The organism is Buchnera aphidicola (Eriosoma lanigerum) (genome assembly GCF_964059125.1).
GTDB lineage: Bacteria > Pseudomonadota > Gammaproteobacteria > Enterobacterales > Enterobacteriaceae > Buchnera_D > Buchnera_D aphidicola_C.
Genome location: NZ_OZ060395.1, coordinates 558,694 through 616,364, shown reverse-complemented (window position 1 = coordinate 616,364; position 57,671 = coordinate 558,694). Strand labels below are relative to the sequence as shown.

Sequence of the window (57,671 nt, the reverse complement as noted above, 5' to 3'; positions counted from 1 at the left end):
ATGAATGACTGGAAAAACAATGATATAGATTTATTACAGTGGAGAAATCAAACAAAAAAATCAAATTTTGAAAATGCTCCTATTTTTAATGGTACTATTACCGAACAAAATTATTTTGATTGTACAAATTTCATGATAGCAATAATTAAATCAGGAGTAGAATTATCATTTGAAACTATGATTAATGCTGGTATAGTTGCAGAATCAGCTTATTATGAATCTTTACATGAGCTTCCTTTAATTGCTAATACTATTGCAAGAAAACGGTTATATGAAATGAACTTAGTAATTTCTGATACAGCAGAATATGGAAATTATCTTTTTTCAAAGCAAGCTGTTCCTTTATTAAAAGAATTTACAAAAACATTACAATATGGTGACATGGGTCATATGATTTTAGATCAGCATGTTAATAATCTTGATCTATATAAAATAAACCAAGAAATTGAACAACATCCTATTGAAATTGTAGGTAAAAAATTAAGAACTAAAATGAAAAATATGAAAACAATTTCTATTTCGTAAAATATTTTATATAATTTTAAGATTTTTACAATAACAGAAAAAATGTATTAAAATTTATTTTTTTTGTTATTGTAAGTAATATATATTTAAATATAAAATTATATATTTTGTTTTTATAAAAATAGAAAATTTTCATAACAAGTAATTTTATTTTCAATTATAAAAATATTATTTATGAATCTTAATATTATTCAACAACAAGCTATACAGTGTATTAAAGGTCCATGTTTAGTATTAGCTGGAGCTGGATCTGGTAAAACAAAAGTGATAATTAATAAGATTATTTATTTAATTCATAAATGTAATTATAATATAGAAAATATTGCTGCAATGACATTTACTAATAAAGCAGCTCAAGAAATGAAGTTTCGAATTGCATCAATTCTTGGAGAAAAATATTTAAATAAATTAAAAATTTCTACTTTTCATACATTAGGAATGGAAATAATAAAATCTGAGCTGCAATATTTAAATAGAAGTGCTAATTTTGTATTATTTGATGAATATGATCAATTAAATTTATTAGATGATATCACTGTTTCTAAATTTAAAAAAAATAAATTGTTATTAAAACAATTACTATTAACTATTTCAAGATGGAAAACACAATTAATTAATCCCCAAGAAGCACAAACTAGAGCAAAAACAGACATAGAACATATTTTTTCTAATTATTATTCTATATATAATAAACATTTGTTTACACATAATATTTTAGATTTTGATGATCTAATTTATTTACCTACTTTATTGTTAAGAAATAACACTGATATACAAACTAGATGGAATGAAAGAATTCAATATTTTTTAGTAGATGAATATCAAGATACTAATACTAGTCAATATGAATTTATCAAATTATTAAGTAATAAAAGATCTGATTTTACTTTAGTAGGAGATGATGATCAATCTATTTATTCTTGGAGAGGAGCTTGTGTTCAAAATTTTTCTTTATTGAAAACAGATTTTCCAAATATTACTATTATAAAGATGGAACAGAATTATCGTTCTACTGGAAGAATTTTAAAAGTAGCTAATATTTTAATTTCAAATAATAACCATGAATTTAAGAAGAAATTGTTTTCAAAATTAGATTATGGATCTAAAATAAAAATTTTAGTAGTAGAAAATGAAGAAAAAGAAGCTAAAAAAATTATTGAGGTCATAAATTCTCATAAAAATAGTTATAATAATAAATATAGCGATTATGCAATTTTATATCGTGGAAACTATCAAGCCCGTTGGTTTGAAAAAGAATTAATTAAAAATGATATAGAATATGAAATTTCAGGTAGTAATTCTTTTTTTGCTCGTTCAGAAATTAAAGATTTATTAGCATATTTACGTTTAATCAACAATCAAAATGATGATGTTGCTTTTTTAAGAATTGTAAATATTCCTTCTCGTACTATTGGTACAATAACATTACGAAAATTAATGGAATGGTCTATTTTACATAAAAAAAGTCTTTTTTGTTCGATTTTAGACATAGGTTTACAAACTAAAATTAATCGTTATAGTTTAAAAAAATTACAGAATTTTTCATTTTGGATTAAAAATATTTCTGAGCAATTTAAAATATCTCCAGAAATTGGATTAAAAGAATTAATTGTTCAAATAAATTATAAAGAATGGATTATCAAATCTATTAAAGATAATCATAAAGTTCAATCTAGTTTGAATAACATTGATTTATTTTTAAAGTGGATCATAGAAATGTTTAAAGGAAATTATATTCAAAAACCTATGAATTTATCTCAAATTATTACGAATTTTATGTTAAGAGATATGTTCTATGACATTGATCAAAGTAAAAAAAAAGATAAATTACAACTAATGACTTTACATGCATCTAAAGGATTAGAATTTAAGTATGTATTTATTGTTGGAATGGAAGAAGGAATATTACCACATTATAATGGTATTAATAATGATAATTTAGATGAAGAACGTCGATTAATATATGTTGGTATTACTCGAGCAAAAAAACAATTAGTTTTTACTATATGTAAAAAAAGAAATCAATATGGTCAAATATATAATGCAATACCGAGTCGATTTTTGTTAGAACTACCTCAAGATGATTTATGTTGGATTGATCAATTTAATTCTTCATATGTAAAAAATGCTAAAACATTAAGCATTCCATATTTGAAAAAGATAAAAAAATTATTAAATAAATACTAATATTTTTTTTTAATATATATAAACCTAAAATTTTTTGATTATTATCAGTATAGATATATTAAAAGTTGATTAAATATTATTATTATATTGTGATATTTTATGTATAATAATTTATTTAGTTCATTTTTTTTAAAATTAGTGTAATATTTAGTATATATTTAAATATAATTTATTTATAGGATTTATATGAGTAATGAAATAGTTATTTTAGATGATAATAATTTTGAAAATTATGTTTCAAAGCAATCTGGTTTAATTCTAGTAGATTTTTGGGCAAATTGGTGTAATCCTTGTAAATTATTAGCACCAATTTTAGATAATATTGCAGAAGAATATCATGATCATTTAATAATTGCAAAATTAGATGTCGAAAATAATCCAAATATAGGAGTAAAATATTCCATTCAAAGTATACCTACACTACTACTATTTCGTAATAATCATGTTATAGATAAGAAAATAGGTATGATATCCAAAAAAGAATTGAAAAATTTTTTAGATATAAATTTAAATAGTTAAAATTATATATGTAATATACAATTAGCGGTTTTAATTATAGAATAGAAAAACCGCTAGATTTTTTTTATGAAAAAAGTTATAATCATTTTTTAATTACATGTAGTAATGACATATATCAACAAATAATTCTATCAAAACATAAATATTTTATTAAATATATTCAATTATTTAATAAATTATTTTTAATTTTCATTCCAAGATTTACTTCAAGTTTACTAAGAAACCCACCATTATGAATCTTACCGAACTTAAAAATACCACAGTTTCTGAATTAATCACTCTTGGCGAAAATATAGGTCTGGAAAATTTAGCACGTATGCGGAAACAAGATATAATTTTTTCTATATTAAAACAACACTCAAAAAGTGGAGAAGATATATTTGGTAATGGAGTTTTAGAAATATTACAAGATGGATTTGGATTTTTACGATCCTCTGATAGTTCTTACTTAGCAGGTCCTGATGATATTTATGTTTCTCCCAGTCAAATTCGTAGATTTAATTTACGTACAGGTGATACAATTGCTGGAAAAATACGTCCTCCTAAAGAAGGAGAACGATATTTTGCTCTTTTAAAAGTTAATGCAGTAAATTATGATAAACCGGAAAATGCTCGTAGTAAAATTTTATTTGAAAATTTAACACCATTGCATGCAAATTCTCGTTTAAGAATGGAAAGAGGAAACGGTTCTACTGAAGATCTAACGGCTAGAGTATTAGATTTAGCTTCTCCTATTGGAAGAGGACAACGTGGTTTAATAGTAGCACCTCCAAAAGCAGGTAAAACTATGTTGTTACAAAATATTGCACAAAGTATCGCTTATAATCATTCAGAATGTGTTTTAATGGTATTGTTAATAGATGAGAGACCTGAAGAAGTAACAGAAATGCAAAGATTAGTTAAAGGAGAAGTAGTAGCTTCTACTTTTGATGAACCAGCTTCAAGACATGTACAAGTAGCTGAAATGGTGATTGAAAAAGCGAAAAGACTTGTTGAGCATAAAAAAGATGTAATAATTTTACTTGATTCTATTACTCGTTTAGCTAGAGCGTATAATACGGTTGTACCTGCTTCTGGAAAAGTATTAACAGGGGGTGTAGATGCAAATGCATTACATAGACCTAAAAGATTTTTTGGTGCTGCAAGAAACGTAGAAGAAGGTGGTAGTTTAACTATTATAGCTACAGCATTAGTAGATACTGGTTCTAAAATGGATGAGGTGATTTACGAAGAATTTAAAGGAACTGGTAACATGGAATTACCATTATCCAGAAAAATTGCAGAAAAACGTGTATTTCCTGCCATTGATTATAATCGTTCAGGAACTAGAAAAGAAGAATTATTAACTATACCTGAAGAATTACAAAAAATGTGGATTTTACGAAAAATTATTCATCCTATGGGAGAAATTGATGCTATGGAATTTTTAATTAATAAATTATCTATGACAAAAACCAATCATGAATTTTTTGATATGATGAAACGTTCTTAATTTAGATTAATATATTTTAATTTATTTCATATTAATAATAGTATTATAAATATTTTAATAATATTTATTACAAATAATACATAAATTATATATAAATAAAATTTATAAATAATTTATATTAATTTATTTAAAAATACATACATAACATAGTATTTTTTTTTGTTTTTTAATTTAAAAATTATACAAAATCTAAATAATAATATTTTAATTTCAAGTTTTTTTGATATAACTGATATATTTTGATTTACTTTATTATATATTTAGTATAAATACTAAAATTAAATACAGAATCCTGAAAAAAAACTAGACATTATACTATTATTTTAATAAAATATTTATTTAAAGCTGTAGCTACGCGCCCGTAGCTCAGTTGGATAGAGCAATACTTTCCGAAAGTATAGGCCTCAGGTTCGAATCCTGTCGGGCGCACCATGCAATATTAGTTTATAAATAATTTATTTTTTTTATATTTTTTTAATTTTTATTTTTTGGTGGTTATAGCTCAGTTGGTAGAGCTCTGGATTGTGATTCCAGTGGTCATGGGTTCAAATCCCATTAACCACCCAAAAATTTTTATAATATAATAAATAAAAAAGAATTAATTTTTATTGTTTAAATTTAATTAATATATATTACTACGGCGAATAGCGCAGCTTGGTAGCGCAACTGGTTTGGGACCAGTGGGTCAGAGGTTCAAATCCTCTTTCGCCGACCAAATTATTTTTTATATTTATAGATCTTTCTTTTCATTTTTTTTTATATCTAATAGTTTTTCTAATAAAGAATTGTTATTTGATTTTTTTGAAATATAAATTTTGTCCCAACCTAAATTTTTAGCTAAGATTTTTAATCTTATACTAATTACTAATAGATTACATTGTAAAAACCATGATTTAGAATTACGAGATGAAAAAATTTTGTATAATGCATGTAAAGTTGTACTATTTGTAACAACTATCGTGTCAATTTTTTTTTTTTTCCATTTTTTAGTTTCTTTTTTGGAATCAATTTTTTTTATTTTTCTTTTGTAACATTCGATAAGAATAACGTTTGCTCCTTTTGTTATAAAAGCATTTTTTAATATATTTCTTCCTTGATTACCTTTTAATATAAGAATTGTTTTTTTTTTAATTATTTTTAAATCTATTAATTTTAATAAGTTTTCACTATTTTCAATTAATATAGGATATTGAGATTTTTTTCCAGTTTTTTTTTGAAATAGAAGAGAAGATTCTTTTCCTATAGTATAGTATTGTACATCAGAAGGCCATGGTATATTTAAACTTTTTAAATACATACTAGCATATTCAATTGCTTTTTTAGAAGTCATGCAAATAATTGAATTTTTACTTATTGTAGAAATAATTTTAGATAAATATTTTAGTCCAATGCCAGGATAAAAGTTAAGAATAGGAAGAGACCAAGCGGAAATACCAATTAATCGTAGTTTTTTTTGTAGTTCTATGGATTCTAAATGTGGTCTTGTAATTAATATTTTCATTTTGTATTATTTTTTTCTTATATTAATTTGTTGTAATATTTTTCTAGCTCCTTTTTTCAATAATTCTTTAGCTAATGAATATCCAATTTTTTTTGCAATATTTAATGGTCCAATACGTTCTCCTTTTAATATGATATTTCCATTAGGTAATCCAATAAATCCACGTAACCATAATTGTTTATTTTTTAGAATTGCATAGCTACCAATAGGTATTTGACATCCTGAATTTAATTTTTTACAAAATGCTCTTTCTGCTGTAATTTCTATATTAGTTGTTTGATCATTTAAATGTTTTATAAGACAAATAATTTTTTTATCATTAGATCTAGACTGAATACCAATTGCTCCTTGTCCACAAGATGGAAGAGATTGTTCAGCAGGAATAATTTGAGTAATACGATTTTTTAATCGTAAACGAGTTAAAGCTGCTTTTGCTAAAATTATAGCATCGTATTGACCTTCATCTAATTTTTTTAATCTAGTTTCAATATTTCCTCTAATAGGAATTATGATTAAATCAGGACGATAAGAAACCAATTGAGACTGTCTTCTAAGACTAGAAGTTCCAATTTTTGCTCCATTTGGTAAGGAATCAATTGAATTGTAATAATTAGATATAAATACATCTAATGCACTGTCTCTTTTACAAATACTAGCAAAACATAATTCTTTTGTTATTTTAACTGGTACATCTTTCATGGAATGTATAGCTATATCTGCTTTATTTTCAATTAGTGCAATTTCTAATTCTTTCATAAACAAACCTTTTCCACCAATTTTAGATAGCGATTGATCTAAAATGATATCACCATTTGTAGTTATTGGAACAAGGTATATATACCAATCTGGATAAAATAATAATAATTTTTTTCGAACAAAATTTGCTTGTATTAAAGCTAGTGGACTTTTTCTAGTAGCAATTCTAAGTATTTTTTTTTCCATGCTTTTTATTATTTTTATTAATTAATAATTTATTATTGATTATTTCAATTTATTAAAAATATTTAGTAAATTATTAACTTAATTATTTTTTTTATAAATGAATATTATTAATATCTTATAAAATATTAATTCATGTAATATAATTTTATTTTTTTTGATTAAAATAAAAAGGAACATTACATTCTAAAAAACAACATTGTGATATAATAGTCCAAAAATTAATATCAGTTCTTTTGCATATCCAATTTTGATTTTTATATTGAAAGTGATATCCTGTATCTTTGGTTGCCATCCATATTTCTTGTAAAAATTCTTGTTTATTAATAATAATTTGATTCTTATTTTTAAATTCTATTATTAACATATTGTATTTAATTTCACAATCAATTTCATGTGAGTTTATATAAAAATCTAAATAATTTTGTATTTGTAACATTACATGATCGACTAACTGATGGTACTGATTGTTATCCATTTGCATAGATACCTTTCTTTCACATTATTTATTTTTATAGTAATGTAGATAAATAAATATTATATTTTTAAAATTTAATTAGATAATTAATTATATAAATTTATTATTTTAAATAATATAGTAATATTAAGGATAATAAATGAACAATAAAAAATCAACAAAAAAAATAGAGTTTACAAAAATGCAAGCTTTAGGTAATGATTTCATGATTATTAATGCTACTAATCAAGTATTAAATTTATCTAAAGAGATGATTTCTAATTTGTCTAATCGAAATTTAGGAGTAGGATTTGATCAATTATTATTAATTGAAAAAAGTAACAATAATAACATAGATTTTTTTTGTCGTATTTTTAATGCTGATGGAAATGAAGTATTTCAATGTGGTAACGGGATACGTTGTTGTGCTCTATTTATATACTATAATAAATTAATAAATAAAAAAATGTTTTCTATTGCTACTAATAAAAAAAGAATGATATGTAAAATATTAAATAATAACAATGTAATTGTAGATATGGGAGAACCTGAATTTATACCTAGTAATATTCCTTTTTTATGTTCTAAAATTAATAATTATTATTCTATGTATGTAAATAATCAGGTGATTTATTTTGGGGTGGTTTCTATAGGAAATCCTCATTGTATTATTATTGTTAAAGATATCAATGATCCTAATATTAATGTATTAGGACCTATAATAGAAAAAAAATCAATATTTCCGAATTATATTAATGTTGGATTTGTTCAAATATTACAAAATAATCATATAAAACTTCGTGTATATGAGAGAGGAGTAGGTGAAACACAAGCTTGTGGTAGTGGAGCATGTGGAGCGGTTGCTGTTGGAATTAATCAACAATTACTATGTTCTAAAGTAAAAGTAGATTTAATTGGTGGAACACTTATAATTAATTGGAAAGGTATGGGAAGTTCTCTTTATATGGATGGTCCTGCTATTCGGGTATATGACGGAATTATTGATATATAGTTATTAATATAATTTTTTTTAGATTATATAGTTTATATATAATGATTTTTTTTATTATAATATATATAATTATAGAAAATTTTATTTATTTTAAATATAAAATATATAATATTTTATTATTTATAAATATAATATATTAATTTTATTTATTATTTTTTAGGAGTTCCTGTGCAATTTTTTCAAAAATTAACAGTATTAGTTAATTTTATAAAAAAAAAAATAAAAAAAAAATACTTCCAATCGTAGATATCGATAAAATGAAAGAAAAAATGTATATTAAGCAAGGAACAATAGAATTTTATTCTGTGACAGCAGCTTTATTTTCAGCAGGTTTGTCTAATTTTGCAATATTATATTCTGTACAACCAATTTTACCTTTATTTTCAAAAGAATTTCATTTAACTCCTCTTCAAAGTAGTTTTTCATTATCAAGTTCTACTATTATGATGGCTATTGGAATGTTATTTATAAGTCCTATATCTGACATGTACGGTCGTAAAATTGTTATGACAGGATCTTTATTTTTAGCTTCTATATTTACAATTTTATGTTCTATAATGAATAGTTGGGAAGGAATTATAGTTATTCGAATTTTAACTGGTTTGTCTTTAAGTGGTGTAGCAAGTATTGCTATGACTTATTTAAGTGAAGAAATGCATTCTAGTGTTTTACCTTTTTCTATAGGATTATATATTAGTGGAAATACTATTGGTGGTTTTATTGGTAGAATCATGACAAGTATATTATCAAATATATTTTCATGGAATATAGCATTAATGTTTGTTGGTTTTTTTTCTTTATGTGGTTCAATATTATTTTTATATTTATTGCCAGAATCTAAAAATTTTAAGTATAATTTATTTGTTTTAAATAATTTAATTAATAATTTTATGTTACAGTGGAAAGATTCTATCTTATCAACATTATTTATTATTGGTTTTATTTTGATGGGTAGTTTTATAACTATATTCAATTATATAGGATATCGATTGTTGGTTAAACCTTTTTGTTTAAATCAAGGATTAATAGGATTTCTTTCGGTAGTATATTTAGTGGGAGTATATACTTCTCCTAAAGCAGGAATTTTAATAAAAAATTATGGTCGTATTAGTATTTTGAACATATCTTTATTAATCATGTTTATTGGTTTATTAATAACTGAAATAAATTATTTATTATGTGTAATCATAGGTTTGACATGTTTTGCTGGAGGTTTTTTTGCTGCTCATTCTATAGTTAGTAGTTGGGTTGGGCATCAGTCTAAATTACTAAGAAGTTATGCTTCATCATTATATTTATTTTTTTATTATCTTGGTTCAAGTATTTTTGGAAGTATTGGAGGTTATTTTTGGTTTTTTGGTGGATGGTTAGGAGTTTCTATTTTTGTTATTAGTTTATTAGTTATTTCTTTTTTATTAATAATGAATTTAAAATTAATATTATATACGAAATAGTAAAAAAAAGTATTTTATACAATAAATAATTTTATAATTTATTAAAATATATCATTAAAAAATAAATGTGATTTTAAATCATAGAATAATTATTTTTTACTTTAACATTTTTAATAAAAAATATTGTGTATAAAATAATATTATTGATATATGTTAATGAGTATTATTTATTCCTCAATTTTTAATAATATTTTTATATAAGTATTTTTTTTTGTATTAATTTATTTTAAAAAAAAATATTTTTTATTAGTTTTTTATATTAATTATAAGATATTGATTAAATTTAATATTATTATGATCATTAATACTAATTAAGTTTATTAATAACATTTTTATCGATAAATGAAAAAAGATTATTAATTATAAACATATTATATTCATGTTAATATAATTCTAACAAATTAAGTTAATACAAGATCTAGATAAAAAAATTAATTATTAGTAATTAAATTAATAATGATATCTATTAATGTTTTATTACTTATATTAATTTTTTATATTTTGATAAAATTCTTATTTTTTTGAATCTTAATTAATCGTTTTATATATAAAAAAAAATGATATTTATTAAATTAAATAAAAAATAGAAAATATATTAAAGCTATTAGCAATATTTTATTTTAATTAAAATTAATTATTATTAATAATAAAAAATATTTTAAATATTAATGATAATAATATATTAATAAAAAAAATATTAATATTATATATATGTTATTAATATTTTTACATATATTATTTTGAATAAATTAATTATTTTATTTTAAAATATTGTAATAGAATTAATTTTTATATTAATAATTTGTTGTATGAAAATATATTTTATTGTTAAATTATTTTGATAATAATAAAATTATTTCAATAATAATTTATGTATTTTAATACTATCAATTTTATTTAAAAGAAAAAAAAATAAAAAAATGTTTATTTTTTTTTATTGATTTTTTTTATAAAAATTTTTCTTATTTATTCATTATAATAATTAAAAGTTATGTATATTAAAGATAACTATTTGAGTTATATTCTTTATATATAAATTATTATTTTTTAATATCAATAAATAATTTTGTTAACACCCTGTATGAATATTTTTTGAATTACTGAAATGTGTAATTATAAATAAATGTATAAAATATAAATTAATTTTTAATTTTACTAAATGGCAAATAAATATCAAAACGATAATTTTTAGTTTTTATTGTAGAATAGGTAATCATATTATTTAAAAATGGAGCATTGATAGGTCTTTTTACAACAACTCGATTTTCTGCTAATAGTCTAGATAGAGTTAATAATAAATTAGTATTTTTTTGTTTGCTTACAATAGATTTTATTAGATGAATATCTTTTTTAGATTTAGCAGTTTTTGTTTTTTTAGGAAACATAGGGTCTAAATATATTACATTTGGTTTTATTTTCGTATGTAGTAAAAAATATTCACTAGAAGTATATATTAATGACAATCTTTTTTTTAACCATGTTCCTATTTCAGGATCTTGAAAACCTCGATCTAAACCATTAGCTAATAAAATAGCTAATATTGGGTTATGTTCTAACATTAATACTTGACATCCTAATGATGCTAAGATGAAAGCATCTTTACCTAATCCTGCTGTAACATCTAAAATATTAGGAAAATAGTTTTTTTTAATACCTACTGCTTTAGCTATATGTTCTTTTTTAGTTTTATTCTTTCTTCTGTAGTTTAGTTCTTTAGAATTAAATTCTATCCATGTTTTTTCAATTTTTTTGTGTTGACTATTAAAAATTTTATATTTCTTGTCATCATATATTAAAGTTAAATATGTATAATCATCATGTTGTAAATGCAAAAAATAAATACTTTGATTAGTATTTTGATTTAAAATATATATTTTATAAGTTTCAATAATCAATTTAATCACCAGAAATATGTTATTATTAAAAATATTTTTTAATAATTTTTAGCTATTAATTATTTAAAAAAATCAATATAAAAAATTAATTAAAATATAAAATTATAAGATTAATACATATGTATTTTAAGAAATATTTATCTAACATTATAATTATTAAATTAAATTTATTTAATATTTTTTTAATTGTAAATCAATACTATATAACAATTATTTTTAATATTTATTGATTTTTTATTATTTTTTTTTTTTAATTATTAATTTATATTAAAGAATTAAATTAATTTATATAAAAAGATATTTTTTTGTAATAAATAACTAAAAAAAAAATATATATATAAAATACTATATTGAATATTACTTTCATGTCTTGACTAAAAAATAAAATTGCAGTACAAGAGAAATTATAGAGCTTTAACATAGGGTATAATTTTATGTCATCAATTTTACTTGACAATAATACTAGATTAATAAATATTAATGAAAGTAATAGTTTTGTAAATCTTTCAGAAAAAAAAAAAGTAAGAATTAAACATAAAATAGATCAAATTAATTCTTCTAAATCTCATGAAATAAAACATCATTCAAATAAGAAACAAGAACAAATAGTGTATTTCGTAAAACCTGTTTCTCAACATAAAATAAAATTATACGAAAAAATTTTGGATGCTCAATCTTTGGGATCAAAAATAAAAAAAGTTGAAGAAAAAAGTGATTTTGTTCCTTTATATAGAGTAATTATTCATCCAAATTATGTTGATTGTAAAAAATCTACGGTACGTGTAGGAATACTATCTTCAAAAGAATTTATAAAAGGAGAATCTGTATCTAAAAATAAAAATCATAATTTAGCAACTTCTGTTCAAACAAGATCTCAAAATATATCACATTCTCATCATTTAGTGAACAAAACTAATCATCATTCAATTAGTAAACGTCAAGCTCCACAACAAGAACTTTCAGATGAAAAACCTATTGATCTTTATGAAAGAACTACATTTTTAAGTGCTGTATTAAAAAATATTATAGGTACTGATGAAGATAATAATATTATATCCAAAAGTAGTGGAAAAAATGATTTTATTCAACATAAGATTGATTCTTCTCCAGAACAATTGTTAAAAGAAAAACAATATGAACAAGAACTAGCTAATATTAAAAAGTTTTTTTTAGAAACACATTCTAATATTAATCGAAATAATGCTCCTGAATTTATTATTTCTAATGCAGATTCAGACGATATAAATTGGAGAAGTATGGTAAAATTAGATACTTCACCTGATACATGGAGATTTTCTCATAAATTATATAATCAATTTCAAAGTTTAAAAGAAACGAAAGAACTAGATAAAAAATTTATGTTAGATTACCCTGGTTCTACTGTAAAAATAAAAAATAATATAGTTAATGAACCTACAAGACAAGATATATTAAAACAATTTAAATTAGCTTTTCCTAAATTAGAAGTTAGACAATTAATTTCTACATATGCTAATGAAGAATTGTTAGCTCCTGCATATATGAAAATGTTAACTTCTACTCCTGAATTTTTTCATTATGAACCACAAGATACAAATATTACTTATGAACTAAAACCAGTTGATCATGGATTATTAAAATTAAGTGTAATGCATACCGCTAAATTAAAATTTATTAATAAACATAATGAAATTCAATTTGTTTCTTTTGGTTTACGGGCATCTATTATATTAACTACAAATAGAAATCCAAACATTAAATATTCATATTACTTTAAGTAATAGTTTATCAAACTATAATTAAACAAAATTTTAGTAAACTAATTTAAATAGTCAAATTATTATAGTCCGAATTAATTTTTGGGCTATAATAAATTTATTTAATATTTTATTTTTTATAAAAAATATTTTAGAAATTATTAAAATAGTCAATTGTTATATATATATTATTTATATATTTAAAAAATAATATTAATATTATTAATTTTATAAATATGAATTTTTTTTTTATTTTTTATCTAATCTATTAGAAGCATATTTTATTAAATATTGCTGTATGTTATTAATTTATATTGTGATATTTTATTGTACAATAGATTTAAAATAGATAATTTAACGTAAATAAAAAAACATACTTTTTACTTTTCATGTTTAGATAAAAATTATAATTAATTATTTCCATTTTTTCTTTGTTTTGAAAGTTAGTATTAGATCTATTTTTTTTTTAACAAATATATTTATTTTTTTTTGTTTATTGAGATTGTCTAATAAATTATTAAATTCAAACTTTTTTTATGTTTTTTTTTTAAGATGTATAGTAAAGTATTGAATTAGTTGAGTTCTTTTTATTTTTTAATTAAATATTGTTTTTTTTTTGATCGTGTTAGTTAATAATAATTGTTATACAACTAAATATTAACTATGTTTTTTTTATAATGTTTGTAATTTCTACATTTAATTAAATTAAAAGTATTTGAGAAAACAATTTTTAATATTTATGTTTTATTTTTTTATTTGGTATCTCTTATATTACTATAGTAATAGTTTATTTTTAATTTTTAATTAAATTATATAATTTATATTATTTATAGAATGTAAAATTATATTTTTTTATTAAATATTTTTTAGATATAATTTATTATATTGATTTCTTAAAATTAGTATAGATAAAATTATTATAAGAATAAAATTTTAATACTGATATATTGTATAATTAATAATATTAACTAGTATTTATTTAAAATATATTGTTAATTTATTTTTTTATTATTTATAATTAATTTAAATATAAAATATATTATTAATGTTTTATAATGATCAGAGTTTATTTTTTTTTATAGGTTTGAACATGAAAAAAATAAATAATTGGAAACCAACTGCAAAAAATATTAATTTAATTAAACGTGCTGAAATTATAAATAAAATTCGATCTTTTTTTTATAATTTAAATATATTAGAAGTAGATACACCTATTTTATCTCAATTTCGAGTGTCTGAAGTTTATTTAGAATCATTTATTACATATTTTAATAAAACTAATAATGCAGCAAGTACATTATTGCATTTATGGTTAACCACTAGTCCAGAATATTATATGAAACGATTAATCTCTTCTCATATTGGACCAATATATCAAATTTGTCATAGTTTTAGAAATAATGAAATTGGAAAAAATCATCATCCTGAATTTACTATGCTTGAATGGTATCGTCCATTTTATAATATGTATGATTTAATTGAAGAAGTAGAATTGTTTTTAAAAATGATATTTTGTGTTTCTCATGTAAAAAGATTTTCTTATCAAAATATTTTTTTTCGTTATTTACAAATTAAACCCACTATTAAAAATTATATTAAATTAATAAATAAATCTCAAATACTTGGAGTTGATAATTTAGTTTTATTAAACAAAGATGGAACAACAAATTTTAATTCATTATTAGAGGTTCTTTTTTTATTTGGAGTAGAACCCTATATTGGTCATGTTTATCCAACTATTATTTATCATTATCCTGCTATTCAAGCTGGTAACGCAACTTTAAATAATTTAAATTCTAATGTAGCTGATAGATTTGAAGTTTTTTTTAAAGGTTTAGAAATAGGTAATGGATGTCAGGAATTAACTGATTATTATGAGCAAAAAAAAAGATTCGAGCATGATAATATTGAACGTATGAATTTAGGGTATCAAATATATCCAATAGACACAAAATTCCTGTATTCGCTATTACAAAATATTCCTAATTATTCTGGAGTAGCTATAGGATTGGATAGAGTAATAATGATTTTATTAAAGTGTAATCATATTAAAGATGTGATTTCTTTTTCATTACATGATAGTGTATAATAATTAAAAATAATGTGATTTCTAGGATATTAAATAATTTATTTTTTTTTTTAAGTAAGAAATTGATTTGTTTTGAATTACCAATAATTTTCAGTAGTAATATGTCCTGGTTTTTTTCGTAAATTTTTTGTTAAATGTCTTTTTTCTTGTAACAAAAATTGTGTTTCTTTGATCATATTAGGATTACCACATAACATTACATGAGAAGTATGAATATTAATATCTAATTTTATTTTTTTTTCTAAAGTATGATTATTGATTAAAGTTGGAATACGATCGTGTAAGAATTGTTTTGATGTATCTCTAGTAACAATAGTTTCTAAAATGATTCTATTTTTATATTTTTTTTGTAATTTATGTATTACAGGTAAATAAATTAAATCATGTTTATATCTAACAGAATGAATTAATACAATTTTATAAAATTTATGTATCCATTTTTCTTCTTGTAATATTGATAAATATGGACCAATTCCAGTTCCTGTGGCTATCATCCATAATATTTCGCAATGTTGAATTTCATTAATAGTAAAAAAACCAAAAGAATTTTGATTGATAATAATACTGTCATTGATTTTTTTTTTATATAAATAATTTGTCAGTAATCCTGTTTGAACTAAAGTAATATAAAATTCTAAATTAGTATTATGAGATGCATTAACATAAGAATAAGCTCTTTGTATTTTTTTTCCATGTATATCTATCATGGCTAATTTAGTAAATTGACCTGATAAAAAAGCATTAATAGGAGCTTGTACTATTATACTAAATAAAGATTCTGTCCATTTTTTATTTTGTATAATTTTTCCAGAAATCCATTTATTCATATGGTAATCTTTTTATGTTTATCAAATATAATTCAATTACTATATCAAAAAAAATAATATTTTTAAAATAAAATTTTATTTTTAAAGTATAATTTTATTATACTAAATAAACAGTTTATTAATAATGGTTCATTGATATAAGATTTTTAATCTAAATTAGTTTTTAAGATAGTATGTATAATTAATTTTTTGTATTTAGTTATAAAAATTTTATTCTTAATATAATACTTTTATAAAATAAGTAAATTACCTATCTTAAATGAATTTATGATAGGTAATTTCTTTAATACATAATATATATGTAATATACAATATTTATAAAATAAATCGACTGAGATCAGTATTAGATATTAATTGATCAAGATGTTTACTGACATATACAGGATTGATATTAATTGAGGATTCATTAGTATTATTAGATGCATTAAATGATATATCTTCCATTAATTTTTCTAATACAGTGTGTAATCTTCTAGCACCAATATTTTCCATAGATTCATTAACTTTCCAAGCCGCTTCAGCAATAGATCGTATTCCTTCTTTAGTGAAATTAATAGTAATTCCTTCTGTTTGAATTAATGCTTTATATTGAACAGTAATTGAAGCATTAGGTTCAGTTAAAATTCTTTCAAAATCATCTATAGTTAAAGCTTTTAATTCTACTCTAATTGGTAGACGACCTTGTAATTCAGGAATTAAGTCAGAAGGAGTTGATGTTTGAAAAGCTCCAGAGGCAATGAATAAAATATGATCAGTTTTGACCATACCGTGTTTAGTAGATACAGTACATCCTTCTACTAATGGTAATAAATCACGTTGTACACCTTCTCTAGAAATGTCGGCACCAGAAGTATTATTACCTCTTTTACAAACTTTATCTATTTCATCAATAAATACAATACCGTTTTGTTCTACAGAATTAATAGCTTTTTTTTTAATTTCTTCTGCATTAATTAATTTTGTTGATTCTTCTTCAATTAATAATTTCATTGCATCTTTAATTTTTAATTTTCTAGTATTTTGTTTTTTTCCACTTAAATTTTGGAATAAAGATTGTAATTGACTAGTTAATTCTTCCATTCCGGGAGGAGCCATAATTTCTATTCCCATTGGAATGCTAGCTATATTAATTTCAATTTCTTTTTCATCTAACGAACCTTCTCTTAATTTTTTTCTAAATGATTGTATAGTAGAAATAGGACGTTCATTAGTATTGTTTTTATCCCAATTATTTTTAGGAGTAGGAATAAGTACATCTAAAATACGTTCTTCAGCTAATTCTTTAGCTTTATTTTGATTTTTTTTTATTTCTTGCATCCTTATCATTTTTATTGCAGAATCAGTTAGTTCTCTAATAATAGAATCAACTTCTTTTCCAACATAACCTACTTCTGTAAATTTTGTGGCTTCTACTTTAATAAAAGGTGCATTTGCTAGTTTCGCTAATCTCCTAGCTATTTCTGTTTTTCCAACTCCAGTAGGTCCAATCATTAAAATATTTTTAGGAGTAATTTCGTGACGTAATTCATCATTTAATTGCATACGACGCCATCGATTTCTTAGTGCTATCGATACAGCTCGTTTGGCTGCATTTTGTCCAATAATAAATTTATCCAATTCTTTTACGATTTCCTGAGGAGTCATTTCAGACATAGAGTCATCCTTACTTTTCGGAAGATAATTCTTTAATTGTAAAATTGTGATTTGTGTATATACAAATATTTGCAGCAATTGTAAGTGCTTTTTTTACTATTGTAACAGCATCAAATTGAGTATTATCCATTAATGCTTTTGCTGCTGCTTGTGCATATGGACCACCAGATCCTATAGCAATTAAGTTGTCTTCTGGTTGAATGACATCTCCATTTCCTGTTATAATTAAAGAGTTTTTTTGGTCAGCAACAGCGAGAATTGCTTCTAATTTACGTAAGATTCTATCTGTTCTCCAATCTTTAGCTAATTCAATTGCAGATCTTTGTAGTTGACCTTGATACATATCTAATTTTTGTTCAAATAATTCAAATAAAGTAAAAGCATCAGCTGTTCCTCCAGCAAAACCAGCAATGATTTGATTATTATATAAAGTACGTACTTTTTTAACATTACTTTTCATTACTGTATTACCTAGGGTGGCTTGTCCATCTCCGCCAATAGCAATTGTATTTTTAATTCTAATACTCAATATAGTTGTCATAATTATTATATCTTAATACACAGTGATTGTTGTTATAGATTAAAATAATTAAAATTATTTTTTTTTTATTAAATAAATATATATAATTTTTATAAAATAATGATATATGTAATATATAAAAATTAAATTTGTATCTGTTATTTATATAATTTTTATTATATAACTATTAATTTCTTGAATTGTTTATTAATTCATAAATTAATTTATGTTACTATTATTGACATTAAATTCTTATATTGTTGATATTTATTTTTTTATTCGTTTATATAGATAAAAATCAAATATTATATTATTTTTTTTATTAATTAAATATTAATATTTAGTATATTACTTAACTAGTTAATGTTTTGCTAGAATTATATTCTAAAATATTAAATTTGAACTTTATTATCTAGTGTGATGTATTATATAATTTTATTTTCGTTACAATATAGTATTACGATATTTATGTAGTATATTATAAAAAAATAAATTTTTTACAAATGAATTAATACTATAAAGGGATTGTTATGAAAAAAAATATTCATCCAAAGATTTTTCAAATTATAGCGACTTGTTCTTGTGGTGATATAAAAAAAATATTATCTACTATTTCTAAAAATATTACTTTAGATGTATGTTCTGCTTGTCATCCATTTTACACAGGTCAACAAAGATCAGTAGATACAGGTGGTAGAATTGAAAAATTTAATAAAAAATTTCGTATTATTTAAAATAATTTATGAATGTATCTAATTAAAATAGATTGGAAATTATTTATTATATTTATTGTATATATAAATAATTTTTATTTTTTAGATAAATTGATTTACTTATTATTTATGTTGTATGTTTATCTTATTTAAAAATAATTATTTTTTATAATATAATTTTTAATAAAAATAAAAAATAAATTTTATTTAAGTATATAATGTTAATGATATGTATACTTAAATTAAATATTGAAAATGTTAAAATTAGATTTGTATTACATTTGGTGAGAAATTGTATATTGGATTGTTTAAAATCATTTTTATATGTATCTTTTAAACACAATTATGTATATATTTTTATATTTTTTTGATAGTGTTATTTTTAATAAATATATTTAGCGGGAAACGAGATTTGAACTCGCGACCCCAACCTTGGCAAGGTTGTACTCTACCAACTGAGCTATTCCCGCATATATAAATTATTTGTTTATTATATTCTAAAAATTAAATTTTTATCAAGTATTTGTTTAATAATTTTTTATTTATTTTAATAATAGATAAATGTTATTTGTTATATATTTTATTTTGATATTATATTTTTATAAAATATTTTTTATAGAATTGTAATTCTAAAATAGATTCATAAATATCATCTAATGCAGAATGATTATTTTTTTTACGAAAATTTTTTAAAATTTTAGGCTTCCATCTATATGCTAATTCTTTTATGGTACTTACATCTATATATCGATAATGAAAATATGATTCTAAATTTGGCATATATTTATGCAGAAATCTTCTATCTTGCCCAACTGTATTTCCACAAATTGGTGAAATATTTTTAGGTACCCATTTTTTTAGAAAATTAATTGTGTATGATTCTGCTTTTTTTTCATGAAATTTACTATTTTTTACTAAATCTAGTAAACCATTTTTTTTATGCATATTATAGATTGTTTTTTCCATTATTTTCAACCTATATTTAGGTTGAAAAATTGGAATGACAGGACCTATGGCTAATATTTTTAGTTGAGCATTCGTCACTAATGTAGCAATTTCAATAATTCGATGTTGTTCTGGATTTAATCCAGTCATTTCTAGATCTATCCATATTAAATTTTTTTGATTATTATTCATTTAAAAATTTTCTATATTTATGAAATAAATATTATTGATAAGATATAGAATATTAATAGTATTTTTTTTATGAGTAAACAAGTAAGTTTCTTATTTAATAATAAAGAGAAGTAAAATATATATTAAATAGTGATTATTATATTTGAATATAATTATTATACCTAAATAAAAATTTTTTACTTTTGAATATATAGTATAGTAATTAATAATTTCTCAATGATCATTACATGAATCGAGAAAAATAAATGTTAAATAATTAAATACATTTTGTATTGTAAGAATTTTATTTAGTATAATATTTTTATACAAGAATAATATTTAATTTAATATATACATTGTAGATTGATATATGATGAATATCTTTTATTTAAATTTAATTATATTGATGATTTATATCATATATTTTTATATTATTTATATATATATAATATGGTATAATTTATTATGATAACAATTTTATTGTTATATATAATACAAGTTTATAAGAATAATTCTTCGTACATTTTATTTTAATGAAATTTTTATATTATGATTCAATTATTTAATATTAATGATAGTATTATTAATATAAATATATTATATTTTTCATAAAAGTATATCATAATTTTAAGATATATTATTTCATTTTGTTATTGATTGATAAAATTAAATTACTATTTTTCTTAAAAATAAAATATGTATTTTAAATATAAATGTTATATAATATATAATTTTTATTATTTTTTTTAAGTAAAATATATGATAGTTTTATAAATATTATGTATATTTAATTAAATTAAATTTATTAATTTAATTAAATATAGTTAATTTATATTAATAATCTATTGTTTTTAATATATATAAATATATATGACGAATTTTAATTTATATAATTATTATTGTAAATATCACTTTAATTGATGAGATAATTAATTATAATTTATTTTTTTTATAAAAAAGTAAAAAAAAAATAATTAATAATAAGTATAATTTAACGTAATTTTATTACATAAATTAATAATTTCATATTGAATAATTTCTAAATATGTTGTATTAACTTTTCATATTTTGCATTTTTTTATTATATTAATATTATAAGAGAGCCTAATTATGACATTTATAGATCCAATTCAAACTAATTCATGGAAAAATTTAAAAAATCATTTTGAAGCGATAAAAAATATTCATATGAAAGATCTATTTTTTCAGGATGAAAATAGATTTAACAAATTTTCTTTATTATTCAAAAATATAATGCTAGTAGATTTTTCAAAAAATAGGATTAATGTTGAAACAATTAAACTTTTAATAACTTTAGCTCAAGAATTACATTTGGAACATCAAATTCAATCAATGTTTAATGGATGTAAAATTAATTATACAGAAAATCGTGCTGTATTACATACTGCTTTAAGAAATGATATTAATACATCTATTATTGTAGATGGTAATGATATTATGCCTAATATTCGTTATGTATTACATAAAATGAAAAAATTTTCTGAGTTAGTTATTAATGGAAAACAAAAAGGATATACTGGAAAATCTATTACAGATATTGTAAATATAGGAATAGGAGGATCGAATTTAGGACCTTATATGGTAACTGAAGCACTTCGTCCATATAAAAATCATTTAAATTTACATTATGTTTCTAATTTAGATGGAACTCATATTTCTGAAGTATTAAAAGTTATTGATCCAGAAACTACTTTATTTATTATTACTTCTAAAACTTTTACAACAGAAGAAACTATGATTAATGCATATAGTGCTAGAAATTGGTTTTTAGAAAAAACTGGTAATATTAAGTATATGAGTAATCATTTTTTAGCTGTATCTATGAATTTTGCAGAAGTTGAAAAGTTTGGAATTCATAATGAACATTTTTTTGAATTTTGGGATTGGGTAGGGGGAAGATATTCTTTATGGTCATCAGTTGGACTTTCTATTATGCTTTCTATTGGATTTGAGAATTTTATGGAATTATTATCTGGTGCTCATGATATGGATAAACATTTTCGATATACAAATTTAGAAAACAATATTCCAATAATTTTAGCATTAATTGGTATATGGTATAATAATTTTTTTTGTTTTGAAACTGAAGCTATTTTTGCTTATGATCAAAATATGCATAAATTTTCCACTTATTTACAACAATGCAATATGGAATCTAATGGAAAGTCAATAAATAGAAATGGAAAAAAAGTTTCATGGCAAACTGGACCTATTATATGGGGAGAATCTGGAACTAATGGTCAACATGCATTTTATCAACTATTGCATCAAGGAACTAAAATTGTTCCTGCTGATTTTATAGCTCCAGTATGTACACATAATAAATTAGGTGATCATCATGTTCGATTATTATCTAATTTTTTTGCACAAACAAAAGCATTAGCATTTGGTAAGTATATAGATGATCATTCTGAAGAAGTTGTTAATTATACAATTCCTATGGAATCTTTAAAAAACATTTCTAACTTTAAAATATGCGAAGGAAATAGACCGACTAATTCTATTTTAGTAAATAAAATTTCTCCTTATTCTTTAGGATCGTTATTATCTTTATATGAACATAAAATTTTTACTCAAGGAGTAATTTTCAATATTTTTAGTTTTGATCAATGGGGAGTAGAATTAGGAAAAGAATTAGCATCTGAAATTTATTTACAATTAAGAACAGGAAAATCAAACATAAATTATGATTCATCGACTCAGAATTTAATTAATATGTATAATAATTGGAAAACTTAATTTTTATTTAAGGTAAAATAAGTTATTTATATATTTTTATATAAATTAAATTAAAAAATGATATTATTAATTATATATATTTATAAATATTTTATTTTACTATTTATAAAAATAGTATTTTTTTTTAAAATATTCATTGATTTAATTTAGATATTATCTGATATATATTAAATTAATAATTTATATATTTTAATTATATTTAAATTATTAAAAAATAAAAAATAGTATATTCAATATAATATCTAATAAATTAAAATTTTTATGAATTTAAATATTAATTAATATAATTTAAAAATAAGTATTTCAAAATTAATAATATTGTTGTTTTTATATTTGATAAATATAAAAATTTTTAAATAATAGTATTGTACTTAATTATATTTAAATTATAAATGAAAAATAATAAGTTATAAATATGAATATAATTTAATAAATTAATATTTATAAATGTTATGAACACATTTTCATAATTCTTATAATTAAATATGTTAATATAAATTTGTTACATTTTTTTTAATTATTTATGAATATTATAGATTTTAATAATAAAAAACATTTATTAATGATTAAATTATGTATATATAAAAATAATATGATTGTATAATGATAATGTTATAAACTTGTTATTATTATTATTTTTATTAAATATAATTTAATTCATAAAATAATCAATGTGGAATTATATTGCAATTTTTATATTAATTTAGTTATTTTAGTAGAAATTATATAAAATAACATATATATAATAATTTATTATTTTGGAATGTTTATAATGTATATATAAAAATTATTTGAATGATTACTAATATTATTAATAATTATTCAAATAATATTTAAAATATAAATTCACTAAACTACTATTTAATAATATAACAGAATTTATTGTTATTGTTTAAGATTGTTATTTTTTTTAAGAATATTATATAGTATAAAACTTTTTATATATAATTTTTTATGTAATACTAATTAATATTTTTAAATATGATATTTTTTAATTTATTATTTTTTTTTATAATTAATATATTAACATTAATAATTATTTTAATAATAACTACTATATGAATATAAAAAATACATTACCTATTGTGATATTTTTAATGGGATCGACAGCAAGTGGAAAAACTCATGTAGTTTTACATTTAAGAAATAATTTACCTATAGATATTATTAGTGTAGATTCAGGTTTAATATATAAAGAAATGAACATTGGTACTGCAAAACCTACCATATCTGATTTATTAAAACATCCTCATCGATTAATAAATATTAGAGATCCTGTTGATATTTATTCAGTAGAAGATTTTCGGAAAGATGCTTTATATGAAATTAATAAAATAATATTAAATAAGAGAATTCCTATTTTAGTAGGTGGAACAATGTTATATTATAAATCTTTGCTAAATGGTTTAGTTTCTTTACCTTCTAGTAATTTAAATTTTCGTTCGAAAATAAAAAACAATATAATTCATGATCAAAAATCACTGTTACATCAATATTTACAAAAGATAGATTATCAATCATCATTAAGTATTCATCCAAATGATATAAAAAAAATAATACGAGCTATTGAAATTTTTTTAGCATCCGGAAAAAATTTAACTACTCATTTTAGAAAAGAATTTTATTGTTTTCCATATAATGTTTTACAATTTTTTTTAGTCCCATTTAGTAGATCTATATTACATAATAGAATTGAAAATAGATTTAAAAATATGCTAGATATGGGATTTGAAAAAGAAGTTGAAAAGTTGTTTAATAGAGGTGATTTACATTTTAATTTACCTTCTATACAACATTTAGGATATCGTCAAATGTGGAAGTATTTATCTGGTAAATGTACATACGATGACATGATTTTTAAAAGTATTTGTTCCACTAGACAATTTGCTAAAAGACAAATTACTTGGTCTCAAAAATGGAAAAATTTGTTTTTTATTGATAGTGATAATTTAGATTTATCTGTAACTCTTATATATAATATAATATCAGATTATATTAATAAATTTAATTAAAATATTAATTAATAATTATAGTATTAAAATTATTATTTTAACAAACATTCAATATATATTTATTTGTTGCTATTATAGTATGAATGATCGTTACTGTTGATATTGTATTTTCATGTTAATTTATTTTTTGATTAGTAATATTTTACTATTTTTAACTTAATTTAATAATTTATTTTGTAAACAACAGAATTATTGTATAATTTTAAGATTATTTAAGCTTAATTTTAGTTAAAGATGATGGGATTTATTCGCTATATTAAACTTGATATGGTATATATATAATTATATTATAATTATCATACGTTTTCTATGGAGTATTAAATGCCTTGGAATCAACCCAATAATAATCAACCTAATTTTAATCCTTGGAAAGATAAAAAAAATAATAAAAATATAGTAAAAATTAAATGTTTTATTATTTATTGTACAAAAAAAATGTTAAATATTTTAATTATGATTAAAAAAAAAATGTACAATTGTTGTAATATTCAGTTAAATAATAGAATTAAATATGCTATTTTGTTTTTTTTATTATCATTTTTTTTTATATGGATAATAAGTAGTTGGTATATAATTAAATTTAATGAAAGAGGAGTTGTGACAAATTTTGGAAAATTTAGTTGTATATTATCACCTGGTGTTTATTGGAAACCAAGATTTATTACAAAAATTAAAATTGTTGATATTCATTCTATAAAAAAAATATTTTCTTCAGGAATAATATTTACTACAGAAAAAAATGTTATTTTTACGAAAATGAAATTAGAATATATTGTAATTGATCCTGTATCGTATTCTTTTTCTTCAGTTCAACCTTCTCATATACTTCATCAAATTTTAAATAGTGAATTATATAGTTTATCTGATTATATTTCTATGCATGATATATTTTTTCATAATTTAAAATTGATTAATAATCATATTAAAAATAAAATACAAAAATCTATTAGCAATTATCAGTTAGGGATAAAAATTTTAAATGTATATTTTACTAAAATTTCTGTTCCTAAGTTAATTACAAGTAATTGGAATGAGTTAAATTTAGCTAAAGCATATAAAAAAAAATGTATCAGGGATGCAGAAAATTATTCTAAAAGAGTTTTAAACGTAGCGCATGAACATGAAAGAAAAATGTTTCGAGAAATTGAATTCTATAAAATACGTAAATTTTTAGAAATAAGAAAATAAAATATTATTTATATCTAAAATTGTTGTTATTTGTTTATATTTAATGTTAATAAAATCAGTATTATTGATTGTTTTTATAATGTGTTGTATTAGTTGTTTTTATGTATTAAATGTTAGTATTTAAGTTTTTTTTAATAAAAATATTATTTTTTTGTTGAATATAATTATATATATTTAATTATAATTACATATTATATTAATAATCATATTTAGTAATATTCTAGAGGATTCAATGAATATAAATAAAGTAATATTTGCTTTTTTTTCTACTCTTTGTATATTTTTATCTTCATCTTTTTTTATTGTCCACGAAGGACAACGAGCAATTATATTGCATTTAGGTAAAATTGTTGTTAATCATAGAAAACATACACAATTATTTTTACCTGGATTACATGTAAAAATACCATATATAGAATCTGTTAGACTATTTGATTCTCGTATACAAACAATAGATAATCATGGAAAATGGTTTATAACTAAAGATAAAAAAAAAATATATATAAATATTTATATTCAATGGAAAATTAAAAATTTTAAAAATTTTTATTTATCTACTATAAATCAAAAAAAAAGTATAATTAAATTGTTAATTATTAATCAATTAAATAATTTATTGCAAAATCAAATAAGTAGTCTAAACTTTAACAAAATAGGAATTCATACATTTTCTCTATATAAGTTAAAAACTCAATTACTTGTAAAGCCAATTTCAGAAAAAATAATTAATTTTATTAATACTGATAAAACGGATACTCATGATATTCATTTAATAAATAAAATACAGTATCAGAATAGCAATATTTATAAAAGTATTCATAAAAATAGTAATTTAGAATCTTTAGGAATCAAAATTTTAGATATAAAAATTCAAAATTTTAGTTTTCCTATAAGTAATTTTAGTACGGTATTTTGTTATGTACATGATATGTGTAATACTATTGCTAATAGTTATCGTTCTAGTGCTATAGAAGAATCTGAGAAGATTAGATCTTTATCTCATATACAAGCTACAAAAATCTTGTCTTCTATGAAAAAAAAATTAATGATTTTTAAATTAAAAAATGATTTATAATAATAAAATAGTAATTTGTAATTGCAATAGTTAAAAACTTTGAAAATTAGATGATAGTATATAGATAGTAGTATATTAAATAAATTATTAATATATATATATAAATTACATATTATGATGTATATATATACTATTAATAATGTTATATATAAGTAAATTTAAAATTAAAATATAAGATAAATAAATGGGAAAAAATATTATAATTATAGGAACACAATGGGGTGATGAAGGAAAAGGTAAAATTATTGATTTACTGTCTCCTAACGTAAATTATATTGTACGATATCAAGGTGGGCATAATGCAGGTCATACATTAGTTGTAAATAATAAAAAAACGGTTTTGCATTTATTACCTTCTGGTTTATTACATAATCATATTTTTGGAGTAATTGGTAATGGAGTAGTGATATCTCCTCGTGATTTATTAAATGAAATTCGAATGCTTCAAAAACAAGGTATTTATAATTTGCAAAATAGAATTATGATTTCTGAATCTTCTCCTTTATTGTTAGAGTATCATGTTGCTATGGATCAAGCTCGAGAAAAACGTTTGCATTCAGTAGATGATAATAATAGTAATGGAAATACGACAATTATTGGTACCACTGGTAGAGGTATTGGTCCTGTATATGAAGATAAAGTAGCTCGTAGAGGTTTGAGAATTGGTGATTTAAAAAATATACAATTATTTTCTGTAAATTTAAGAAAAAATGTTAATTATTATAATTTTTTATTATCCAATTATTATCATTCTAAAGTGGTTAATTATGATGTTATTATTAAAGATATATTAAGTGTTCGTGATGATTTATTGAATATGATTCAAGATATTCCAAATACATTAGATATAGCCATGAAAAATGATAAAAAAATAATGTTTGAAGGAGCTCAGGGAACATTTCTTGATATTGATCATGGAACGTATCCATATGTTACTTCTTCAAATAGTATTTCTGGAGGAGTTTGTTCTGGAGTTGGTGTAGGTCCTCTTGCAATCGATTATATTTTAGGTGTTACTAAATGTTATACTACTAGAGTAGGTTTTGGTCCATTTCCTACAGAATTATTTGATGAAATAGATTTACATTTTTTTAATATTGGAAAAGAGCTAGGATCTAGTACAGGAAGAAGAAGACGTACTGGTTGGTTAGATATAGTTGCATTACGTAGATGTATACAAATAAATTCTTTATCTGCTTTATGCATGACTAAATTAGATGTATTAGATGGGTTAAAAGAAATTAAAATCTGTATTGCTTATAAATTATCAAATGGTACTCAAATTACTTGTACTCCATTTTCTGTGGATGAATGGAATAATTTATCTCCTGTATATAAGATTCTTCCTGGTTGGTTAGGTAGTACCGTTGGTGTCCGATCATTTAATTTATTACCTTTAGAAGCGAAAAACTATATTTTAGAAATTGAATCTATGGTAGGTATTCCTATTGATATGATTTCAACAGGACCAGAACGAAATGATATAATCATATTAAATAATCCATGTTTATAATATTATTGTCTTATCACTATATTTGTATAATTTAAAAAATTAAAAAAATATTAAATAATATATGTATATGTATTTTTTAAAATAATATTAATATAAATTTTATTGTTTTTTATTTAAATTAATAATTAAATAATAATTATTAATTATATATATATTAATACAGTAATGAAATATAATATAATTTTTGTAATTTTATTTTAATTTTTAGTTTAGTATTTGGAGTTAGCATGACGGTAGTATCTGCCTACCATATTAAAAAAAATTTAAAAAATAAGAATATATTACCTGATTCACAACTAATATATAACAAGTTGTACAAAACTAAAAAATTAATAAATAGAAAAAAATTAGCTCTAATTTTTAATATTTCTACTACAATTCATAAAAATATTTTTTATAAAAAATTGAAATCCATGGAACAAAATGGAATGATTGTAAGTCAATCTAAATATTTTTATACTTTACCTGAATTTTTAAAATTTTTTACTGGAAATATTATAGGTCATAGAGATGGATATGGATTTTTAAAAACAAATATTTCTAAACAAGATATGTGGATTTCTATTGAGAACATGAAATTATGTATTCATGGAGATTTTGTTTTAGCAACTAATTCGTTTTCTTGTAAAAAAAATAAAATAGAAACTAAAATTATTAAAATACTTAAACCAAATATTCATGCAATTATTGGACAATGTATCATAAAAAAAAATCAAATACTTGTGGTTCCTTATGATAATCGTTTTTGTTTTATGATATTAATTATTAGTAAAGTACATACTATTACTAATGGATCCATAGTATCAGTAAAGTTATTACGTCGTTCTATACGAAAATCTTTAGCTTTAGGACAAATTTTACGTGTTATTGGACATGCAATGAATCTTAAATTAGCAATTAAGATAGCTATTCATAACTATTCAATTTCAGATGTATGGAATCAGAATATCCACAAAGAATTAAATACTATTCGTTGTACAAGTTTGTCAAAAATTGATTTTCAAAATAGAGTAGATTTACGTCATCTTCCTTTTATTACCATAGATGATGATTATGCAAATGATTTTGACGATGCTATTTATTGTCATAAAATTAATAGTTCTACATGGAATATAAAAATTGCAATTTCTGATGTTAGTTATTATGTTCATCCTGGTAGTGCTTTAGACAAAGAAGCACAAAAAAGAGGAAATTCAATTTATTTTCCTTCTAGGGTAGTTCCTATGTTACCTGAACAATTATCTATAAATTTATGTTCTTTATTGCCACATGTAGATAGATTAGTTTTAGTATGTGAAGTAAAACTATCTACTGAAGGAAAAATTATATCATATTATCACTATGAAGCTATTATACGTTCTCATGGTAGAATGACTTATTCTGAAATTGATAAAATATGGAAAGGAGATAAGTTATTAATTAAAAAATTTAATTATTTATTGTTAGAATTCAATAATTTAAAAAATTTATATACATGTTTAAATCAATCTACAGAATTTAAAAAAGGTATTTTTTTTAATATTATAGAGCCAAAATTTGTATTAAATACGAATGGAAAAATAAAAAATATTTATCTTCAATGTGGAAATAAAGTAAATAAATTGATTGAATTTTGTATGATTCTTGCAAATACTGTATCGGCTATGTTTCTTGTAAAATTTCATGAATCTACTTTATTTAGAGACCATGATCCTCCTAGTATAAATAATATAATAAAATTAAAATTAATATTAAAAGAATTAAACGTAAATTGGTTAATAGAAAAGAACCCAAGTATTTTTCATTATAATCATTTATTAAAAACAATTTCTCATAGAAAAGATTATCATATTATTCAATTGTTAGTATTACGTTCTTTAAAACAAGCTGTATATGATTCTGAAAATAGAGGACATTTTGGTTTGTCTTTATCAGCATATGTACATTTTACTTCTCCAATTCGTAGATATTCTGATTTATTATTACATCGTTCCATAAAATATTTATTAAAAAATCATAAAAATTATTTAAGTAAGAATAATTCTTTAATAGGAAGATTTCATTATAATGTTAATAGAATAAGTAAAATAGGTAATTTATGTTCTATTACAGAGCGATGTACAGATGAAGCTGTAAGATTGGTATTTGATTGGTTAAAATGTGATTTTATGCATGATAAAATTAATCATTCTTTTCAAGGTATGATTGTCAGTATTACTAGTATAGGTTGCTTTATTCGGTTAACTAATTTTTTGATAGATGTTTTTTTACATATTTCTAAATTAAACAATGATACATATATTTTTGATGCTCAAAAGTATATGTTAGTAGGTCGATATACAGGATTTAAATATCATTTGGGTGATATATTACATGTTTGTATTAAATCAGTTCATATGATTAATTATAAAATAGAAGTAGATTTATTAAAGTAATTTTTAATTATTATTGTTGTATAACATTGATGTTATGTATGTTTTTTAAATTATATATTATAATTTAAATATATTTAATTAGATTACTAATATTATTTTGAAATCTTATATATGATATTATATTTTATATAATATTGTGTATCTATAAAGTATAGATATTTTTTTCTATGATACGAAATAAAATATTACGTTGAGTAGAATATATTATTTAATTATATTTTGTATATACAAAATTTTTTTTTTGAAGGAATATATATTTTATGAGACATTATGAAATTTTAATTATGGTTCATCCTGATCAGAGTGAAAAAGTTAGTAGTATGATTGATCAATATAAAAAAATTATTTATGATCAGAATGGAAAAATATATCGTTTAGAAGATTGGGGAAGACGTCAATTAGCATATTCTATTAATAAACTACATAAAGCTCATTACGTATTAATGAATATATTTACTAATACTATTGTTATTAAGGAATTAGAAAAAATATTTCGATTAGATGATGGTATTATTAGAAATATTATTTTATTAATGAAAAAAGCAATTATTGAATCTTCTCCAATGTTAAAATTAAAAGATAAAGATGAATACAAAGATAAAGGAAATGTTATTATTCATCATAAATTGGCAAATATATCTAAAGTAAATAAAGTTGCATTGTAATATTAATTAATATTTCTAAATTAATAATTTTTAAATGCATAAGAAATTATTTTTTTAATTAACAAGTAATAGTTCATAAATAATTGGAGAAACTTATGGTACGTTATTTTCGTCGTCGTAAATTTTGTCGATTTACTGCTGAAGGAATTACAGAAATAGACTACAAAGATATATCTATGTTAAAAAATTATATTACAGAGAGTGGTAAAATTGTCCCTAGTCGTATTACTGGGACTCGTTCAAAGTATCAACGTCAATTAGCTCGAGCTATAAAAAGAGCACGTTATCTTTCTTTGTTACCTTATACAGATCAACATCAATAATATAATATATATTAAAATTATAAGTGAGTATTTATGCAAGTAATTTTATTAGAAAAAATAGATAAACTTGGAAAAATTGGAGAATTAATACAAGTTAGATCAGGTTATGCTCGTAATTTTTTAATTCCTAAGGGTAAAGCTGTTATAGGTACTAAAAAAAATATTGAATTATTTGAAATACAGAGAAAAAAAATTGAATTAGAAAAAATAAATCAGTTGTCTTTAGCTAAAATTAGGGCTGATAAAGTAATTAATTTAGGATTAATTCACATTTATGTAAAATCAGGAGAAGAAGGTAAGTTGTTTGGTTCTATAGGAGCTAGAGATATTGCTAATCGTATTAGTGAATTAGGGGTATTAGTGAAAAAAAGTGAAATTAAGTTATCTTCTGGATTAATAAGAAATATTGGAATTTATGAAGTAATTTTTCAACCACATTTAGAACATACTATTTCAATAAAAATTAATGTTAGTTCGTAATTGTTTAGAGTGAAATTATATTAATATAAAAGTTTTTTTATATTGTTTATAGATAATTTTTTTATTGTATTAATTATATTAAAAATATTTTTATTTATTATATATCATAACATTTATTTATTTTTTTATTAATTTGTTATGTTATTTTAAAATATTTATAAAATTGTATGATCTAAATATTAAATTAAAATATTATATGGAATAATTATGCTAAAAAAATTAGTTTTTCTTATTCGTCAGGCAGGAGATAGAATAAGATATATGTATGAAAATGAATTTTCCAGTAAGATTTTTTATAAGGAGAATCAATCACCTGTTACTGATGCAGATTATGTTTCTCATGAAATTATTATAACAGGATTACAAGAATTAACACCAGATATTCCTGTTTTATCAGAAGAAAATTATGCTGATCATACTGATTATAATGATTTTGATAAATATTGGTTGATAGATCCATTAGATGGAACTAAGGAATTTATTAATCATAATAATGAATTTACTGTGAATATGGCTTTAATTGAATATGGTATTCCAGTTTTGGGATTAATATATGCACCAATGTATAATACCTTATATTATTCTTGGAATAATTCTGCTTGGAAAGAACAAAATAACATTATAGAAAAAATTAGAGTAATTGATCATGATCCACCTAATATAGTTGTAAGTCGTTCCCATGATAATCGTTTATTAGATCAGTATCTTCAGAATATTAATTTTAATCAAATAATTAGATTAGGTTCATCTTTAAAATTTTGTTTAGTAGCTGAGGGGAAAGTACAATTATATCCTAGATTTGGAAAAACTTCAATATGGGATATAGCAGCTGGACATGCAATTATTATAGCATCAGGCGGATATATGCAGAGTATACAAATAGATAAAAGAATTAATTATATTTTATCTTCTTCTAATTTTTCTGTTATTAATCCAAGTTTTTATGCATCTTCGAAATTGATCAAATAAATTTTTTATTTAAAATGAGAATTAAATAAACTAATGTATAAATATATTTATTTAAAAATTTTTGTAATGTATTTTGTGTTTAATTATTCATTAATTTAATCAATGTAATTGATTCTATTATCAATAAATTAATATAGTATTTTTAAACAATTTTATATATTAATATTATGATATTGAGTAAATATTTATATTTTAATTGTATAAGATAACTTATAATAAAATGTATATAAAATATATAATTTATGAATTTCATATTTATTAAATAATTATTTTTTTATAATTTAGATTGAAATTTTTTTTCTAATATTATTCATGAATTTTATTCTACAATCTAAATTATAGATACTATTGTAAATATTCGAAACTAAATTAATAAAAATTTATGTTTAAAAATATAATGAATAAAATTAATTTTAAAATATTGGATACAAGAATTGGAACAGAGTTTCCGTATCCTCAATATATAACTCATGGTTCATCTGGTTTAGATTTAAGAGCATGTATTCATCAAGAAAAAATATTTATTCCAAATGAAACATATTTATTACCTACAGGAATTGCTATTCATATTGTAGATACATCTATTACTGCTATGATTTTACCTCGATCTGGGTTAGGTCATAAACATGGTATTGTCTTAGGTAATTTAGTTGGATTGATAGATTCTGATTATCAAGGAGAATTGTTAGTTTCAATTTGGAATCGTAGTACAGAAAAATTTACTATTATGCCAGGAGATAGAATTGCACAAATTGTTTTTCTTCCTGTTATTCAAGTAAAATTAAATTTAGTAAAAAGTTTTTCTAATCATAAAAGTATGAGAGGAACACATGGATTTGGTTCTTCTGGAATAAAGTGATGTTTTTATTTATTGTATAGAAAAAATTGTTATTTATAAATTTAAAATTAATTTTTTTTTATATAATAACAGCCCTTATTTTAATAAAATAAGGGCTGATATTAATTTTTAATCAAAGTTCTTCTGTGTAAATATTAACTAATTACATTTAATTTTTATTTTTTTCAATTGTTTTTTGTTCTTGATTTTGAATTATTATTTTCTTTGGTTTTTCTTCTTCTGGTATATGGTATTGAAAATCTATATTTAATAAACCAAGTTTTAATTCTGCTTGATTTACTTGTATTCTGTAATTAAGATTAAAATGTATAGAAAAATTATTTGGTGGTAATCCTTTATGTAAAATCTTTTTTTTATCTGTATCATTATTAATTATAGTATTAACTGTTTTTTTTCCAGTAATTGATAATTGGTTTTTATGTACAGCAATATCTAATTCATTTTCATGATATCCTGGTATACTAATTATTAATTGGTAGTGGTTATCATCTTTTTGTATAAGATCATAATTTGGAATAGTGGATATAGGTTTTTGACCTGTAATAGTACTAAACATTTTATCTATTTCTTTAAATCTATCAGAAAAAATATCATTATTTAATTCTGGAATCAGAGAAAATGAATGGAAAGACATGTTATTCTCCTCATTTTTTTGTTTAATTTGTTTAGTGTAATTATATTTTAAATAATACTATTTTTAATATTATTACTGATCTGTTATTATTAATGAGGTCTATTTTTTTTTTTTCAATAGAGTTTTTTATTATTTTCTTAATATATTTAAATTTTAGATTGAAGAACTATATTTTTTTAAGTACAATGTTAATTGTTCCACATATGATGTAATTTTTTCTTCAATCATAAATTGGAGTAGATTTTGTATGGTAATAATTGAGAATACAGGACAATGATATTGTGTATGTATTTCTTTTATAGAAGCAATGTTGTTATATCCAATTTCATTTCGATTTAACGCTACAATTGCAGCAGAAATACGTTTTGTATTCGTTGATGATGAAGCAACAGAAAGATGATTTTTTTGTATTTGAGTAATAGATTCTCGAATGGCTGTTCCCGCCGTAATTACATCGTCTATAATGAGAATATTATTTTTTGAATTATTATTTCCAACAATAGAACCGTAATCACCATATTTTTTATTTTCTTTTCGGTTGAAAGCGTAAGGAATATTACAATTTAATTGTTTATTTAATGCAATTGCTGTAGAAACTACAATAGGAATACCTTTATAAGCGAGTCCTAATAAACTATTGAATTTTATTTTAGAATAAATGATAAGATGAGCATAAAAGTATCCTAATTTAATAATATCATTACCTGTATAAAAAACACTAGTATTAAAAAAATAAGGACTAATTCGTCCTGATTTTAACGTATATTTTCCGAATGTTAGTGCTTTTTTTTTTAAAGAAAATTCAATAAATTCTTTTTGAAAATCTAGCATAGAATATGATCCTTTATTTTTTATTTTGTTGATTACATATACCATAATAAAGAATATATTTTGAACTTTTTATTTTTTAAGAAATATTGATTTATTTTTGGCCCTTGCTGGATTTGAACCAGCGACCAAACGATTATGAGTCGTTTGCTCTTACCACTGAGCTAAAGGGCCTTTTTACGTATAATATATTATATTATAATAATTTTTTGTAATAATCCAGTAATCTTTTCATATTTTATTAAATATATTACATCTATGATAAATATTAGCAAACGTATTTTTTATTAAGTAGTATTGACTTTTTAATTAATATTTGTTATATATTTAAATTAATTGTTCCTCTGTAGTTCAGTTGGTAGAACGGCGGACTGTTAATCCGTATGTCACTGGTTCGAACCCAGTCGGAGGAGCCAATAAAAAATAAAATTATTTTTAACAAAAAATGTTTTGATTAAGTTATATGATAATATATAAAAATAAATATTATCTATAAAATTTTTTTTTTTTTTGTATATATATTTTATATATTAATTTTAATTTAAAATAAACAATATGAATTTAACAAAAAATTTTCTTTTTTATGATTATGAAACTTTTGGTATTTGTCCTGCTTTAGATAAAATAGCTCAATTTTCCTGTGTTCGTACTGATTTAGATTTTAATATAATTGATGTATCATCTTTAATATACTGTATTCCTTCTATAGATTATTTGCCTCATCCTGAATCAGTTATAATTACGGGAATTACACCTCAAGATATTTTTAAAAAAAATGGATTAAAAGAATGTGATTTTGCAAAAATAGTTCATGATTATTTTTCTATAAGTAATACTTGTATATTAGGTTATAATAATATTCAATTTGACGATGAAGTTACTAGAAATTTATTCTATCGAAATTTTTTTGATCCTTATGAATGGTCTTGGAAAAATAATAATTCTAGATGGGATATCATAAATGTATTAAGAGCATGTTACGTTATTTCTCCTGACGGTTTATTTTGGTATAAAGATAAATTTAATTATCCTATATTTAAATTAAGTTATTTTTCTAAATTAAATAATATTAAACATTTAGATGTTCATAATGCATTATCAGATGTATATGCAACTATAGAAGTGGCAAAATTATTAAAAGAAAAAAAAAATAAATTATTTAATTGTTTGTTTTATTTAAGAAAGAAACAAAATATATTAAATTTTATTCAGTATCCAGAATTGAAATTAATAATTTATATATCTAGTATATTTGGAGCTAAAAGAAACAATATGAGCATTATTGTTCCTATATTATGGCATCCTAAAAATAATAATATTTTAATTTTTTTTGATTTATTTTATAATGTATTAAATTTATTAAATATTTTAAATAGTGTAATTATTACTGATATTACTTTTATTCAGTTGTATCAATCTGGATTAAATTTTTTATATATTAATAAATGTCCATCGTTATTTTCAGAAAGTATTTTTAATAGTAAAGACTATTATCGTTTGTCTATAGACAAAAATTTAATTATTAATAATTTTCATGTTATAAAAAAAAATATACATTTCATAAAAAAAAAAATATTTAATTATTTTTCTGTTAAAACTTTTATTTCAAAATCAGATAATGTTGATTTACAATTATATAATAATTTTTTTAGTTCGCACGATAAAAAGAATATGAGATTAATACGTAATTGTATTCCAAATAAATTAGCGAATATAAAGTTATCTTTTCATGATTGTAGAATGAAAGAATTATTATTTCGATATCGTGCTAGAAATTATTTTTTTAGTTTGAGTAATGTTGAACAATTAGTTTGGAAAAAATATTGTAAAACTGTATTAAATGATCATTATTTAAAAGATTACAAGTTACTATTAAAATCACTATTTAAGTTATATAAATATAATCCAGAAAAAATATTTTTATTAAAAAAAATATATATATATTTTTTAAAGATAATGAATTTTATTTATAAATAAATATCATTTACTATAGTTGATAATTATTAATTAATATTAAATAAAATAGATTGTATAGAAATTTATAATTTATTATGAAATAAATAATTAATCATAATTTTTTTTAATTTTTTTCTATCTGTATCAAGTAACATGTTAAGTTGATTATCATTAATTATTTTGGTTTGTTCATTCATCCATTGTTTCCATGCTAATTGAGAAATTTCATTAAAAATTTTCTTCCCAATTTCACCTGGATATACTTGAAATACTAATCCTTCTAATTTCTTTTTAAAAAAAGTACAATAAATTATTCGATTTTTAATTTTTTCCATTTTTATTATTTATATTATGTAAATTTTTTAATATTATCATTATTGGTTTAGGAATACCAATTTGTTGTGGTTTGATTAAATTGTACCATATATTTTTTTCTTTTTTAATAATTTTTTTTTTGGATTCTATTGTAATTAACGTAGTATGTAATGTAAGTAAAAAATTACTTATTTTATGATGTGATGGTTTTAATGGTATTTTTTTTGTGTCAATTAATTGATTTTCTTTATACCAAGATAAAATATTAATTTCTTTAGTAAATGTTGGTAAGATAAACAAATTGCTCCATAAATTATTTATTTTACAGAGTTCTAATAAAATATAATGTTTATATTGTATAACAATGCACCAGAATTGTTTTTCAATATTTTTTTTTTTATTTTTTGTTGGATATTTGGTATAAGTTAGTGTTTTATAAGATATACATAATTTATTTAATGGACAAATAGTACACTTGGGATTAATTGGAATGCATATTAATGCTCCTATATCCATCATAGCTTGGTTAAATTTGTCAGTATTATGAATTGGTGTAATTAATTCAATCATTTTCCATAATTTGATTTCTATTTTTTTATTATTAATTATTCCTTCAATAGCGTAATATCGTAATAGTATTCTTTTAATGTTACTATCTAAAATAGAGAAGTAAAATTTAAATGATAATGATAAAATGGCTCCTGCTGTAGTTCTTCCTATTCCAGGAAACTGAATAATTGTATAAAAATTTTCCGGAAATTTACCATTATATTGTTTCATTATAATATTAGCAGTTCGATGTAAATTTTTTGCTCTATTATAGAATCCCATTCCACTCCATATATACATTACTTGATCTAAAGAGCTATTAGCTAAAGTTTGAATATTTGGAAAGATAAGTATAAATTTTTTAAAATAAGGAATAACTGTATTTACTTTAGTTTGTTGTAACATGATTTCTGATATCCAAGTATGATATACAGTATTATTTTTTTGCCATGGTAAATTTTTTCTTCCATATTGATGAAACCAATTTAATACTAATTGTGAAAATATCATAATGATTCTTAGTTTTTAATTTCTATAATTATTTATATATTTCATAAAATATGTATTTATAAAATATATGTATATTGAATATGTATTTTTAAATTAATCTTTTTTAATGGAATAAAAATTATGTTTCAAAATAATTCTACGTTTCAAAATAATAATAATAAAAATTATTCATCATTGTACTATAATAAGTCTACTGTTTGTAGAGGACGATTAACTAAATTTCAAAAACAATCTATTGTGAATTTATTTCCTTTTTTTGGTTTATCTTTTCAACATAAATATATTAATTTTATTGAAATATTTAATCGTGAATCTCCAATTGTTGTTGAAATTGGTTTTGGAACGGGAGATAATTTAATTAATATGGCTGTAAATTATCCAGAAAAAGATTTTTTAGGAATTGAACTATATTTGCCAGGAATAGCTGTTTGTATGCATCAAGCATATATTAGGAACATAAAAAACTTAAGAGTAATTTTTTATAATGCATTGGAAGTAATTCAATTTATGGTAAAAGATAATCAATTAAATCAAGTAAATATATTTTTTCCTGATCCATGGCCTAAAAGAAAACATCATAAAAGAAGAATGATACAAACATCTTTTATTTCTTTAATTGCAAAAAAATTATCAGATAATGGTATTTTACATATAGCTACAGATTGGAAACCATATGCTATTGAAATTATTAAATATGTTAAATATAATAATTTATTTCATCAATTATGTATACATGATTGTTATAAATTTAGTGTATATTCTCGTTTAGTTACTAAATTTGAAAAAAAAGGAAAAAACTTAGGTCATGAAATTTTTGAATTATTGTTTCAATGTATAAAATAAATTATTTATATAAAATATGATATAAATTATTATCTTATATGTGTATAAATATATCTAATTTAATTTTATGAATGTTATGTTATAAATATTTCTAATAGATTATTTAGAAATAATTTTCCTTTATTTGTGGTTTTCCAGTGTGTATTAGTTTGAATTAAATATTTATTTAGTATTGCAGTGTTAATTTCATTTTGAATATTTTTTGGATTAATTCCTGTATGTTCTTGAAATTTTTTTTTAGAAATAGGTTCAAAAATTCTAAAATGATTTAAAAAATATTCAAATATTCTATCTTTTAGTTCAACAGAATATATTTTTTCAATATATTTGCCATTCATAAATTGAACAATTTGTTTTTTTTTAATTATTCTTATAATTTTTCCATTATCATTAGTAATTTTACTATGTGCTCCGCATCCTATTCCTAAATAATCTCCATAACGCCAATAATTTAAATTATGTTTGCATTTATATCCTGTTTTAGAATATGCAGAAATTTCATATTGATGATATCCAGATTGTTTTAATAATTTATTTCCATTTTTAAAAATAGTCCATAATTTATATTCTGAAGGTAGTTTTGGTTTTTTATATTGAAATATTGTATTAGGTTCTATAGTTAATTGATACCAAGAAAGATGATTAGGAGAATATTGAATTGCTTGTTGTAGATCTGATATTCCAGATTGTATAGATTGTGTTGGTAATCCATGCATAATATCTAAATTAATATTAATCAATGGTACATTCATAGCTAATTCAATTGCTTTATGTGCTTCGAATTTGTTGTAGTTTCTACCTATTTTTTTTAATAGATCTGAATCAAAACTTTGGATACCAATAGAAATTCTATTAATTCCAGAATATTGATATTCAGGAATATATTCTATTTCTTGTATTTTAGGATTCATTTCTATAGTAATTTCTACTATATCAGATATGTTTACTATATTTTTAATATTATCAATTAAATACTTGATAGTATTTGGATGAATTAAACTAGGAGTTCCTCCACCAATAAAAATACTATTAATTATTCTATTTTTAATTAATGATGTATGTTGTTCTAAATCTTTTAATAAATGATATATATATTTTTTTTCCGGTATGATTCCTATGAGTTGATAAGAGTTAAAATCACAATAAGGACATTTTTTTAAACACCAAGGTATATGAATATATAAACTTAAAGGTGGTAATTTATTCATTTTAAATTAATAATAATTATTATTTATTATATTTATTTATATGTTAGGTATAATAATGTTATTATATATTGTAATTTCATTATGTATGAATATTTTTATATATTTTTTTGAAACCAACTTTCTAGAATAATCATAGCAGATATAGAATCTATTTTAGTTTTATCTAAAGATTTAAAACCATGTTTTTGAAATAAAATAGATTTTGCTTCTATAGTACTTAATCTTTCATCATGAAGTTTCACTTGTAAATAAAACTTAGTTTCTATTTGATTTGCAAATGTTTCAGCTTGATAGGTAATATTTTGTTTAGTTCCATCCATATTTAATGGTAGACCAACTACAATTATTTTTGGTTTCCATTCGAATAATATGTTAGTAATAATATTCCAATTTGGAATACTATGTTTTGATTGGATAGATTGTAATGGTTGAGCTGTGAAAGTTAATGTTTGCCCTATTGCTACTCCAATATTTTTTGTTCCAAAGTCAAATCCGATTATATACATAATGTGTTTTGTATTTTTATGATAATTAAATAGCATTCATTAATAATAATATAAAATATATTATAATTAAATTGTAGATTAATATAAAAATTAATTAGAATATATATATTATATTTTTTGTTTTTCATATATTTTTTTTTCTACAGCATTTAATAATAATTCTGTAATAGATATATTTTTTTCAGATTGAATTTCGCATATACCTGTTGGACTAGTCACATTAATTTCAGTTAATTTGTTACCAATAATATCTAAACCTACAAATATTAATCCTTTTTTATTTAATGTGGTTGATAATCTTTGTGTTATTTTTAAATCATGTTCATTTAATTTTTCTATTTTTCCTAAACCTCCAGCTGCTAAATTACCTCTTGTTTCTCCTGATTTAGGAATTCTAGTTAAACACCATGGAATTGCTTTTCCATCGATAATTATTATTCTTTTATCTCCATTTTTTATTTCTGGAATATAAGTTTGAGCTAAGCAAAAATTATTGTTTTTTTTGGTCATAACTTCTAAAACTACTGACACATTAGGATCAGATATAGTAAGGCGAAAAATAGAATCTCCTCCCATGGAATTAAGAGGCTTTAAAATAATATCTTTATTTTCATGTAGAAATTCTTTAATTTGATTTATTTGACTACTTACTAAAGTATTAGGAATAAGAGAAGGAAACCAGTTTGTGTATAGTTTTTCGTTACAGTCTCGCAAACTTTTTGGTTTGTTCAGTACTAATACTCCTGCTGATTCTGCAATTTCTAAAATATATGTTGCATATATAAATTGCATGTTTATAGGAGGATCTTTTCTCATAAAAATTACGTGCATAATAGATAATGCTACATGTTTTTCTTGTATAACATGAAAATGTTGTTTTTCTACTTTATTAGTTACTGTTAAAATTTTTGCTTTAGCATATGCTTGGTTGTTTTTTAAATATAAATCGTTTATTTCCATATAATAAATGGTATATTTTCTTTTTTGTGCTTCTAATAGAATCGCAAAACTAGAATCTTTTTTAATATTAATTTTAGATATTGAATCCATTATTATACCGAATTTGATATTCATTATTTTATTCACATTTTTGATTATAATGGATGTAATTGTTATATAATTAGTAATTACATAATTGTATACTATTATTAAATATAATAAATTATGTTATTAAACATTTATAACATTCAATTTTTTATTATTTAAATTTTAATATTAATTTTTTTTTAATATTATTAATTAACTTTCGTATTATACAGTATGAATTATTTAATTATTTAATTAATTTGTTTAATTTAACTTATATTATATACTATATAATATAATTTTTATGATTAATTTCATAATATGAAATTAAAATAAAATATTTTATTTTTTATTCGTAATTATATTCTGTACCTGAATAATTATCAAATCTAGACCAATGTCCATTAAATGTCAATTTAATTGTTCCCGTTGGACCATTTCTTTGTTTTCCTATAATAATTTCTGCAATTCCTTTAAAATCACTATTTTCATGATATATTTCATCTCTATAAATAAATAAAATAAGATCAGCATCTTGTTCTAATGATCCTGATTCTCTTAAATCAGAGTTGATAGGACGTTTGTCAGATCGTTGTTCTAATGAACGATTTAATTGAGATAATGCTATAATTGGAACTTCTAGTTCTTTTGCTAATGATTTTAAAGTTCTTGATATTTCAGCAATTTCTAATGTTCGATTTTCTGATAAAGAAGGAATTTTCATTAATTGTAAATAATCTACCATAATTAAACTTAATCCATGATGATCTCGATATATTCTTCTTGCTCTTGATCTTATTTCACTTGGTGTCAATCCAGAAGAATCATCAATGTAAATGTTTTTTTTCTTTAATAAAATATTAATTGTTCCTGAAATTCTGGCCCAATCTTCATCATTAAGTTGACCAGTTCGTATTTTAGTTTGATGAACACGAGATAACGAAGATAGCATACGCATCATAATTTGTTCTACTGGCATCTCTAAACTAAAAATTAAAACTGGTTTATCATATAGCATTGCTGCATTTTCACAAATATTCATAGCAAATGTTGTTTTACCCATTGATGGACGTGCTGCTATAATGATCAAATCTGATTGTTGTAAACCAGAAGTTTTTTTATTAAGATCTTGATACCCAGTGTTAATTCCTGTAATTCCATCATGTGGATTATCAAATAATTTTTCAATATTTGCAATTGTAGAATCTAATATTTCTTCTATATTTTTAGGTCCTAAATTTTTTTTAGTTCTTTTTTCAGCTATATTGAAAACACTAGATTCAGCAAAATCTAATAATTCTTCACTTTTTCTTCCTTGAGGATGATATCCAGCATACGCAATTTTGTTAGCTACAGCAATTATTTCTCTAACTATAGCTCGCTCTCTAACTATATCTGCATAAGCAATAATATTTGCAGTACTAGGCGTATTTTTTGATAATTCAGCTAAGTATGAAAATCTTCCTACTTGTTCTAATTTACCATTTTGTTCTAAAGATTCAGACAGTGTAATTAAATCAATAGGATATCCGAGATTTAATAAAGATTGCATTTCGCAAAATATTAATTGGTGTGCTTTGCTATAAAAATCTGCTATTACAACATGTTCTGATACATTATCCCATTGTTCATTATCTAACATCAATCCACCAAGTACGGATTGTTCTGCTTCTAATGAATGAGGTGGTATTGTAATATTATTTATGTTTTTTTCAGATTCTATTCTTAAAAATTTATTATCTGTCATATGAGATAAATATTAAAAATTTTTCTATAAAGGTTAATGAAATAAATGAATTATAATATTAAATAATATTTAATGAATTATTATTTATTCTTAAATAATAGTTGATTAATTATAATTTATTATGATTTTTTGTTAATATAATGTAATACTTGTTATGTTTGGATTACTATATAAAAATTATGATATATACTTGATATATATGGTAATTAATCATTCAATAGTATTGTAATATTTCTAATAATATATTTTATATAGTTAATATACTTTAGTTATTATTTTTTATCTATGTTATTTATCATATAAGATTTATATCTTATAATATATCTGTTTCTTTAATTTAAAAAACTTATTTTTAATATAGACTGTAGTCGATGTTGTATGATATTGCAATTATGATTTCATATAGAAAAAATTTTATGAATAATAAATGTTTATTTTTATAATTATTAATACTATGAATTTATTTAATTAAAATATAAATATGTAATTAATAATTTATATTTATTAGACATATATGTGTGTTGTAGTTTTTCATGTAGGTATTTGTTTTATATATTTTTTTAAGTTGTTTGTGATAAAATTTATTTTTTTTATAACTTAAAATTTAATTAATTTATAACATAATAGTATAAAATTTATAAAAACATATTTACGCTATGAAATTTTCATAATATTAATTTTTTTTTTTTTCGATTGAAAAATTATATAAAATTATTAATTATTTAGATTAATTATATAGATTTTGATCTTATATTTTGAATTTATGTATATTATATGATTAATTATATATATATATATTTTAGAATGTATACATTAAGAACCAATGAATTATTATAAGTGATATTTATTGTTATTATTTTACAGAAAGGATATCTAAGATGGCTAGTAGAGGAATAAACAAAGTTATTTTAATTGGATATTTAGGACAAGATCCAGAATTACGTTATATGCCAAATGGTAATGCTGTTGCTAATATTACTGTAGCTACTTCTGATACTTGGAAAGATAAAAATACAGGAGATTTAAAAGAAAAAACTGAATGGCATCGTATTGTATTATTTGGAAAACCAGCTGAAATTACTGGAGAATATTTAAGAAAGGGTTCTCAAGTTTATATTGAAGGTTCTTTGCAAACTAGAAAATGGCAAGATCAGAATGGAGTAGATCGTTATACTACAGAAGTAGTAGTAAATGTTTCAGGAACTATGCAAATGTTAGGTAGTAGAAATGCTAATATTATATCTTCTGTTTCTAGAAATCAAAATAATGAACAAAAAAAAATGACACAAGAAAAAAATGTATTGGAAGATGATTCATTAAATTCATATAAAGAGAAAAATTCTGTTATGAATACTTTATCACCAATAGATTTTGATGACGAAATTCCATTTTAATTTTTTATTTATGTAACAAATATAGATATATCAAACTATATTTGTTACAGTTTTTTTTTTTAAGTAATTTAGGTTACATAATATGTGTACTAAAATATAATTGTTTACTATTAATCAATGAATAATTTTTATTGATAGTATAGTAATTTTATTAACAAATTATTAATTGTAATGTATTTTCTTGATATTTATTGTGTTAATTATATTATATATAAACCAATGATTGTTGTTCTTTCAGATATTTTTAATGTAAGAATTAAATTCTAGTATGATTTTACAAAATTGTATTGATTGTGAAATAAAAGGGATATGAGCAGATTGTTCTAATGTTACTGAATAAGTATGTTTCCAGTCTCGATCTAAGATATTTTTTATTATATGAGGAACTATAGAATCAAATTTTCCATATATTCTTAATAATGGTATAGTAAATTTTTTAATTAATTTTCTTAAATCAGTATTATATAGAATATTTAAAGTTGATTCTAATGCAAGTACTGTTGGTTGTTTTTCTGATAATATCATTTTTAGTAAATATTCTATTTTTTTTTTAGAAATATACGAACCTAATTGAATAAATAAAAATTGTTTTATAGTTTTTAAATAGTTAGTTTTCATATTATTAGAAAATTCTTGTAGCAACATTGGACTAATTCCAGGCCAATAGTTATCTTTAATAAAGTATGGTGAAGAACAAACAGTAATAATACCTATTATATTATCGGGATAAGTCAATGCTATTTTGCAAGCTATTAAACCACCAAGTGACCATCCTAATAAAATGGATTTATGTGGAATATTCAAATATAAATAATTTATTATTTCGTCAATGGTCATGTTGTTATATTGATAGTTCTTTCCAAATCCAGGCAAATCAATTAAATGTAATTTAAAATAAGGTTTCAGGAAAGGAATAACTGAATACCATATTTTTGAATTCATTCCCCATCCATGTAATAATACAAGGTTAGTATCTCCAGTTCCCATGGTAATTTTAATTAACTTTTTCATTTTTTTTTATATATATAAATATTATATGTATATGTAATAGTGTAATGCACTTTTATTGAATTTATGATCATATAAATTTTATATTATATTTTTATTAAATATTTTGAATATTGTGTTTATGTTATTGATCAGTTAATATAGAAATATTTTACATATAACTTTTATTCTTATTATGATTTATATTTCAGAACTAGCAGAAGAATATTTTCGAAAATTATTACTTAAAGAAGAAAAAGGTACTCAAATTCGAGTATTTGTAGAACATGTAGGTACTAATTATGCTGAAGGGAAAGTTACATATTGTTTAAAAGATGAGATACAATCATCAGATAATGTATTTCACTATTGTGGTTTTAGTATATATATTGATAAAAAGTATTTACCTTATTTAAAGAATGCTGAAATTGATTTGATTATAGATAATTTAGAAGAAAGATTAACTTTAAAAGCTCCATATGCAAAGAATATTATAATTCCAGGAAATTTATTACAAAATAGAATAGAAGAGTTTTTAGAATATAGAATTAATCCTCAATTATTATCACATGGAGGCAAGGTAACATTAATTAAAGTTAACACTAAAGGTTATGTAATATTACAATTTAGTGGTGGTTGTAATGGTTGTTCAATGGTTAAATTAACTTTAAAAGAAGGTATTGAAAAAACGTTATTATTAGAGTTTCCTGAATTAAAAGGAGTACAAGATGTTACAGAACATCAACATGGAATACATTCTTTTTATTGAAAATATTAGAATTTATATATTTAATATATCGTATATTATTTAAATTTAATATCATTCTAATAAATATATTTGTAATTTTTTAAAAATTGTTTTAATAAATATTGATTTATTATAATAATTTTATATAAGTCAATATAATTATTGTATAATTTAATATGGATTTTTTTATCTTTAATATTTTATATTATATTAAATTAATTATATTAATTAGTTATTAACTATGATATATATCATCAATGATATTAATCATTTATGTGAACTTAGATATATAGACATTTTTATAGATTTACATATATGTAATGATTAATTTGAATATATATTAATTTAGAAATTTTCATTATTATTAATAAAATAAAGTGTTAATATATGTACATATATAACATGAATTATCGTATAATATTTTATTATTATCATTTAAATATATATGTTTACAACAATATGTATGAAATTTATGTAAAAAAAATTGATATTTTATATCATTATTAATGTATTTTATTGATAATTTTAGTGAAAAAATATGTTGTTTTTGTAATTTTATTTCACAAATGTTTAATTTTAATAAGAAGATTGCTATGAATGAATAGTATTAATTTTATGGAAATTCAAAAACGACGTACTTTTGCTATTGTTGCTCATCCAGATGCTGGAAAAACTACTATAACTGAAAAAATTTTATTTTTAGGAAATGTCATTCACTCTACCGGAACTGTTAAAGCTAAAAAATCTGGTAAATATGTTAAATCTGATTGGATGAAAATTGAACAAGAAAGAGGTATTTCTATAACTAGTTCAATTATGCAATTTAATTATGATAATTATTTTATTAATTTATTAGATACTCCTGGTCATGAAGATTTTTCAGAAGATACTTATAGAATTTTAACAGCTGTAGATTGTTGTCTTATGGTGATTGATGCTGCTAAAGGAATTGAAACAAGAACAAAAAAATTAATGCACATTATTGAACAACAAAATACTCCAATTGTTGTTTTTATTAATAAATTAGATCGTAACAGTAAAAATCCTATAGAATTATTAGATGAAATAGAATCAAAATTGAAAATAACATGTATACCAATAACATGGCCTATTGGTATTGGTTCTAGATTTTATGGTATTTATCATTTTATCCATTCAGAAATATATATTTATAAGTTAAAAGCAAGAAATTATAATAAAAAAGATGAGGTTATTAAATTATCTGATATATATGATAAGCTATTAGATCAATATATAGGTGTTACTGAAGCAAAAATTTTAAGAGAAGAAATTGAATTAATTAATATATCGTATTGTAAATTCAATAAAAAAGATTTTGTTAATAGGATAACAACACCTGTTTTTTTTGGAAGTGCATTATGTGATATTGGTATTATCGATATGTTCAATTTTTTAGTATATTACGGACCTAGTCCAAAATATAAATCTACTGACATACGTATTGTTCAACCGGAAGAAAAGCATTTCACTGGATTTGTTTTTAAAATACAAGCTAACATGGATTTAAAGCATCGTGATCGAATTGCTTTTGTTAGAATTGTTTCAGGAAAATATTATAATGGAATTAAATTACAACATGTTCGTACAGGATCTAAAATTATTGTACATAAGGCTATGAGATTTTTATCAGGAGATAGAAAGATTGTAGAAGATAGTGCGTATCCTGGAGATATTATTGGAATTTATAATCATGGTTCTGTTTTTATTGGAGATACATTTACTGAAGGTGAAATAATAAATTTTATTGGAATTCCTTATTTTTCACCAGAAATTTTTCGTTTAATTTGTTTAAAATATCCTTTACAGAAAAAACAATTATATAAAGGTTTATCTCAATTATCTGAAGAAGGTGCAATACAAATATTTCGACCAATAACTAATAATAATTTAATTATAGGTGTAATCGGAATATTACAGTTAGATATTGTTGTTGAACGATTAAGAATAGAATATAAAATAGAAGTTATTTACAAAAATATTAGTATAGTAGCAATTAGATGGATTGTTTCCAATGATGTATTACAGTTGAAAACATTTAAAGATAAATATAAAAATAATTTAGCTTTAGATAATAATAATCATTTAGTATATCTAGTTCCAAGCTTTTTTAATTTGAGTCTTATAATAGATAAACATCCAAATATTATATTTAATAAAATTAGAGAAAATTAATATATTAATTATAAATTTATTAATAGAATGTATAATTAAATATATTTAAATAATAGTAAAATGTATGAATAACATTAATAATTTTTAATAATTCAATTGATAACATTATAATTTGATATATTTATTATATTTTTAATCAATCATGATGATATTATATCAAGATAACATTTTTTAGAGTATTCTATATGAATAGAGTTTTTATTATGTTATTAGATTCATTTGGAATAGGTTCTTGTAAAGATTCAAATCAATTTGGTGATGAAGGAGCAAACACTTTTGGACATGTTAATGAAAGTTGTTTTTTGGGATTAGCTAATTGTAACAGAAATGGAAATTTATATATTCCTAATTTAACAGCATTAGGTTTAGGGAAATTAATATACGAATTAACTAAAATATATCCTGTAGGATTAAATAGATATGAAAATACAATAGGTAGCTATGCTTATGCTAGTCCTATTTCTATGGATAAAGATACTTTATCAGGTCATTTAGAAATTATGGGTATACCTAGTTTTAAGCCATGGGATAAATTTATTGAAAAAAAAAATAGTCTTCCTGAATCATTAGTAAATCATATTATTAAAGAATCGAATATTGATGGAATACTTGGTAATTGCCATGCATCGGGAACAACAATAATACAGAAATTTTTTGAAGAACATATTCAAACGAATAAACCTATTTTTTATACTTCATCGGATTCTGTTGTGCAAATTGCATGTCATGAAACAGTATTTGGTTTGAATAATTTGTATTGTTTATCTAGTATTGTGCGTAAAATTTTAGATAAAAGAAAATATAATATAGGAAGAGTAATAGCTAGACCATTTATTGGCAATAGTATTAAAAATATTAAAAGAACTAATAATAGAAAAGATTTTTCAGTAGTACCTAGTGAAATAAATGTAATGGAAAAATTAATTATAGAAAAACAAGGTGAAGTTATTGGAATTGGGAAAATAACTGATATTTTTTCTGGAGTAGGAATAACTAAGACAATAGTTGCTAATGGATTATCAGATTTATTAGAGAAAACAACATATGCAATTAAAATATCTAAAAAAAATTCAATTGTTTTTACTAACTTTTCAGATTTTGATTCTTTATGGGGGCATAGAAGAGATGTATCTGGTTATGCACAAGGTTTAGAATTTTTCGATTTAAAATTGTTGGATATCATTAATCAAATTACAGATTCAGATTTATTAATTGTAACAGCTGATCACGGATGTGATCCTACTTGGAAAGGTTTTGATCATACTCGTGAATTTATTCCAATTTTGTTATATAGTCCTATTTTTTCAAGTAAATTTTTAGGTTATCGTAATAGTTTTTCGGATATAGCTCAAACAATTGCTCATTTTTTTTCTCTTTCTAATATGAAATATGGTAAAAGTATGATTAATGAAAATACTAAATGTTATTAGTTATATTAAAGTATCATTGTTTAAATATAGGAAAAATTAATTAGAATGACCATTCATATTAATGCCAATTTATATGATTTTTCTGATTTAGTATTAATGCCTGGTGATCCTAAAAGGGCAAAATATATAGCAGAAAAATATTTACAGAGTAGTATTTTAGTTAGTAATATTCGATCTATGTTGGGATTTACTGGTTATTACAAAAATCGTAAAGTTTCAGTTTTAAGTCATGGAATTGGAATACCTTCATGTTCTATTTATGTATATGAATTGGTAACGTTTTTTAATGTAAAAAAAATTATTCGAGTAGGAACATGTGGAACAGTCAATAACAAGATAAATTTAAGAGATATTATTGTGGGTGTAGGAGCCTGTACAGATTCTAAAGTGAATAGAATAAAATTCCATGATTATGATTTTTCTGCTATAGCTGATGTGGGCATGTTGTTAAACATGATTAACATTGCAAAAAAAATTAAAATAAAAATACTTACTGGAAATTTGTTTAGTACTGATTTGTTTTATTGTACACATGACGATACAAGGTTAAAATTAATAGAAAAATTCAATATTTTAGGAATTGAAATGGAGACTGCTGGAATATATGGATTATCAGCAGAATTAGGTTTTAAAGCATTGTCTATTTGTACTGTTTCGGATCATTTAAAAAGAAAAGAAACAATTTCTTCTCAAGATAGGGAAAACTCTTTTGATGATATGATATTACTAGCATTAGAATCTATTGTATTAGATTAAATCAAATCTAATATATTATGTAATTATAGTTATAATTGATTAATAAAAAATATTGTTATCATGAATGATATTAATTAATATAAACTATTTTGGTGAGAAAGGGATTCGAACCCTTGATACGTTTCCGTATACACGCTTTCCAGGCATGCTCTTTAAGCCTCTCGGACATCTCACCATAATCAATTTAATTTGTGATCTTTTCTTATTAATAATTTTATTATTAATTCATTGTATTTTAAAATATTCTATTATAATTTTTTTAAAATATTGTAATACTATTTAATTTATTAATTATTTTTTATCAAATATATTTATTTTATTATTTTTAATTTTATTATTAAATTTTAAAAAATATTACCATGTATTAATGTAATATACAAATAATTATTTTTATAAACACGTTATATGTACAATCCATTTAATATATTGTATGAATATAGAATTCTATAATTAATTTTAAATTAATAAAATTAATTTTAAAGTTATATTTATAGTATAAAATTATTTATTTATAATATTTTTATGAATACTATGATTTATATTAATTTTTATGATTTTAGTTATAGAATATTATTTATTCCAAATATTTTATTATTAAATTATTGATGTATAGTTTAGTTGTGTATTTTATTTAAATTATATTGATATATTTTCATTTCATGTTTATGAATTATTAATATAAAAATAATATATTTATTCTTGTATATTATATAAAATAATTCTATTTTGTGTAATACATATATATTATGTGTATAATATGTATCAGTATTAATAATTATTTTAATTTATTTCAATATATATTTTATATCCTACCAGCTTTATATTTTATTGCTGGACATCATTCACAAATTATTAAAATAATAAAACAATGGCAGAAAAACGAAATATTTTTCTAGTAGGTCCTATGGGAGCCGGAAAAAGTACTATAGGAAAACAATTAGCTCAACAACTTAATATGGAATTTTATGATTCAGATCAAGAAATTGAACGTCGTACTGGAGCAGATATTAGCTGGGTTTTCGATGTTGAAGGAGAAATAGGTTTTCGTGATCGAGAAGAAAAAATTATTCATGAATTAACAGAAAAACAAGGTATCATATTAGCTACTGGAGGTGGATCAATTCAATCTAAGGAGACAAGAAATAGACTTTCTTCACGAGGAATTGTTATTTATTTAGAAACTAGTATTGAAAAACAGTTAATTAGAACTAAAAGAGATAAAAATAGACCATTATTACAGGTAGATAATAAAGAATCATCTACACGTTTAATATTAGAACAATTAGCATATAATAGAAATCCTTTGTATGAAGATATTGCTGATTTAAGAATTAGTACTGATCATAAAAGTGCAAAATCTGTTTCAAATTTTATTATTCAAATTTTAGAAAAAAATAATCATATAAATTAGTTAAATTAATAAGGTTGATAGACAAATAAAGTGGAAAAAATTAAAGTAACATTAGGAAAAAGAAGTTATCCAATTATAATAGGATCTTCTGTATTAGAACATGATTCAATTTTTTATCCTTTACAGTCAGGTGAACAAGCTATGCTTGTTACAAATAAAACTTTGGCTAATTTATGGAAAGATCAATTGTTATATGAATTACGTAAATCTGGGATAAAAGTTGATCAAGTAATTTTATCAGATGGAGAACAATATAAAACTATTAATGAAATGGAAGTAATTATTTCAGCTTTATTAGAAAAACAACATAGTCGAGATACTACTTTAATAGCGTTAGGTGGAGGAGTAATAGGAGACATAACTGGATTTGCTGCTTCTATTTATCAAAGGGGAGTGCGTTTTATTCAAATACCAACTACTTTGTTATCTCAAGTAGACGCATCTGTTGGAGGTAAAACTGGTGTTAATCATATTTTAGGAAAAAATATGATAGGTACTTTTTGGCAACCATCGTCTGTTATTATTAATTTAAATTATTTAAGTACTCTATCTTCTACTGAACTTATATCAGGATTAGCTGAAGTTATTAAGTATGCTATTATATTTGATTCAAAATTTTTTTCTTGGATAGAAGATAATTTACATTTGTTGTTGATTTTACAAGAAAAAGAAATTACATATTGTATTAAAAAATGTTGTGAAATTAAATCTAAAATTATTTCTTTAGACGAGAGAGAATCAAATTTACGTGCTATTTTAAATTTGGGACATACTTATGGTCATGCAATTGAATCTCATTCTGGATATGGGAGTTGGTTGCATGGAGAAGCAGTATCAGTTGGTATTGTTATGTCGGCTCGTACTTCAGAAATGCTTGGATATTTAAAAAATAGAGATACTAAACGTATTATTAATTTACTTACTAGGGCAGGATTACCAACTCGTGGACCAAAAAACATGCCTCCTTCATCATATTTACCATATATTATGAGAGATAAAAAAGTTATTTCTGGTACAGTGAGATTAATATTACCTATTAGTATAGGGCAAGCTAGAATACAAAATGCTGTAGATAAAAATATTATTTTAGCAGCAATTAAGGAATGTCAATAATTTTTGTAAAATGATATTTATAAATCAATTTAATAATAGTTAATAATTTTTCTAATAATAATTATAAATATTATTTTTTGATACTGACTTATGCATGATTGTATATGGTAATATGTATTACAAATGATTATAGTACAGATTTATTATATATAATTATAAAAATTATATAAATTTCTATAAGAGAAAATATAATTTGTATATATACAATTATTTATATATGCAATTATAGAAAGTCATGAATATTAAGAATCAAATTAGCAATATTTTTATTGTATAATTAGTATTAAAAATGAAAAGGTGTCAATTTTCAACTTTTAATTAAAAATTATATTTTTTGAAATTGTTGTATTGCACCTTTTCTTTCTTTTATTAATTTAAATTAATTTCAATATAAAGTTGTAATTTTTTATCAATACTTGTTTATTAATATTATTGTTATATTGAATTAAATACTGTAATAGTAGAATAACACAATTTAAATTATTTATTATTTGTTGAAGATTATTTTTAGTTGATATTAATAATAGTATATATTACAAAAATATTTTCATTTTTAAAATATTGGAGAGAATTATGAATCAGTTTTTGTTAGCTCCTTCTATTTTATCAGCTGATTTTGCTCGATTAGGTGAAGATGTTTCTAGAGCTTTATCTGCAGGAGGAGATATGATTCATTTTGATGTTATGGATGGACATTATGTTAATAATTTAACTATGGGCCCAATGATATTAAAATCTCTTCGAAATTTTAATATTCAAGTTCCAATTGATGTTCATTTAATGACAAAACCTGTAGATTCATTTATTCCTTCTTTTGCAGATGCTGGAGCGAATTTTATTACTTTTCATCCTGAAGCCACTAATCACATAGATAACACAATTAATTTAATTAAAACATGCGGTTGTAAAGCAGGTTTAAGTTTAAATCCTTCTACTTCTATACATTATTTAGATTATATATTAGATAAGTTAGATATGATTGTATTAATGACAGTAAATCCTGGTTTTAGCAATCAAAATTTAATACCTTCTATAATTCCGAAAATTAGAAATGTTCGAAAAATTATTGATACAAGTAATTTTGATATTTTGTTGGAAGTAGACGGTGGAATTAAAGTTGATAATATATTAGATATTGCATTGGCTGGAGCTAATGTCTTTGTTTTAGGATCGGTTTTATTTGATAGTATAGATTATACTATAGTATTAAATAAGATACGATCAAAATTATCATTATGTTTAAATAATTTTTAAAATTATTTACAGTTTATTTAAGTATTTTATTAATATATAAAAATACTGAAATAATTATATAAAAAATAATATTTATTTAATCATAAATTTTAGTATATTTTATTTTTAAAATATTATAATACAGGAATGAATAATGAGTAGTAAAAAAAAAATTCTATTTAGTGCTATACAACCCTCCGGTATGCTTACTCTTGGTAATTATATCGGAGTATTGAGTGATTTAGTTAATATACAAAGAAATTATAGTTGTTTATTTTGTGTTGCTGATTTGCATGCAATCACTGTTAGAAGAAATCCGAGTGTATTATATAATTCTATTTTTGATATTATAGCTATATATTTAGCGTGTGGTTTAGATCCTAATCGATCTATTTTATTTGTCCAATCTCATGTTTATGAGCATGCACAATTAAGTTGGATATTAAATTGTTATAGTTACATTGGTGAATTATCAAGAATGACTCAATTTAAAAATAAGTCTTTACAATTTTCTAAAAACATTAATTCTGGTTTATTAAATTATCCAGTATTGATGGCTTCTGATGTATTATTATATCAAACTAATGTAATATTAGTAGGAGCAGATCAAAAACAGCATTTAGAATTAATACATGATATAGTATTTCGTTTTAATAAATTGTATGGAAATTTATTTGTATTACCTACTTCATTAGCATCATTAACTGGTTCAAAAATCATGTCTTTACTAGATCCAAATAAAAAAATGTCTAAATCAGAACCTAATCACAATAATACTATTTTTCTATTAGAAGAACCATCTTCTATTATAAAAAAAATAAAACAAGCTAAAACTGATTCTGATCAACCTTCTTCTATTATTTATGATCAAGAAAAAAAACCAGGAATATCAAATTTACTAAATATTTTTTCTATTTTTTCAGGACTGTCTATTACAGATTTAGAACATCAATATTGTGATAAAATTTATAGTGAATTTAAACGTGATATATCTGAATTAGTAGCAGAAAAGTTATATTTATTACAACAACAATATTTTGATTTTCGAAAAAATGAAGATTATTTACAGGATATTATCAATATTGGAGCAAAAAAAGCTAGATTACAAGCTCAAATAACACTAAATAAGGTATATCAATCTATTGGTTTACCGGTTAAATATTATTAGTTTTAATTTGTATTATTTAACCGGATTAACTTATAAAGTTAAGCTTAGTTTTGAATGTATATTTATAATAATTCGTATATGTAATATTATTAATATTAATTAATATTTTTTATGAACGGTAAAAAAACCTAATAATATCGATAATAAAAAAACTATAGTATATAATATATTAGATGTTATTAATGTTGCGTATATTCCTGCTTTTTCTACAATGAAACCTGTA

49 protein-coding genes and 7 tRNA genes (2 of these 56 only partly in view) are annotated in these 57,671 nt (G+C 21.3%); 35 read left to right on the top strand and 21 right to left on the bottom strand.

Features of this window, described 5'->3' with window-relative positions; translation table 11 throughout:
- The 7 genes from ilvC to AB4W75_RS02645 all read left to right on the top strand — a co-directional run.
- Positions 1-525 carry the 3' portion of a ketol-acid reductoisomerase gene (gene ilvC / locus AB4W75_RS02675; protein ID WP_367679415.1) on the top strand. The gene continues 948 nt to the left of window position 1, outside the view, so 525 of the gene's 1,473 nt are visible here — the last part of the coding sequence; the start codon falls outside the window, past its left edge; its stop codon occupies positions 523-525.
- A 174-nt stretch (positions 526-699) separates the two neighbouring features.
- Positions 700-2,712 carry a UvrD-helicase domain-containing protein gene (locus AB4W75_RS02670; RefSeq protein WP_367679414.1) on the top strand — a complete coding sequence of 671 codons (2,013 nt, stop codon included), beginning with the start codon at positions 700-702 and terminating at the stop codon, positions 2,710-2,712.
- 186 nt (positions 2,713-2,898) lie between these two features.
- Positions 2,899-3,231, top strand: coding sequence for a thioredoxin (gene trxA, locus AB4W75_RS02665; RefSeq protein ID WP_367679413.1), 333 nt, complete (start codon positions 2,899-2,901; stop codon positions 3,229-3,231).
- 232 nt (positions 3,232-3,463) lie between these two features.
- Positions 3,464-4,723 (top strand): transcription termination factor Rho, encoded by a 1,260-nt coding sequence (rho, locus tag AB4W75_RS02660; protein WP_367679412.1) that lies wholly within the window; start codon positions 3,464-3,466, stop codon positions 4,721-4,723.
- Between the two features lie 355 nt (positions 4,724-5,078).
- Positions 5,079-5,155, top strand: a tRNA-Arg gene (locus AB4W75_RS02655).
- A 59-nt stretch (positions 5,156-5,214) separates the two neighbouring features.
- A tRNA-His gene (locus tag AB4W75_RS02650) sits at positions 5,215-5,287 on the top strand.
- Positions 5,288-5,361: 74 nt separating this feature from the next.
- A tRNA-Pro gene (locus AB4W75_RS02645) sits at positions 5,362-5,438 on the top strand.
- Positions 5,439-5,453: 15 nt separating this feature from the next.
- Here AB4W75_RS02645 and AB4W75_RS02640 read toward each other — a convergent pair.
- The 3 genes from AB4W75_RS02640 to cyaY form a co-directional block, all read right to left on the bottom strand.
- Entirely contained in the window at positions 5,454-6,224 is a 771-nt protein-coding gene (locus AB4W75_RS02640) for a uroporphyrinogen-III synthase (protein ID WP_367679411.1), read from the bottom strand.
- 6 nt (positions 6,225-6,230) lie between these two features.
- Positions 6,231-7,166 carry a hydroxymethylbilane synthase gene (gene hemC / locus AB4W75_RS02635; protein ID WP_367679410.1) on the bottom strand — a complete coding sequence of 312 codons (936 nt, stop codon included), beginning with the start codon at positions 7,164-7,166 and terminating at the stop codon, positions 6,231-6,233.
- Positions 7,167-7,311: 145 nt separating this feature from the next.
- On the bottom strand, positions 7,312-7,647 hold the full coding sequence (gene cyaY / locus AB4W75_RS02630; RefSeq protein WP_367679409.1) for an iron donor protein CyaY: 336 nt from the start codon (positions 7,645-7,647) through the stop codon (positions 7,312-7,314).
- Between the two features lie 160 nt (positions 7,648-7,807).
- On the opposite strand from cyaY, the gene dapF reads away from it, so the two are divergent.
- Both dapF and AB4W75_RS02620 read left to right on the top strand, forming a co-directional pair.
- Complete coding sequence (gene dapF / locus AB4W75_RS02625; protein ID WP_367679685.1) at positions 7,808-8,632, top strand: diaminopimelate epimerase; 825 nt, start codon at positions 7,808-7,810, stop codon at positions 8,630-8,632.
- Between the two features lie 257 nt (positions 8,633-8,889).
- Complete coding sequence (locus tag AB4W75_RS02620) at positions 8,890-10,086, top strand: MFS transporter (RefSeq protein WP_367679408.1); 1,197 nt, start codon at positions 8,890-8,892, stop codon at positions 10,084-10,086.
- Between the two features lie 1,139 nt (positions 10,087-11,225).
- Here the strand turns inward: AB4W75_RS02620 and AB4W75_RS02615 are convergent.
- Complete coding sequence (locus tag AB4W75_RS02615) at positions 11,226-11,981, bottom strand: class I SAM-dependent methyltransferase (protein WP_367679407.1); 756 nt, start codon at positions 11,979-11,981, stop codon at positions 11,226-11,228.
- Between the two features lie 434 nt (positions 11,982-12,415).
- Between AB4W75_RS02615 and AB4W75_RS02610 the strand changes: the two genes are divergently transcribed.
- Together AB4W75_RS02610 and epmA are read left to right on the top strand one after the other, a co-directional pair.
- Positions 12,416-13,741 carry a hypothetical protein gene (locus AB4W75_RS02610; protein WP_367679406.1) on the top strand — a complete coding sequence of 442 codons (1,326 nt, stop codon included), beginning with the start codon at positions 12,416-12,418 and terminating at the stop codon, positions 13,739-13,741.
- A gap of 1,066 nt (positions 13,742-14,807) precedes the next feature.
- Positions 14,808-15,806: an elongation factor P--(R)-beta-lysine ligase gene (gene epmA / locus AB4W75_RS02605; RefSeq protein ID WP_367679405.1), complete on the top strand. Its 999-nt coding sequence runs from the start codon at positions 14,808-14,810 to the stop codon at positions 15,804-15,806.
- Between the two features lie 77 nt (positions 15,807-15,883).
- On the opposite strand, the gene AB4W75_RS02600 is transcribed toward epmA, so the two are convergent.
- The 3 genes from AB4W75_RS02600 to hslV form a co-directional block, all read right to left on the bottom strand.
- A complete protein-coding gene (locus AB4W75_RS02600) occupies positions 15,884-16,633 on the bottom strand; it encodes an FAD-binding oxidoreductase (RefSeq protein ID WP_367679404.1) in 750 nt (249 codons plus the stop codon).
- Positions 16,634-16,948: 315 nt separating this feature from the next.
- The gene (hslU, locus tag AB4W75_RS02595; protein WP_367679403.1) at positions 16,949-18,286 is read right to left on the bottom strand and encodes an HslU--HslV peptidase ATPase subunit; all 1,338 of its coding nucleotides are present in this window, start codon (positions 18,284-18,286) and stop codon (positions 16,949-16,951) included.
- Between the two features lie 10 nt (positions 18,287-18,296).
- Positions 18,297-18,827, bottom strand: a complete 531-nt coding sequence (gene hslV / locus AB4W75_RS02590) for an ATP-dependent protease subunit HslV (protein ID WP_367679402.1) — start codon at positions 18,825-18,827, stop codon at positions 18,297-18,299.
- Positions 18,828-19,336: 509 nt separating this feature from the next.
- On the opposite strand from hslV, the gene rpmE reads away from it, so the two are divergent.
- Complete coding sequence (rpmE, locus tag AB4W75_RS02585) at positions 19,337-19,540, top strand: 50S ribosomal protein L31 (protein ID WP_367679401.1); 204 nt, start codon at positions 19,337-19,339, stop codon at positions 19,538-19,540.
- A gap of 376 nt (positions 19,541-19,916) precedes the next feature.
- Here rpmE and AB4W75_RS02580 read toward each other — a convergent pair.
- Positions 19,917-19,989, bottom strand: a tRNA-Gly gene (locus AB4W75_RS02580).
- Positions 19,990-20,110: 121 nt separating this feature from the next.
- Positions 20,111-20,656, bottom strand: coding sequence for an oligoribonuclease (orn, locus tag AB4W75_RS02575; protein WP_367679400.1), 546 nt, complete (start codon positions 20,654-20,656; stop codon positions 20,111-20,113).
- Positions 20,657-21,745: 1,089 nt separating this feature from the next.
- Here orn and pgi point away from each other — a divergent pair.
- The 11 genes from pgi (at position 21,746) to dut (ending at position 34,893) form a co-directional block, all read left to right on the top strand.
- Positions 21,746-23,395, top strand: coding sequence for a glucose-6-phosphate isomerase (pgi, locus tag AB4W75_RS02570; protein ID WP_367679399.1), 1,650 nt, complete (start codon positions 21,746-21,748; stop codon positions 23,393-23,395).
- 1,058 nt (positions 23,396-24,453) lie between these two features.
- Positions 24,454-25,407, top strand: a complete 954-nt coding sequence (miaA, locus tag AB4W75_RS02565; RefSeq protein ID WP_367679398.1) for a tRNA (adenosine(37)-N6)-dimethylallyltransferase MiaA — start codon at positions 24,454-24,456, stop codon at positions 25,405-25,407.
- A 321-nt stretch (positions 25,408-25,728) separates the two neighbouring features.
- Positions 25,729-26,595 (top strand): SPFH domain-containing protein, encoded by an 867-nt coding sequence (locus tag AB4W75_RS02560; RefSeq protein ID WP_367679397.1) that lies wholly within the window; start codon positions 25,729-25,731, stop codon positions 26,593-26,595.
- A 232-nt stretch (positions 26,596-26,827) separates the two neighbouring features.
- Entirely contained in the window at positions 26,828-27,670 is an 843-nt protein-coding gene (hflC, locus tag AB4W75_RS02555) for a protease modulator HflC (protein ID WP_367679396.1), read from the top strand.
- 184 nt (positions 27,671-27,854) lie between these two features.
- Positions 27,855-29,183: an adenylosuccinate synthase gene (locus tag AB4W75_RS02550; RefSeq protein WP_367679395.1), complete on the top strand. Its 1,329-nt coding sequence runs from the start codon at positions 27,855-27,857 to the stop codon at positions 29,181-29,183.
- Positions 29,184-29,410: 227 nt separating this feature from the next.
- On the top strand, positions 29,411-31,597 hold the full coding sequence (gene rnr, locus AB4W75_RS02545) for a ribonuclease R (protein WP_367679394.1): 2,187 nt from the start codon (positions 29,411-29,413) through the stop codon (positions 31,595-31,597).
- 260 nt (positions 31,598-31,857) lie between these two features.
- Entirely contained in the window at positions 31,858-32,262 is a 405-nt protein-coding gene (rpsF, locus tag AB4W75_RS02540) for a 30S ribosomal protein S6 (protein WP_367679393.1), read from the top strand.
- A gap of 95 nt (positions 32,263-32,357) precedes the next feature.
- Positions 32,358-32,585 carry a 30S ribosomal protein S18 gene (gene rpsR, locus AB4W75_RS02535; protein ID WP_367679392.1) on the top strand — a complete coding sequence of 76 codons (228 nt, stop codon included), beginning with the start codon at positions 32,358-32,360 and terminating at the stop codon, positions 32,583-32,585.
- A gap of 33 nt (positions 32,586-32,618) precedes the next feature.
- Positions 32,619-33,065 carry a 50S ribosomal protein L9 gene (rplI, locus tag AB4W75_RS02530; protein ID WP_367679391.1) on the top strand — a complete coding sequence of 149 codons (447 nt, stop codon included), beginning with the start codon at positions 32,619-32,621 and terminating at the stop codon, positions 33,063-33,065.
- A 207-nt stretch (positions 33,066-33,272) separates the two neighbouring features.
- On the top strand, positions 33,273-34,034 hold the full coding sequence (gene cysQ / locus AB4W75_RS02525) for a 3'(2'),5'-bisphosphate nucleotidase CysQ (RefSeq protein WP_367679390.1): 762 nt from the start codon (positions 33,273-33,275) through the stop codon (positions 34,032-34,034).
- Positions 34,035-34,428: 394 nt separating this feature from the next.
- Positions 34,429-34,893, top strand: coding sequence for a dUTP diphosphatase (gene dut / locus AB4W75_RS02520; protein ID WP_367679684.1), 465 nt, complete (start codon positions 34,429-34,431; stop codon positions 34,891-34,893).
- Between the two features lie 148 nt (positions 34,894-35,041).
- Here dut and AB4W75_RS02515 read toward each other — a convergent pair whose 3' ends face one another.
- The 3 genes from AB4W75_RS02515 to AB4W75_RS02505 form a co-directional block, all read right to left on the bottom strand.
- Positions 35,042-35,527, bottom strand: a complete 486-nt coding sequence (locus tag AB4W75_RS02515; RefSeq protein WP_367679389.1) for an Hsp20 family protein — start codon at positions 35,525-35,527, stop codon at positions 35,042-35,044.
- A gap of 153 nt (positions 35,528-35,680) precedes the next feature.
- Positions 35,681-36,358, bottom strand: a complete 678-nt coding sequence (gene pyrE / locus AB4W75_RS02510; RefSeq protein WP_367679388.1) for an orotate phosphoribosyltransferase — start codon at positions 36,356-36,358, stop codon at positions 35,681-35,683.
- Between the two features lie 98 nt (positions 36,359-36,456).
- Positions 36,457-36,529, bottom strand: a tRNA-Ile gene (locus AB4W75_RS02505).
- Between the two features lie 166 nt (positions 36,530-36,695).
- Between AB4W75_RS02505 and AB4W75_RS02500 the strand changes: the two genes are divergently transcribed.
- Positions 36,696-36,771, top strand: a tRNA-Asn gene (locus tag AB4W75_RS02500).
- A gap of 139 nt (positions 36,772-36,910) precedes the next feature.
- Complete coding sequence (gene sbcB, locus AB4W75_RS02495) at positions 36,911-38,332, top strand: exodeoxyribonuclease I (RefSeq protein WP_367679387.1); 1,422 nt, start codon at positions 36,911-36,913, stop codon at positions 38,330-38,332.
- Positions 38,333-38,394: 62 nt separating this feature from the next.
- On the opposite strand, the gene AB4W75_RS02490 is transcribed toward sbcB, so the two are convergent.
- Complete coding sequence (locus tag AB4W75_RS02490; protein ID WP_367679386.1) at positions 38,395-38,646, bottom strand: oxidative damage protection protein; 252 nt, start codon at positions 38,644-38,646, stop codon at positions 38,395-38,397.
- Positions 38,633-39,685, bottom strand: a complete 1,053-nt coding sequence (gene mutY / locus AB4W75_RS02485; protein ID WP_367679385.1) for an A/G-specific adenine glycosylase — start codon at positions 39,683-39,685, stop codon at positions 38,633-38,635. The genes AB4W75_RS02490 and mutY overlap by 14 nt, the downstream gene beginning before the upstream one ends.
- Positions 39,686-39,805: 120 nt before the next feature.
- On the opposite strand from mutY, the gene trmB reads away from it, so the two are divergent.
- A complete protein-coding gene (trmB, locus tag AB4W75_RS02480; RefSeq protein ID WP_367679384.1) occupies positions 39,806-40,528 on the top strand; it encodes a tRNA (guanosine(46)-N7)-methyltransferase TrmB in 723 nt (240 codons plus the stop codon).
- Between the two features lie 74 nt (positions 40,529-40,602).
- Here the strand turns inward: trmB and hemW are convergent, their stop codons facing one another.
- From hemW to dnaB, 4 genes are all read right to left on the bottom strand, one after another.
- Positions 40,603-41,736 carry a radical SAM family heme chaperone HemW gene (hemW, locus tag AB4W75_RS02475; RefSeq protein ID WP_367679383.1) on the bottom strand — a complete coding sequence of 378 codons (1,134 nt, stop codon included), beginning with the start codon at positions 41,734-41,736 and terminating at the stop codon, positions 40,603-40,605.
- A gap of 95 nt (positions 41,737-41,831) precedes the next feature.
- Positions 41,832-42,242, bottom strand: coding sequence for a Holliday junction resolvase RuvX (gene ruvX, locus AB4W75_RS02470; protein WP_367679382.1), 411 nt, complete (start codon positions 42,240-42,242; stop codon positions 41,832-41,834).
- Between the two features lie 108 nt (positions 42,243-42,350).
- Positions 42,351-43,328, bottom strand: a complete 978-nt coding sequence (gene gshB / locus AB4W75_RS02465) for a glutathione synthase (RefSeq protein WP_367679381.1) — start codon at positions 43,326-43,328, stop codon at positions 42,351-42,353.
- A gap of 289 nt (positions 43,329-43,617) precedes the next feature.
- Complete coding sequence (gene dnaB, locus AB4W75_RS02460; protein WP_367679380.1) at positions 43,618-45,015, bottom strand: replicative DNA helicase; 1,398 nt, start codon at positions 45,013-45,015, stop codon at positions 43,618-43,620.
- 878 nt (positions 45,016-45,893) lie between these two features.
- Between dnaB and ssb the strand changes: the two genes are divergently transcribed.
- Positions 45,894-46,409 carry a single-stranded DNA-binding protein gene (gene ssb, locus AB4W75_RS02455; RefSeq protein WP_367679379.1) on the top strand — a complete coding sequence of 172 codons (516 nt, stop codon included), beginning with the start codon at positions 45,894-45,896 and terminating at the stop codon, positions 46,407-46,409.
- 234 nt (positions 46,410-46,643) lie between these two features.
- Here ssb and bioH read toward each other — a convergent pair whose 3' ends face one another.
- On the bottom strand, positions 46,644-47,420 hold the full coding sequence (gene bioH / locus AB4W75_RS02450; RefSeq protein WP_367679378.1) for a pimeloyl-ACP methyl ester esterase BioH: 777 nt from the start codon (positions 47,418-47,420) through the stop codon (positions 46,644-46,646).
- Between the two features lie 172 nt (positions 47,421-47,592).
- On the opposite strand from bioH, the gene AB4W75_RS02445 reads away from it, so the two are divergent.
- The 4 genes from AB4W75_RS02445 (at position 47,593) to deoD (ending at position 52,523) form a co-directional block, all read left to right on the top strand.
- Positions 47,593-48,165: an NfuA family Fe-S biogenesis protein gene (locus AB4W75_RS02445; protein ID WP_367679377.1), complete on the top strand. Its 573-nt coding sequence runs from the start codon at positions 47,593-47,595 to the stop codon at positions 48,163-48,165.
- Between the two features lie 576 nt (positions 48,166-48,741).
- Positions 48,742-50,337, top strand: a complete 1,596-nt coding sequence (locus AB4W75_RS02440; RefSeq protein ID WP_367679376.1) for a peptide chain release factor 3 — start codon at positions 48,742-48,744, stop codon at positions 50,335-50,337.
- Positions 50,338-50,522: 185 nt separating this feature from the next.
- On the top strand, positions 50,523-51,767 hold the full coding sequence (locus AB4W75_RS02435; RefSeq protein ID WP_367679375.1) for a phosphopentomutase: 1,245 nt from the start codon (positions 50,523-50,525) through the stop codon (positions 51,765-51,767).
- A gap of 45 nt (positions 51,768-51,812) precedes the next feature.
- On the top strand, positions 51,813-52,523 hold the full coding sequence (deoD, locus tag AB4W75_RS02430; protein ID WP_367679374.1) for a purine-nucleoside phosphorylase: 711 nt from the start codon (positions 51,813-51,815) through the stop codon (positions 52,521-52,523).
- A 90-nt stretch (positions 52,524-52,613) separates the two neighbouring features.
- Here deoD and AB4W75_RS02425 read toward each other — a convergent pair.
- A tRNA-Ser gene (locus tag AB4W75_RS02425) sits at positions 52,614-52,698 on the bottom strand.
- A 693-nt stretch (positions 52,699-53,391) separates the two neighbouring features.
- Here AB4W75_RS02425 and aroK point away from each other — a divergent pair.
- The 4 genes from aroK (at position 53,392) to trpS (ending at position 57,448) form a co-directional block, all read left to right on the top strand.
- Positions 53,392-53,934: a shikimate kinase AroK gene (gene aroK / locus AB4W75_RS02420; protein ID WP_367679373.1), complete on the top strand. Its 543-nt coding sequence runs from the start codon at positions 53,392-53,394 to the stop codon at positions 53,932-53,934.
- A 30-nt stretch (positions 53,935-53,964) separates the two neighbouring features.
- Positions 53,965-55,047 (top strand): 3-dehydroquinate synthase, encoded by a 1,083-nt coding sequence (aroB, locus tag AB4W75_RS02415; protein ID WP_367679372.1) that lies wholly within the window; start codon positions 53,965-53,967, stop codon positions 55,045-55,047.
- 573 nt (positions 55,048-55,620) lie between these two features.
- Positions 55,621-56,301, top strand: coding sequence for a ribulose-phosphate 3-epimerase (rpe, locus tag AB4W75_RS02410; protein ID WP_367679371.1), 681 nt, complete (start codon positions 55,621-55,623; stop codon positions 56,299-56,301).
- Between the two features lie 133 nt (positions 56,302-56,434).
- Positions 56,435-57,448, top strand: a complete 1,014-nt coding sequence (trpS, locus tag AB4W75_RS02405) for a tryptophan--tRNA ligase (RefSeq protein WP_367679370.1) — start codon at positions 56,435-56,437, stop codon at positions 57,446-57,448.
- Between the two features lie 99 nt (positions 57,449-57,547).
- On the opposite strand, the gene tsgA is transcribed toward trpS, so the two are convergent.
- On the bottom strand, positions 57,548-57,671 hold the end of the coding sequence (gene tsgA / locus AB4W75_RS02400) for an MFS transporter TsgA (RefSeq protein ID WP_367679369.1). The gene runs 1,046 nt beyond the window's last position; only the last 124 of its 1,170 coding nucleotides appear in the window; its start codon lies beyond the right edge, outside the window; it ends in the stop codon at positions 57,548-57,550.

Bases quoted from the DNA above. Each gene is read 5' to 3' on its own strand.
- AB4W75_RS02670 (WP_367679414.1), top strand. From the start codon at position 700: ATGAATCTTAATATTATTCAACAACAAGCTATACAGTGTATTAAAGGT.
- trxA (WP_367679413.1), top strand. From the start codon at position 2,899: ATGAGTAATGAAATAGTTATTTTAGATGATAATAATTTTGAAAATTAT.
- rho (WP_367679412.1), top strand. From the start codon at position 3,464: ATGAATCTTACCGAACTTAAAAATACCACAGTTTCTGAATTAATCACT.
- AB4W75_RS02640 (WP_367679411.1), bottom strand. From the start codon at position 6,224: ATGAAAATATTAATTACAAGACCACATTTAGAATCCATAGAACTACAA.
- hemC (WP_367679410.1), bottom strand. From the start codon at position 7,166: ATGGAAAAAAAAATACTTAGAATTGCTACTAGAAAAAGTCCACTAGCT.
- cyaY (WP_367679409.1), bottom strand. From the start codon at position 7,647: ATGCAAATGGATAACAATCAGTACCATCAGTTAGTCGATCATGTAATG.
- AB4W75_RS02620 (WP_367679408.1), top strand. From the start codon at position 8,890: ATGAAAGAAAAAATGTATATTAAGCAAGGAACAATAGAATTTTATTCT.
- AB4W75_RS02610 (WP_367679406.1), top strand. From the start codon at position 12,416: ATGTCATCAATTTTACTTGACAATAATACTAGATTAATAAATATTAAT.
- epmA (WP_367679405.1), top strand. From the start codon at position 14,808: ATGAAAAAAATAAATAATTGGAAACCAACTGCAAAAAATATTAATTTA.
- AB4W75_RS02600 (WP_367679404.1), bottom strand. From the start codon at position 16,633: ATGAATAAATGGATTTCTGGAAAAATTATACAAAATAAAAAATGGACA.
- hslU (WP_367679403.1), bottom strand. From the start codon at position 18,286: ATGTCTGAAATGACTCCTCAGGAAATCGTAAAAGAATTGGATAAATTT.
- hslV (WP_367679402.1), bottom strand. From the start codon at position 18,827: ATGACAACTATATTGAGTATTAGAATTAAAAATACAATTGCTATTGGC.
- rpmE (WP_367679401.1), top strand. From the start codon at position 19,337: ATGAAAAAAAATATTCATCCAAAGATTTTTCAAATTATAGCGACTTGT.
- orn (WP_367679400.1), bottom strand. From the start codon at position 20,656: ATGAATAATAATCAAAAAAATTTAATATGGATAGATCTAGAAATGACT.
- pgi (WP_367679399.1), top strand. From the start codon at position 21,746: ATGACATTTATAGATCCAATTCAAACTAATTCATGGAAAAATTTAAAA.
- miaA (WP_367679398.1), top strand. From the start codon at position 24,454: ATGAATATAAAAAATACATTACCTATTGTGATATTTTTAATGGGATCG.
- AB4W75_RS02560 (WP_367679397.1), top strand. From the start codon at position 25,729: ATGCCTTGGAATCAACCCAATAATAATCAACCTAATTTTAATCCTTGG.
- hflC (WP_367679396.1), top strand. From the start codon at position 26,828: ATGAATATAAATAAAGTAATATTTGCTTTTTTTTCTACTCTTTGTATA.
- AB4W75_RS02550 (WP_367679395.1), top strand. From the start codon at position 27,855: ATGGGAAAAAATATTATAATTATAGGAACACAATGGGGTGATGAAGGA.
- rnr (WP_367679394.1), top strand. From the start codon at position 29,411: ATGACGGTAGTATCTGCCTACCATATTAAAAAAAATTTAAAAAATAAG.
- rpsF (WP_367679393.1), top strand. From the start codon at position 31,858: ATGAGACATTATGAAATTTTAATTATGGTTCATCCTGATCAGAGTGAA.
- rpsR (WP_367679392.1), top strand. From the start codon at position 32,358: ATGGTACGTTATTTTCGTCGTCGTAAATTTTGTCGATTTACTGCTGAA.
- rplI (WP_367679391.1), top strand. From the start codon at position 32,619: ATGCAAGTAATTTTATTAGAAAAAATAGATAAACTTGGAAAAATTGGA.
- cysQ (WP_367679390.1), top strand. From the start codon at position 33,273: ATGCTAAAAAAATTAGTTTTTCTTATTCGTCAGGCAGGAGATAGAATA.
- AB4W75_RS02515 (WP_367679389.1), bottom strand. From the start codon at position 35,527: ATGTCTTTCCATTCATTTTCTCTGATTCCAGAATTAAATAATGATATT.
- pyrE (WP_367679388.1), bottom strand. From the start codon at position 36,358: ATGCTAGATTTTCAAAAAGAATTTATTGAATTTTCTTTAAAAAAAAAA.
- sbcB (WP_367679387.1), top strand. From the start codon at position 36,911: ATGAATTTAACAAAAAATTTTCTTTTTTATGATTATGAAACTTTTGGT.
- AB4W75_RS02490 (WP_367679386.1), bottom strand. From the start codon at position 38,646: ATGGAAAAAATTAAAAATCGAATAATTTATTGTACTTTTTTTAAAAAG.
- mutY (WP_367679385.1), bottom strand. From the start codon at position 39,685: ATGATATTTTCACAATTAGTATTAAATTGGTTTCATCAATATGGAAGA.
- trmB (WP_367679384.1), top strand. From the start codon at position 39,806: ATGTTTCAAAATAATTCTACGTTTCAAAATAATAATAATAAAAATTAT.
- hemW (WP_367679383.1), bottom strand. From the start codon at position 41,736: ATGAATAAATTACCACCTTTAAGTTTATATATTCATATACCTTGGTGT.
- ruvX (WP_367679382.1), bottom strand. From the start codon at position 42,242: ATGTATATAATCGGATTTGACTTTGGAACAAAAAATATTGGAGTAGCA.
- dnaB (WP_367679380.1), bottom strand. From the start codon at position 45,015: ATGACAGATAATAAATTTTTAAGAATAGAATCTGAAAAAAACATAAAT.
- ssb (WP_367679379.1), top strand. From the start codon at position 45,894: ATGGCTAGTAGAGGAATAAACAAAGTTATTTTAATTGGATATTTAGGA.
- bioH (WP_367679378.1), bottom strand. From the start codon at position 47,420: ATGAAAAAGTTAATTAAAATTACCATGGGAACTGGAGATACTAACCTT.
- AB4W75_RS02445 (WP_367679377.1), top strand. From the start codon at position 47,593: ATGATTTATATTTCAGAACTAGCAGAAGAATATTTTCGAAAATTATTA.
- AB4W75_RS02440 (WP_367679376.1), top strand. From the start codon at position 48,742: ATGAATAGTATTAATTTTATGGAAATTCAAAAACGACGTACTTTTGCT.
- AB4W75_RS02435 (WP_367679375.1), top strand. From the start codon at position 50,523: ATGAATAGAGTTTTTATTATGTTATTAGATTCATTTGGAATAGGTTCT.
- deoD (WP_367679374.1), top strand. From the start codon at position 51,813: ATGACCATTCATATTAATGCCAATTTATATGATTTTTCTGATTTAGTA.
- aroK (WP_367679373.1), top strand. From the start codon at position 53,392: ATGGCAGAAAAACGAAATATTTTTCTAGTAGGTCCTATGGGAGCCGGA.
- rpe (WP_367679371.1), top strand. From the start codon at position 55,621: ATGAATCAGTTTTTGTTAGCTCCTTCTATTTTATCAGCTGATTTTGCT.
- trpS (WP_367679370.1), top strand. From the start codon at position 56,435: ATGAGTAGTAAAAAAAAAATTCTATTTAGTGCTATACAACCCTCCGGT.